The following is a 57,507-nucleotide window of genomic DNA, read 5'->3' on the forward strand; positions in this document are numbered from 1 at the left end:
CATTGCCCCCCAGCATGTCCCGCGCCAGCCGCGCAATCTCCAGTGCCTTGCCGCAACTGTTGCGCTTGATGATGGAGGTGATCTCCACCGGAGCCTGATGCAGGTCTTTGAGCCGCCCCACTTGCAGGCAGCCTTGCAGCCCCAGGTGGATTTCCGTCAGCGCATCGGCCAGCTTCTTCTGGATGAGCTGGTTGGCCGCCAGCGGACGGCCAAACTGCTTGCGATCCAGTGTGTATTGCCGCGCCACGGCCAGGCAGTCTTCCGCTGCTCCCAGCGCGCCCCAGGCGATGCCGTAGCGCGCACTGTTCAGGCAGGTGAACGGGCCTTTGAGACCACGCACTTCGGGGAAGGCGTTTTCTTCGGGAACGAATACTTCGTCCATGACGATTTCACCGGTGATGGAGGCCCGCAGGCCCACCTTGCCGTGGATGGCCGGGGCCGACAGCCCTTTCCAGCCCTTCTCCAGCACGAAGCCGCGAATCTGCCCTTCATCGTCCTTGGCCCAGACCACGAATACGTCGGCAATCGGGCTGTTGGTGATCCACATCTTGGAGCCGGACAGGCTGTAGCCGCCTTCGACCGTGCGGGCACGGGTAATCATGCTGCCGGGGTCGGAGCCGTGGTTGGGTTCGGTCAGGCCAAAGCACCCTATCCATTCGCCCGAGGCGAGTTTGGGCAGGTATTTCTGTTTGGTCGCTTCGTTGCCGAATTCGTTGATGGGTACCATCACCAGCGAGGATTGCACGCTCATCATGGAGCGGTAGCCGGAATCGACGCGCTCGACTTCGCGGGCAATCAGGCCGTAGGCGACGTAGTTCAGGCCCGCGCCGCCGTACTGTTCGGGGATGGTGGCTCCCAGCAGGCCGATCTCGCCCATTTCGCGGAAGATGGCCGGGTCGGTGGATTCGTGGCGGAAGGCCAGTTGCACGCGCGGCTTGAGCTTGTCCTGGGCGTAGGCGTGGGCGGCATCGCGGATCTGGCGTTCGTCTTCGCTGAGCTGGCTTTCCAGGTTCAGTGGGTCTTCCCATTGGAAGCGGGGCTTGGCGTGCGTCATGAGGGGTCTCCTGTGAAGGTTGAATTGCAGTAATTGCATTCTAGGAATCACAAAAGGTCATGACAAACGAAAATTTCGCAGAAACCTGTGCGCTTTCCGCACTTCGTCTTTATGATGGCCGCCATGCGCCGCAAGATTCCCAGCACCCACGCCCTGCTCGCCTTCGAGGCCGCCGCCCGGCATGAGAGTTTCACCCGTGCCGCCGACGAGCTGGCCCTGACCCAGAGTGCCATCTGCCGCCAGATTGCCACGCTGGAGGATTTTCTGGGCGTGGCCCTGTTTCGCCGCACCCGGCGCGGCGTGCAACTGACCGAGGCCGGGCAGGACTACTGCCGCCAGATCACCCCGCGCCTGGACGCGCTGGCGCGCGACACGCTGGCCGTGATGGCGCAGCAGGGGGCCAGCACCACGCTGGAGCTGGCGGTGGTTCCCACCTTCGCCACGCGCTGGCTGCTGCCGCGCCTGCCCCGGTTTCAGCAGGCGCATCCGCTGGTGAACATTCACATGCACACGCAAACCCGGCCTTTTCTGTTCGATCAGACCGAGTTCGATGCTGCCCTGTACTTTGGCGATGCGGGCTGGCCGGGCACCGAGGCGCATTTTCTGATGCACGAATACCCGGTGCCGGTGTGCAGCCCCCATCTGGCAGGCGTGTCCCCCCACATGACCCCGGCACAGATTGCCACGCTGCCGCTGCTGCAACAGACCACGCGCCCCTACGCCTGGCGGCAGTGGTTCGAGGCGGCCGGGCTGCACATTGCGCACGATATGGCCGGGATGCGGCTGGAGCTGTTCTCCATGCTGGCGCAGGCAGCCATCGAGCGCATGGGCGTGGCCCTGATTCCGCCCTTCCTGATTCAGCGCGAACTCGACAGCGGCGCGTTGCTGATCCCCTGCCAGCAGGCCCTGGTGACGGAGCGCGCCTATTACCTCATCATGCCCGAGCGCAAGGCGCAACGCCCCGCACTGGAAGCCTTCCGGCACTGGCTGGTGCAGCAGGTGCAGGAGTGCCTGCCACTACCGGACAACACCCATTGAAACAGGCCAGAACCCGCATCCAACATTCGACCTTTCTACAATAGCCGCTTTGCCACCATTGCCACCGACACTTGCCATGACTTCCCTTCCCCCTTCCAACGCCTCCCGGACTCCCAATAATCCCAGCGTGTACGCACTGGATCGCCAATATGTGTTCCATTCCTGGTCGGTGCAGCGCACGCTTGATCCACTGGTGATTGCAGGCGGCGCAGGCTGCGAACTGTGGGATTACGATGGCCGCCGTTACCTGGATTTCTCCAGCCAGTTGGTCAATACCAACATCGGCCACCAGCACCCCAAGGTGGTAGCGGCGATTCAGGCGCAGGCCGCACAACTGACGACGATTGCCCCGTCCACCGCCAACTGGCAGCGGGGCGAAGCGGCACGGCGCATCATCGACTGGTCGCCCGAAGGCTTTGCGAAGGTGTTCTTCACGAACGCCGGGGCCGATGCGGTGGAAAACGCCATTCGCATGGCGCGGCTCTACACCGGGCGCGACAAGGTGCTGTCGGCCTACCGTTCCTACCACGGCAACACCGGCGCAGCCATCGTCGCCACCGGCGACCCCCGGCGGCTGCCCAACGAATACGCACGCGGGCATGTGCATTTCTTCAACCCCTACCTGTACCGCTCGGAATTCCACGCCCAGACCCCGGAAGAAGAATGCGAACGTGCGCTGCACCATCTGCGGCGCATCATCACCCTGGAAGGCCCTGGCCAGATCGCCGCGCTGCTGCTGGAAACAGTGCCCGGCACGGCCGGCATTCTGGTGCCGCCACCGGGTTATCTGCAAGGGGTGCGGGCACTGGCTGATGAATTCGGCATCGTGCTGATTCTGGACGAAGTCATGTGCGGTTTTGGCCGCACCGGCCAACGCCTCGCGCTGGACCACTACGGTGTCACGCCCGACCTCATCACCTTCGCCAAGGGCGTGAACTCGGGCTATGTGCCCGCAGGCGGGGTCGTCATTTCACAGCCCATCGCCAATTATTTCGAGGACCGCTACTTCCCCGGCGGGCTGACCTATTCCGGCCACCCGCTGGCCATGGCCGCCATCGTCGCCACGCTGGATGCCATGACGGAAGAAAACATGGTGGAAAACGCCGCCCGCATCGGGGCTGAGGTGCTGGGGCCGGGTCTGGCCGCACTGGCCGAGCAACACGCTTGCGTGGGCGAGGTGCGCGGACTGGGGCTGTTCTGGGCCATCGAACTGGTGAATGAGCGCGAACACAAGACCCCGCTGACCGCCGCCGCCATGCAGCGCATCAAGAATGCCCTGCTGCAACGCGGCCTGTTGCCGTTCATCGCCGACAACCGCATCCACGTCGCGCCGCCGCTGGTGGTCACCGCCGCCCAGGTGCAGCAGGCCCTGGCGACTTACGATGAAGTGCTCACCGAAACCGCGCAGTCCTGAACCAGACGATAGCTGAAGAGCCGTTTATTTACCCGCCGCCGACCCGGCATCCTGCGGCTTGAGCAGGGCGGCAACGCGGTTGCGGCTTTTGATATTGACGGAACGGCGCGCCGCACTGTGGCTGGCACTGCCCGCCTTGGTCGCAGGTTCCCAGGCCGGTGGAGTGCCAGCGGACGATTCCTGATACGGCTGGTTGAAGAAGGGGTCTTGCGGGTTGGATGGGGCACGGCGGTAGGAGGAGAGCCGATCCTCGCGCACCTCGCGGCGTGCAGGGGCCGGATAGGCCTCGCGGCTGCGGCCACTGCCCTGGGCAGGACGGGCACTGCCTTCGTCGCGCCGAGCGGGTCGAGCCAAGGACAAAGGCTGCGGCTGCACGTCCTTGCCGATGAGCTTGGCGATTTCCTTGATGGATTTGCCATCGCTGTCCGCCACCAGTGTGAACGCCTGCCCCGACGCACCGCCGCGCCCGGTACGGCCAATGCGGTGGACATAGTCTTCGGCGTGGAAAGGCACGTCGTAATTGAACACGGCAGGCACGTCCTTGATGTCCAGCCCGCGAGCGGCCACATCCGTGCAGATGAGCATCTGTACCTCACCTGCCTTGAATGCTTCCAGCGATTTCAGGCGTTCTTCCTGGCTCTTGTCGCCATGCAGTGCCGCCGTGCGCAAACCATCGCGCTCCAGCGAACGCGCCAGCCGGGCGCAACCCAGGCGGCTGTTCACGAACACGAATGCCTGCGGGCAGGCGTATTCCTGAAACAGTGCGAGCAGGGCACGGCGTTTGTCGTCTTCCGCCACCGCGTAGAAACGCTGTTCTATGGACGATGCCGTGGCATTCGGGCGCGCCACCTCGATCAGCACCGGGTCTTGCAGATAGCTGCCCGCCAGCCGCTTGATTTCCGGCGAGAACGTGGCCGAGAACAGCAGCGTGGTGCGGCCCGCCTTCGGCAGGTGCGACAGAATGCGCTGCAAGTCGGGCAGAAAGCCGATGTCCAGCATGCGGTCGGCCTCGTCCAGCACCACATATTCCACCTGGCTCAGGGACGTGGACTTGGCTTCCAGATGGTCGAGCAGCCGCCCTGGCGTGGCCACCAGCACTTCCACGCCGCCCTTGAGTTCGGCCGTCTGGGGCTTCATGTCCACACCGCCGAACACCACGGCACTGCGCAACTTGGTGAACTGGGCGAACTGCGCGATCTGCGCGGCCACCTGGTCGGCCAGTTCGCGCGTGGGCAGCAGCACCAAGGCCCGCACCGGATGGCGCGCAGGCGACATGGAGCTGTTCTCGTGCTTGAGCAACCGCTGAAGCAGCGGCAGCGCGAATGCCGCCGTCTTGCCCGTGCCGGTCTGCGCCGCGCCCATCACGTCCTGCCCGGCCAGCACCACCGGGATGGCCTGTTCCTGAATGGGTGTCATGGTGGTGAACCCCATCTGGGCAATCGCGCGCTGAATCGGTTCAGCAAGAAGAATGGTTGTGAATGCTTTGGTCATGTAACTCGTAATTGTCGCACCCTGTGCGAAAACAAACCGGAAAAACCCTCATACCCCATCAGGCCCTGATGCACACCATGACGATGGATGGCAGCTCAATGCGCACCGGTGCGGGCATGGCCCGGCACAATACCCTTGTAATTCATATACTGATACACGATATCGCATAATGCTGCAATGCACAATAAGAGAATTCACTCCCGTATGCTGGCGGCTGCCGCCTCCGGCTTTTCCTGACCGCCCTTGTCCCGCTTTTGCGCCATGAACCCTCCTGCCAAGCCACCGCATTCCGGCTCGATTCAGGCATCAGCGTCTGGACAGGGCCACACGCAAGCCACCCCGCCCGCGCCACCCAAGACCCGCGCCCTGCCGCTGATGATCCCGATTCGCTCGCTGGGCCCGGCACAGCGCGAGCAGATTCGTCACCACCTGCTGAGCCTGTCCTCGCGCGACCGCTACCTGCGCTTCGGCTACCCGGCCACCGACGTGCAGGTGGGCAGCTATGTCCAGGGGCTGGACTTCTCCCGCGACGAGGTCTTCGGCATCCTCAACCGCAAGCTGGAATTGATTGCCGTGGCCCACCTGGCCTATGCCGAGGGCAACGAAACCACCGCCGAGTTCGGCGTGTCCGTGCTAAGCCATTACCGGGGGTAGGGGTTGGGCGCGCGCATGTACGACCGCGCCGTCATCCATGCCCGCAATGCCGGGGTGGAGCAGATGTACGTCCATGCCCTGTCGGAAAACACCCCGATGCTGCGCATTGCCCGCAATGCCGGCTCCACGGTACACCGTGACGGCATCGAATCCGAAGCCTTCCTGAAACTGCCACCGGCCAACTTCAACTCGCACATGGCCGAAGCCATCGAAGAGCACTATGCCGAGTTCGACTACCAGCTCAAAGTGCAGGCCAATCATGTGCAAGACCTTTTCGAGAACTTGCAGAAATGGCAGCGCAGCCTGCGCGGCCTGCCTCCGGCGGCAGGCACCGGGCAGGAAAATGCCCCCGCCGAACCTGCGGCCACACCGAAACACCCCGATCACTCATAAGGGGGCACCACCGGCGCACCAGCACATCGCAACATGGTTGCCAGGGCACACAGGATTCACAAAACCGTACCGATAATCCGTTATGCTCCCATCATGTTTGACTTTTCCTGCGCCCTGCCCTGCGCACCTTCACGACAGTGACCGCCGACCACCCCCCTTCACGCCCTCCTGAAAAAGACACCCGGCGCAGCCTGCGCCAGCGTCTGGCCGAACTGCTGCACCCGGCCCCGGCCAATGCCGACGACCTGATCGAAACCATTGGCGAGGTGGAAGACAAGGACATCATCGATGCCGATACGCGCATCACGCTGGAGCGCGTCATCCGCATGGCCGACATGACGGCCGCCGATGTCATGGTGGCGGCTCCCCGGATCGACATGCTGGATGTGAATGCGCCGTTCGAGGACAACCTGCGCGAGGTCATCCACACCGCCCACTCGCGTTTTCCGGTGTACCAGGACTCGCGCGAGAACATCATCGGCATTCTGCTGGCCAAGGACTTGCTCAAACTCCAGCGCGCCCCGAACCTGAACATCCGCGCTTTGTTGCGCCCCCCGCTGCTGCTGCCCGAAAGCAAGGGGCTGAACGATGTGCTGCGCGAATTCCGCCTGCAACGCAACCACATGGCCGTGCTGCTCGACGAGTTCGGGCGCATTTCCGGCCTGGTCACCATTGAAGACGTGCTGGAGCAGATCGTCGGGGACATCGAGGATGAATTCGACATCCCGGAAGAGGACGACGGCAACATCTTCGCACTGGCCGACCATTCGCTGCGCATCAACGGCAACACGGCCATCGCGCGTGTCGAGGAAACCTTTGGTGTCACGCTGCAATCGCCACAGACAGAGGACGAATTCGACACCATCGGCGGCCTGGTGGCACACCACGCCGGGCAAGTGCCCGAACGCGGCCAGCATGTGGTGCTGGCAGGGCTGGATTTCGAGGTGCTGCACGTCAAGGGCGGAGCAGTGCACTGGTTCCGGGTGCGGCCTGTGGCCCAGCCGGCCTGAAGCCCGGCCATGCGCAACACACGGCGCGGCCTTCTGCATTTTGGTTGATTTCGGTTTATGACTCGCCTGGCCCATGTCCATCTGTACCACCGCATCGGGCGGTTGCTGGTTTTTCTGTTTCTGCCGGTCGTGGGCTATCTACAGGCATACGCGCTGGCCTCCCCCACAGATGGCAGCACCACCTGGTGGTTGCAGGTGCTTGCACTGGCAGGCTTCTTCCTGACACTGGATGCCAGTCGCACGGTCTGGTCGGCAGCCCGGCGTGCCTGGTGGTTCGCCACCTGCTGGCTGGTGAGCGTATTCTGGTGGCTCTATATCTCCATGCACGTCTATGCCGGATTGAATCTGGCCATGACAGTGCTGGCCATCGTGGCCCTGGCCGCATTTCTGGGGCTGTACTACGCTGTGGCAGGCGCGCTGTACTGGAAGATGCGGGTGCGCGGCTACTGGGGCAGTGCCATGATGTTCGGCGCGTGCTGGACGCTGGCCGAACTCGCACGGGGGCAATGGCTCACTGGCTTCCCGTGGGGTGCGATTGGCTATGCGCATGTCGATGGCCCGCTCGCCTGGCTGGCCCGCTATGTCGGGGTGTATGGCGTGGGTTATGTGGCGGCTTTCCTGTCAGTGCTGGTGGCCTTCAGCATCATCAGCATCATCGCCTACATCTTCGGGCGGTTCATCAGCGTGGCGCGCCTGCCGCTGTCGGGCATTCGGGTGGCATCCGCCTTCGTCTGGCTGGGGGCCGTGGCCGCAGCCCTGTGGTGGGGGCAATCCTGGCAGCAGCGACAGTTCGATCAATTCGATGCCCGCCTGCATCAGCCGCCCCACCTGAGCGTCACGCTGGCCCTGTTGCAGGGCAATATTCCGCAGGAAGAAAAATTCATGCCCGGCAAGGGCATTCCCGACGCGCTGAGCTGGTACGGACAGCAATTGCTGACCAGCGAAGCCCAGCTGGTCATTGCTCCCGAGACGGCCATTGCGCTGCTGAAGACCGACCTGCCCCCAGGCTACTGGCGGCGCATCGAAGGGCATTTCCGCCAGGGAGCCGGGCAGGCCATGCTGACGGGTATCCCGCTGGGCAACTTCGAGGACGGCTATACCAATTCGGTGGTGGGCGTGCAGCCGGGCAATGCCGATTATGTGTACAGCAAATCGCATCTGGTGCCCTTTGGCGAATTCATCCCGCCCCTGTTCCGCTGGTTCACGGACCTGATGAATATCCCCCTGGGCGACTTCGACCGGGGCACGCTGGCACAGCCCTCCTTCCAGTGGCGCGGCGAACGCTTCGCCCCCAACATCTGCTATGAAGACTTGTTTGGCGAGGAACTGGCGCGCCGCTTCGCCACCCCTGCCGAAGCCCCGACCGTGCTGGTGAACTTCAGCAACATCGGCTGGTTTGGTGATGGCGTGGCCATCGACCAACACCTGCACATCAGCCGCATGCGCACGCTGGAGCTGGAACGCCCAATGGTACGCGCCACCAACACCGGAGCCACTGCCGTGATCGACCACCGGGGCGTGGTGCAGGCCATGGCACCGCGTGCCACGCGCCATGTGCTGCACGCCAGCGTGACGGGAGTCGGGCAGGATGGTCACCTCGACAGCATCACACCGTTTGCCCGCTGGAGCAGTGCCTTCGGCCTGCTGCCCGCCTGGCTGGCGACCCTGACCCTGCTGGTAATTGCCGGAATGTTCTGGAAACGGGTAACGCAATATTGAAATACGCTGCGGTGAGCCTGCCCCAGGAGACCAGGGCTAAGCCAACTCCTCCACCAACACTGGCACGCGAGCGGCCACGGCACACATCAGTTCATAGCCCACCGTCTGGGCGTGGGCGGCCACGGTATCGATGGACAGTGATGTCCCGTGGCTGGAACGCCCCCACAGCACCACCTCACTGCCATATCCAGCAGCGCGCCCAGCAGCCCGTGCAGGCTCCAGATCAACGGCCAGCATGTCCATGCTGACGCGCCCGATGGTGCGGCTGGCCACGCCATCGACCAGCACTGGCGTGCCCGTGCCGCAAATGCGCGGATAGCCATCGGCATAGCCACAGGCGACCACCCCGAGGCGCATGGGCCGCTCGGCCACGAACGTGGAACCATAGCCCACCGTGTCGCCCGGCTGCAATTGCTGCACGGCAATGATGCGACTGCGCAGGCTCATGGCAGGTTGCAAATTCCAGTCTGTGGCGGTGCGGTGCGGGTAGTCGGGCGCACTGCCATACAGGGCAATGCCGGCACGCACCCAATCCAGCCCCATCTGCTGTGGCTGGCCAAAGCGCAGCAAGGCAGCACTGTTGCAGATGCAGCGTTCGCCGGGCAAATCCTGCGTCACTTGCTGGAACATGGCCAGCGGGGTGGCTACCGCAGTAGTATCCGAGGCATCCATGCCATAACGGTCGGCATCGCTGAAGTGCATCATGAAGGAGACTTCTTCCACTTGCGGCAGGGCATTCAGGCGCGACCACGCAGCGCGATAGCGCGCGGGCGTGAAGCCCAAGCGGTTCATGCCTGCATTCAGCTTGAGAAAAACCCGATGCGGCACATGCGTCTTGTGGGCCGCCAGCATGTCGATCTGTTCGTCGCAGTGTACGGTGTGCCACAGCCCCAGGCGGGAGCACAGTTCCAGGTCGCGGGCATCAAACACGCCTTCCAGCAGCAGAATCGGGCCACGCCAGCCCAGCGCACGCACGCGCTGCGCCTCATCCACTTCCAGCAGTGCGAAGCCATCACTGGCACGCAGACCGGCATAGGCATTCTCGATACCATGACCGTAGGCGTTGGCCTTGACGACCGACATGATGCGCGAATCGGGCACATGGCGGCGCATGACTGCCAGGTTGTGCCGCAGGGCAGACTGGTGGATGATGGCTTGAATGGGGCGGGGCATAAGGGCTTGCTGCAACCGGGGCAGGCATCCGAAAAGACGAAGCCTTCGATTGTGGCACTGTGGCGAAGCCGCAAATGCTTCGGCAAGCCTGTGCCCGCCAATGGGATGCAGCGCAAGGCGGATTTTGCTGACCTTCCCTCACAGGGCTGCCTTGGCAGTGTGATATAACGCCTTGCCATCGCCAGCAACAGACCACCGCAGCGAAGCGTGGCGGTGGATTCGCACGATGTCATGGGCTTGCGAGCCTTCTTTGACGGATTTGTCAGGTCGCCTTGGGCAACTCCTTGCCATTACCCCTTCCTCAGACCAGCACACACCCATGAAACCCGGTTTTTCCAAGATCATGTCGGCGCAGTTCTTCAGCTCGCTGGCAGACAATGCCCTGTTCGTGGTGGCGGTCGAGATGTTGCGTACCGGCGGCGCGCACCCCTGGCAGAGTGCCGCGCTGGTGCCGATGTTCGCACTGTTCTATGTGCTGCTCGCGCCGTTCGTCGGAGCCTTTGCCGATGCCTACCCGAAAGGGCGCGTCATGTTCATGAGCAACGCCATCAAGGTCGTGGGCTGTGTGATGATGATGTATGGCTCGCACCCGCTGCTGTCCTACGCGCTGGTGGGCCTGGGCGCAGCCGTGTATTCCCCGGCCAAATACGGCATCCTGACAGAGCTGCTGCCGCCATCCATGCTGGTCAAGGCCAACGGCTGGATGGAGGGACTGACAATCACCTCCATCATCCTCGGGGTGGTGCTGGGCGGGGTGCTGGTGAGCGAAAGCCTGTACCTGTGGATGCTGGACTGGCATCTGCCCGGTTTCTCGATGCTGCTGCACGACCGCATCCAAATGGCCCTGGGGCTGATCGTGTTGGTCTATGGGCTGGCAGCGGCCATCAATATCTTCATTCCCCGCACCAATGCGGCCACCCGCCCGATGTGGCGCAACAAGAATCTGGGGCCACTGGGCTGCCTGCAAGTGCTGACACGGGATTTCTGGCGTTCCAACCGCCGCCTCTGGCGCGACAAGCTGGGGCAGATCTCGCTGGCCACCACCACGCTGTTCTGGGGTGCGTCGGGCAATCTGCGCTACCTCGTACTGGCCTGGAGTGCCGCCGTGCTGGGGCTGGGAACCACGCAGTCCTCCGCGCTGCTGGGTGTGGTGGCGATTGGTACGGCCATCGGTGCCGTGGTATCGGCCATGCGCATCCGGCTGGATCAGGCCACCCGGGTACTGCCCCTGGGCGTTCTGATGGGCGTGGTGGTCGTGGCCATGCACTGGATTGGCCACATCGCGCTGGTGGTGCCGATCCTAGTGTTCGTCGGCATTCTGGGCGGCTACCTGGTCGTGCCGATGAACGCCCTGCTGCAACACCGGGGACACTCGCTGATGGGCGCGGGCCGCTCGATTGCAGTGCAGAACTTCAACGAACAACTGTGCATCGTGCTGCTGGGCATGCTCTATGTGCTGGCCACCACGCTGGGGCTGTCGGCACGGGGGGCCATGACATCGTTCGGCATCATGGTGATGGCGGTCATGCTGCTGATCGCATTCTGGAACCGCCACAATATGCAGCACCACCACGAGGCCATCGAGCACGAACACCATCTGATCCGGCTCGATCACCATCGGCAGAGATAATCGCCCCATTTCCTGTGCAGAATACCGTCGCATGACCCCGCCCGCCACACCACCCGCCCTGCCACCACGGGCACAAGCCATGATTCTGGCTGCCGGACGCGGCGCGCGCATGCAGCCCCTGACCGACCACACCCCCAAGCCACTGCTGCCCGTTCACGGCAAGCCCCTGCTGCAATGGCACCTGGAAGCCCTGCAACAGGCCGGTGTGGGCCACGCCCTCATCAACACCGGCTGGCTGGGTGAGCAGATCGCCCACCGCTGGGGCGATGGCCTGCACAGCGCGCACGGCAGCCTGCACCTGCAATACTCGCGCGAAGACTTGGACTTTGGCGCAGGCATCGAAACCGCCGGCGGCATTGCCCGCGCCCTGCCTCGACTGGAAGACACCTTCTGGCTGGTGGCTGGCGATGCCTTCATGCCCGGCTGGCAATTCGATGAGGCACAGCGCGCCCGCTTTGGCAGCAGCCCCCTGCTGGCGCACCTGTGGCTGGTGCCCAACCCCGAGCACCACCCGCAAGGCGACTTCGGACTGGGGGCCGACGGGCTGGCCATCAACCCGGCCTCCTGCGGTGCTGCACAGCCGCTCCCGGAAACGCTCTATACCTACAGCGGCCTGGCCCTGCTGCGCCGCGAACTGTTCCAGTCGCCCTGGTGCGACATTCCCGCAGGCAACCCCCAGGGAGTGGCACAACCGCTGGCCCCGCTGCTGCGCAAGGCCATGGATGCGGGCCGCGTCAGTGCCGAACTCTATCGTGGCCCGTGGGTGGATGTGGGCACACCCGCGCGACTGGCAACCGTCAATGCCCCAGACCATTCACATCACTATCTCTGACTCCCTGCCAAGGTGCAAATAAGCGACAGTCATCACGCAGCCCGGTGCTGCATTCGTTTACCATAGAAACCTGTGCGCGACGGGAACGCCACCGCAACAGGCGGCTCCCGCGCCAATCATAATGGGCCATACCAGCAAAGGAATTATCGGCATGTGGGAACGCATCAAGGGTCTCTGGCAGCAGCAAGACCACCCAGAACTGGCACGATCAGAGCAAGAACAACAAACCGACCTCGACTTCTTATCGCAAGAGTTGCAGGCACAGCGGCTGGATGGACTCGAACAGCAACTGCGCCCCCTCACCACCTCCAAATTCCGCCCCGTCGCCCAACGGGCCGAACGGATGCTGGGGCTGGTCTGGTTCCACCAGCGCAAATACACCAAGGCCCTGCCGATCTTCGAGGATCTGGCCCGCCAGACCAACAGCCTGAACGACTGGTTCAATGTGGTCACCTCCGCGACCCTGGGCGGGGAAATCGCCCGTGGAGCCGGAGCCTTCGAGCGTGCCCTGGAACGCCAGCGCAGCCAGGCCGATGAAGCTTCGGCAGATGCCGCCGCGCAACCGAGCATCGCCATGCTGCATTACTTCTACGCCTGTGCACTGCGGGATGCGCAGGCCTACGAACAGGCATTCGAGCAGTTGCAGATTCTGCGCACACTGTTCGAGAAGCTCTCCAAGGGCAGTGACCCGGAACGCCTGCACCTGCGCGGCCTGCCATCGCTGGAGCAACTGCTGGAGCTGATGGTGGATGTACTCTCACAATCGGACAGCACCTCGGAAGCCGCCGGCTGGGTACAGGCCTTTGGCGGCAAACTGGACAATGCCTTTCAGGAGCCGGTGCAGCAGGCCGTCGTGCAGTTGCTGCAAACGGCCAGCAATGACAGTGCACCGTCCTGACGCCTTGAACCGGGTCGGCGGGCACAAACGCACCCGGTTCGAAATTTCCCTGCAATCATCCGGCCACTCGGTTCTGTGCAGGCACATGCACCACGGCGGGCCATTGATCCTGTAGAAAAGGCATGTTGTCCAGCCAGAGCCATGGCGAAACATCAGGCCGAATGCTGCGGATGGGCTGGACATGCACCGCAACCGGTCGCGCACACCATTGCGACAGCAGCGACTCCACCTCTGTGGGTACCACGCCCCAGGGCATGGGCGGCACCTTGTAGAACGGGGTCTTCCAGAATCCCAGCGGACTGGTGGTCCAGAGTGAGATCCACGGTGGAATCACGTCAAACACCAGTTCGACACGGGGAAAACGCTCCAGAATCGCGGTCAGCAACCCGCGTACCTGCTGCTGCGAGAAATACATCAGCAGCCCCTGCACCGTGACCATCAGTGCGCCATCCGGGTCGATTTGTTCCATCCATTCCAGCGACAGGCAATCCTGGGCAATGTGCCGGCAACGGGCGTGGTCGGTGACCAGTCGTTGCCGCCATGCCAGGCTCTCGGGCAGATCCACCAGCAGCCACTGGGCCTGCCCGTTGTCCAGGCGGGCATTCTGCGTCTCCAGACCGCAACCCAGCTCCACCACTGTGCCATTGGGGTGTTGCGCCAGCCACTGCGACACGATGGCATCGAACAGGCAGGCACGCGCGGCAATCGAGCCATCCGGCGGGCCGAAATGGTGCAGAAAACTGAAATCGATCTGGCGGTAGATCTGCTCTGCCGCTTCATCTTTCAGCAGGGTGTCGGGGCGCATGGACTCGGCGGCCCGGTGGTACAGCGTCCACAGCATGGTCTGTGGTACACCGGCAAGCTTGACATCGGGTTTCATGGTGGGGTCTCCTGAATGGGCAGGCAGCACGCTGTTTCAGATGACCAAATACCATCGGAGGCTGCGCTGGCTTGAGGGCATGTACGGACTGAATCCGCCTGTTTGATTGCACACAGTGTCTGGAACAGATTCCACACTGTCCATCATACCTGCCAGTGCCGACCCAGCCACCGGCAAACCTCACGTTCACCCGATTCAGAAAACCCCATACCATCCAACCGACTGGCCGAAACCGCCTACGCTACCCCGTCCCCACAGGGGCGAAGCCTTTATTTCTTGCGCAACACGATGGTGGCGTATTCATGAATGCCCAGAATATTGAAAAAGATCGCAATCAAATGATGGGGGTGATGGAAAACCACATTGCGCCCCTGTTCGCGCTGCTGGATGGCCCAGTTCAGCACCGAACCCGCCGCCGGAAAATCAATGCGAATCAGATGACCACATTCGATGATCGCGGACGCTCCCGCTTCCAGCCTGGACACCGCCTGATTCAGTGCCTGCTCGGCATCGTTTTCGATCACTCCCTGCAACTGACTCTGACGGCCTGTACGCGGCTCCAGAGCATCCTCTGCCAGCAAATCGGGCAAGGTCTCGGTCGTATCGGTATAGCTGGCTCTGGGGGCCACCCATGAAGGCGGCGATTCTTCATAGGTGATGGTGAAATCCAGCGCGGCTTCGTCGAAGGCCCCCTGATCGCCCATCAGGAACAGAATGGCCAGCAACAGCGACCACCAGCCCCGATGTGTATCAGGCTGCCCCACCTGGGTGTGCTCACGCACCAATGCCAGCAAGTGTTCACCGCCAATGAAGACCACTTCGCCCGGCTGTTGCGCCAGCTCAGTGACCATTTCTGCCAGAGAGACCAGCGCATCCTCCTGCACAGCCAGCAGCTTGCTCCAATTGAGCTGATAAGGCGCGCAGGCACGGTTTTTCAGAGTCCTCGCCGTCGCCAGCGATTGGACAGACAAATCCGGGGGGCTTAACCATGAAAATGGCCGCACATTCGATGCCGTGCTCGCCCGTTCCTGCCCCAGCAGTTCGGGAATCGAAAACCAGACCGGAGCAGTGCGTCCAAACAGGCTGGCAAACTCAATCGACATGGTATCGAAACCCTCGTGATTGCCAGTGGCACGGTACAGGTCGAACAAGGTCAGCCAAACATCCAGATAAGGCTGCAAAGGCTGAATCTCGCTGCCGATGGGTTGTTTTCTGACAATATCCAACAACAAGCTTTCTGTTTCTGCCATGCGGTCACTGGCAAACAGAATGGCCGCTTCTTCCAAATCAGACTCGTACATGCAAATATCCTTTGAATCCGCTCCATGCGCTGTGTTTTGCTGCCGCCGCAGTACCCTCTCCTGCCACAATGCCAGCAAAGGCTGATGCTCCAACTGTAACAGTTCCTTTCGCAACCAGCGACCAAGGGGTGTGAAGTGTGGTGCTGGTTCTCCCAACGGGGCCGTGCCTGCCGCATCCCAGGCGGCTTCGATGGTCGTCGGACGGGCCACTGCCATGGCAGGCGGTGCATCCCCAACCTGCTCGTGTTCCGGCAGATGGTCCGTTTGCCACCATTGCTGGGCCAGCTTTTTTTCGATGGCATCGATCTTTTGCAGGGTGCCCACCCGCTGCTGCCGGGCCATATGGCTGGCGGTACCCGGCTCTGGTCCGAGCATGGAAGCACGAAAATCCGTGTTGGCCATCAATGGTGCCTGGGGCTGTTTCTTGCGGCTCTGGATGATCTTGCGGATGCGGGCAAACTCGGTCTTGCGGATGAAATTGTTGCGCCTGGCCCGTTCGCACTGCTCCTGTTCCTGCCGTGCCTCCAGAGCTTGCGGGGCTTTGGCTGGCCTGGAGGTTCCCAGATCGTTCCAGTCCCTGGTGGGATGGCGCACGAACAGCAACAGCCTGGACAGAAAGCCCGGTGTCGTCTGCTCTGACTCTGGATTGTCCTTCATGCCCACCCTCCGATTGCAAGTTTCGCCCGGGCGTGTCATATTCTCAGATGCCCCAAAGCCTTCGGATTATCGATGGACGATTCATTTATTATTCCGATTGCCTTGAAAACTGGATTATCCGCAGCACGCTCCTTACTGCCAACATTGAGGCAGCTAATGTACCATGCCCGGCCAAAACCCTTATGACACCACTTGAATGGATATAGCCTGAATGGACCAGCCTGTATGCCATTCGGATATTCATACCAAAGTGTCATTTGTTGATTATGCTCAACAAATGATGAAGATTGGCCAAAATAACGAAACACATTGGCGGCATTCTTTCGCCAGAAAATACCAGCGGTTGATTTATTGGTGAAATCAAACCCCGATGCGATTCACCCCACCCCCTCAGAAACCGCGCACCACCTCCAACGCCTGTTCGATGCGCTCGACGGCATGCACGGTCAGGCCCTCGATGGGCTTTTTCGGGGCATTCGCCTTGGGGACAATCGCCACGGCAAAGCCCAGCTTGGCGGCCTCGCGCAGGCGTTCCTGGCCCCGCGTGGCAGGGCGTACCTCCCCGGCCAGCCCCACTTCACCAAAGGCGATGAAGCCCTTGGGCAAGGGCTTGCTGCGCAGCGATGACTGGATGGCCAGCAGCACGGCCAGATCGGCCGCCGGCTCGCTGATGCGCACCCCGCCCACAGCGTTGATGAACACGTCCTGATCGCCACAGGCCACCCCCGCATGGCGATGCAGCACGGCCAACAGCATGGCCAGACGGTCGCGCTCCAGCCCCACCGAAAGGCGGCGCGGGCTGGGGCCGCCGCTGTCCACGAGTGCCTGAATCTCCACCAGCAGCGGGCGCGTGCCTTCCAGCGTCACCAGCACGCAACTGCCGGGCACGGCTTCGCTGTGCTGGCTCAGGAAAATGGCACTGGGGTTGGTCACGCCTTTCAGGCCAGTTTCGGTCATGGCGAACACGCCGATTTCATTGACCGCACCGAAACGGTTCTTGATGGCGCGAATCAACCGGAAACTGCTGTGGGTGTCGCCTTCGAAGTACAGCACGGTATCGACCATGTGCTCCAGCACGCGCGGCCCCGCCAGCGCACCTTCCTTGGTGACATGCCCCACCAGCACGATGGCAATGCCGCTGGCCTTGGCCAGCCGGGTAAGGTGGGCCGCACATTCACGCACCTGTGCCACCGAGCCGGGCGCGGAACTGAGCTGGTCTGAGTACAGGGTCTGGATGGAGTCGATCACCGCAATCGCCGGTTGCGTGGCCTCGATGGTGGCAAGAATTTTCTCCAGCTGGATTTCCGTCAGCACCTGCACCTGGCTGGCGGGTAGGCCCAGACGGCGCGACCGCAACGCGATCTGCGCCCCGCTTTCCTCGCCACTGACGTACAGCGTGGGCAGCCCCAGGCGTTGCAGATGGTCGAGGGTTTGCAGCAGCAGCGTGGATTTGCCAATGCCCGGGTCGCCGCCGATCAACACCACGGCCCCGTCCACCACACCGCCACCCAGCACCCGATCCAGCTCACCGATGCCAGTGGGCGTGCGGGCAATGTCGGTGGCCTCGATAGCCGCCAGTGGCGTCACCGGCTGTGCGGCTGCCAACCCGGCATAGTGCGAGGCCGCATAGCGGTTCTTGCCTGTGCCCGCCATGCCACTGGCCGCGCCCGTGCTGGATTCCAGCATGGTATTCCAGGCATTGCAGGCCGGGCATTTGCCCAGCCAGCGCGAGGCAGTGGCCCCACATTCAGTACAGGTGAAAACGCTTTTTTCCTTGGCCAAAACTGGAATCCCCTCAAGGCCGTTTCACACGGAACAGCCAGAACTTGCGCAACGCAAAAGACAGCACATACAGACCGACATCCACAGCGATCTTGACCGGCACGGCAGGCCATTGTCCGCCCTGCACCCCCCATTGCACCAGATACGCCGATGCCAGCATGAAGACCAGCACCAGCGCGACATAGCCTACCAGTTGGGAGCCGACCGCGTGCACATGCCGACCGCGAAACACAAAATAGCGATTGCCCGCAAAGTTGTACACCGATGACAACAACCGTGCCATCACGGTAGCAGCCAGAATACTTTGCGTAGCCCACAGGAAAACGGCGAACAGGGCCACATCCAAGGCAAACGATGTCCCGGCCACCAGCAAATCCCTGAACAGCATCCGGTACATCCCCATCAACCACCCATCCGGGAGCAACCCGCCACAATCCTACGACCAGCGCACCCGCGCCATCAACACCCCCCGCAAGGCGTTGCAAACGGCCACGGCGGTGGCCTGGTGCAACTGCGCACGGGTGATGGACTGCTCGCGCACCCGCCAGGCAGGGTCGTGCAATAGCTGTTGGCGCATGGTGCCGGGCAAAACGCCATCGTGCAGCGGTGGCGTGAGCCACTCACCATTCAGTTGCACCAGCACATTGCTGCGTGCCCCCTCGGTCAGATGCCCGGCTTCGTTGAAGAACAGACAGTCGAACGCGCCCTGCTGCTCGGCCTGCCGCATGGCCGCATCGTACTGGCGGCGCAGGGTGGTCTTGTGCTGGCGCAACCAGGCAGGCGTGTCGCACACCGCGTCACTACACATCAGTGTGACGGGTTCGGGGGCAGGCAACGCGGTGAGCAAACCGTGGCTGATCTCGCAACGTCCATCGGCATGCAGGGCCAGCCGCAGGCGGTATGCTGCTGCGGATGTGTCGGCATCGGGGCGCGGCAATTGCGCTTGCAGGTAGTGGTGCAACGCATCGGTGATGGCCGCCTCGTCCACGCGAAAGCCCAGCGTCTGGGCACTGCCGCGCAAACGTTGAAGATGGCCCGAGAGGTTCGCAATCTGTCCATCCACGTCCACACGCATGGTCTCGAACAGCGCGAAGCCCACCGGGCTGGCCGTGGCAAAGTGGCTTTTCAGGGCACATTCCTGCCATTCCTCGTCAGGGCGGCTGTCCCAGACCATGCCCGCGCCCACCGGCAGGCTGACGCGGTGCGCCCCCATGCCATCGGCACGCTCTTGCAGCAGCAGGGTGCGAATCGGCACGGACAGGCAGAAATCCCACAAAGGGGCAGCCGTGCTGCTGTCGTCGGCCACGCCATCGGCTGCGGCCTGCTCGGTGGGCACGTCCAGCCAGCCGATTGCGCCAGTGTAGAGGCCGCGCGGTTGCGACTCCAGACGCTGAATCCAGCGCATGGTCTGGTGTTTGGGCGCGCCGGTGATGGAGCCGCAGGGAAACACCGCCTGCAACACTTCGGCCAGCCCGACCCCAGACCGCAGTTGTGCCTGCACCGTGGAAGTCATTTGCAGCACCTGGCCATGCTGCTGCACGTCAAACAAATCACGCACCTGCACCGAACCCGGCACGGCCACGCGCCCCAGATCATTGCGCAACAAATCGACGATCATGACGTTTTCCGCGCGGTTCTTCGCATCCTGTTGCAGCCATGCGCGGCGTTGCTGTGTCTGTGCCTCGCTCTCGCCCACCGGGCTGGTGCCCTTCATCGGGCAGGCTGTGAGGATATGTCCCTGATGGCGCACAAACAGCTCGGGCGAGAACGACAGCACCCACTGCCCGCTCTCTGCGCCCGACGACGGCAGGCGCATCAACGCGCCGAACTCTGCCGGTTGTCGCTGGCGCAATTGCCGATACCACACCAGCGGATGGCCATAGGCACGCGCATGGAACGGAAAGGTGAAATTGACCTGATAGGTTTCGCCTGCGGCAATCGCCTGGTGAATCTGCGCCAGCGCATCGTGAAACTGCACCTGCGTCAGCCCCGCCTGCCAGTCCAGTGCGCCGGCCTCGGGCGGCAGGCTCTGTGCCTGGGTGGCCAGCCAGTCGTCGGTCTGCGCTGCCGACAATCTGCGCAATTGCGTGAACAGCTCAATGCGCAGACAAGCCCCCTGCGGCGCAGACGCATCGGCATCCGGCAGTCCCTGCAAGACTGCGCCCCACTCGTAATCGGCCAGCAACAGGGCAAACAGCCCCTGCTGCCGTTGCAACTGCTGCAAGGTGCGCAGAATCTGCGGCAACTCATCGGGATGCTGGCACACCAGACTGCGCACCCAGCCGGTGTAGAGGCGGCTGCGTGGCTGCGCATCGCTGGCGAAACAATCGTCCAGCAGGGCAAAAGGAACTTGCAGGGAATCGGGGGACATCAAGGCCATCGGTTTCAGGGTTGTTGCACCAGTGCCCGCACGGCCGGCCAGACGGTTTGCAGAATCAATGGCTGCGCCAGGGCATTGGGGTGGATGCGGTCGGACTGGAAATACCGCTCCAGTTGCGCCGGGTCGGAAATCGCCTCCAGCAGAAACGGCACCAGCGGCACCGACTCCTGCTCTGCCACGCTCACGAAGCCCTGGGCAAACTCCTCGGTGTAACGCTGGCCGTAATTGGGCGGCACCTGAATGCCCAGAAGCAAAACCCGTGCCCCGGCATCCTTGGCGGCCTGCACCATCGCCCGCAGATTGGTGCGCGTGCCTTCCAGCGGCAGGCCGCGCAGGGCATCGTTGGCTCCCAGCTCAATGGCAATGTAACGGGGCTGGTGCTGCTGGAGCAAAGCCGCCATGCGCGAACGTCCGCCCGCCGTGGTTTCGCCGCTGATGCTGGCATTGACCACCCGCACCGCCGCACCCTCCTGCTGGAACTTTTGCGCCAGCAGATTCACCCAGCCCTGGCCACTGGCAATGCCGTACTCGGCACTGAGGGAATCGCCCACCACCAACAACACGGCTGGCGCGCCCGCAGGAGCAGCCGATGGTGCAGCAGCATGGGCCGTGCCCGCCACGGCTGCCAGCACCATCAGCGACAGCGCAACGGCCAACCGCTGGCGGAACCCGTTACAGTAGAACCAGAAATCTTTGAGTCTGTGCATTGAAACACTCCCATCATTCAAAACCATCTATGAACGCCAACGCACCCGCACGTTCCGAGCCGGATTCCGGCCCAAGCCTGATTATCGTGGAGCATCTGGGCAAGTCCGTACAGGACTCCACCGGAACCCTGGAAATTCTGCGGGACATCCACCTGCGGCTGGCCGCGCGGGAAACCGCTGCCATCGTGGGCGCGTCCGGCTCTGGCAAAAGCACCCTGCTGTCGCTGATCGCCGGGCTGGACACCCCCAGCACTGGCCGGGTGCTGCTGGACGGGCAGGACATCTTCGCCCTCGACGAAGATGCCCGCGCCGCACTGCGTGCAGCCAAAATGGGCTTTGTGTTCCAGAACTTCCAGTTGCTGGGCAGCCTGACCGCGCTGGAAAACGTCATGTTGCCGCTGGAGCTGGCCGGGCGTTCCCAGGCACGCGCCCTCGCCACCGACATGCTGGGGCGCGTGGGGCTGGCACAACGCCTGCACCACTACCCGAAGGTGCTCTCCGGCGGCGAACAGCAACGCGTGGCCCTGGCACGCGCCTTCGTGGTGCAACCCCAGGTGCTGCTGGCCGACGAACCCACCGGCAGTCTGGATTTCGCCACCGGTGCGGCCATCATGGAACTGGTGATGCAGCTCAACCGGGAGCTGGGCACCACCCTCATCATGGTGACACACGACCGCGACATCGCCGCCCGCTGCGACACCCGCATCCGCATTGAGGCCGGAGCAGTCGCCGCCATCGAGCGCAACTGAACAGGTTCTCACCCCCCGCGCCGCATGGCCCGCGAATGGCTGTGTACCGCCTCCACCAGCGCGTACACATGTTCCGGCGGGGTGAACTGGTTGATGCCGTGGCCCAGGTTGAAGATGTGCGTCGGCCCCGGCACGCGGGCATCGGTGTGGGGCGTGCCGAAGTCCTCCAGCACGCGCCGCGCTTCGGCTTCGATGATGGCCGGTGGCGCGAACAGCACATTCGGGTCAAGGTTGCCCTGCACGGCCTTGCCTGCGCCCCCGACCACCCCGCCTACCTGCTGGCGCGCACGCCCCAGGTGGGCCGTCCAGTCCAGCCCGAGCACCTCGCAGTCCAGACTGCGCATGACATCCAGCCAGATCGCTCCGCCCTTGGTGAAGACGATGCGCGGCACATCCTGCCCATCCGTGCCCACCCGCCGCAACTGTGCCAGCACCCTGGCCGTGTAGTGCAGGCTGAAGGCCCGAAAGTGGCTGTCGGCCAACACCCCCCCCCAACTGTCGAACAGCATCAGGGCCTGCGCCCCGGCTTCGATCTGTGCATTCAGGTAGGCCGCCACCGCATCGGCATTCACCGCCAGAATGCGGTGCATGAGATCGGGGCGGGCGTACATCAGGCTTTTCACCTGGCGGTAGTCGCTGCTGCTGCCGCCTTCCACCATGTAGCAGGCCAGCGTCCAGGGGCTGCCCGCAAAGCCGATCAGCGGCACCCGCCCGTCCAGCGCGCGCCGAATGGAAGACACCGCATCGAACACATAGCGCAAGCGTTCCAGATCGGGGACGGCCAGACGCGCCACTGCCGCCTCGTCGCGCACGGCATGGGCAAAGCGTGGCCCCTCACCCTGGGCGAAACTCAGGCCCAGCCCCATCGCATCGGGCACAGTGAGAATGTCGGAGAACAGGATGGCCGCATCCAGCGCGTAGCGTTGCAGCGGCTGAAGGGTCACTTCGGTGGCGTAATCCACGTTGGTGGCCAAGTCCATGAAGCTGCCCGCACGGGCGCGGGTCTCGCGGTACTCCGGCAGATACCGCCCGGCCTGGCGCATCATCCACAAAGGCGTGTAATCGGTGGCCTGGCGACGGCAGGCCCGCAGAAAGCAATCGTTTTGGAGAGTGGGATAGGTCATGGCGGATATTGTCGCCGCATCCCCCGGCCTGGCCCGCGAAAACCGCCATGCCCCTGAGGAAGGGGTTCATTGCAACGCGGATGCAGCATCAGGCAAATGCCGGATAATAGACGGTTCCGTCCCGATGCCGCCCGGTGGTTTGCCACCGAACCTGAGCCTTTCCATGACCCAACACCATTCCGAATCCGCCCCCTCCGATGGCCACGCTCCTGCAGCGGCCACGCCACCCGAGGCTGCCGCATCCCCGGCGACCCCTCCTGCCCGGCGGCGCGGCAAACGCCGTGGCAAAGGGGGGGCAGCACGCACCACGCCCGTCGAGGCCAGCACACCTGCTGCCGGTGCAAGCAACAGCCAGCCCCGCCCCCTGCACCCACTGCTGGAGCGTCTGGCCAGCGACTACCCGGCCCTGTTCGGCGCGCAGCCACTGCCGCTCAAGCGCGGCATCTTCAATGACTTGCTGCAAGCGCACCCGGACATTGCACAGGAAGAACTGAAACAGGCTCTGGCGCAGCACACCCGCAGCACCCGCTACCTGCAAAGCATGGCATCGGGCCAGCCACGCCACGACCTGGCATCGCAGGCCGTGGAGCCGGTGGCCGTGGAGCATGGTTTCCACGCGCTGGTGGAGATTTTCCAGCGGCGGCAACAACACGGCAGAGCCACCGCCGAACGGCAGGCACAGGCGCGTGACTGGCTACTGCGCCGTTTGCAGCAGCACATTCATGCGGCCAACCTCGATACCCAAGCCTATCAGGAGGCCGTGCAAGTACGCCACCCCACGGTACAGGCCATTCTGGCCGAAGCCCTCCAGCAGGCCGACGCACGCAACGCCCGCGACGAAGCCCTGGCGCACATCTTCGAGTCCAGCCAGACCAGCGTGGAAGCCTTCGCCGAAATGTACGGCCTGAACTTGCAGGAGGCCCGGCGCGTGGCACGGCGGGCATCATCTGCGCCCGCAGCGTCACCGTCCGATACCAGCGGCACACAGGGCGAATAAGCTCGGCTCGTCAAAGCCCCTTTCACAGGGCTTCATATAGAAAAGGAGCCAGCAGGGAAACCCGCCTGGCTCCAAATTTGCCACCGCCCCTGACGCACCAGGACAAGGCAGGTGCTGAGACATGGTTGCCAACTGCCAACCATGTCCCATTCAGCCCGATTCTCAGTCGGCCTGTTTGCGCAGGAAGGCGGGCACTTCCACGTCGTCCAGAGAGCCGGCAGAAGAAGACGAGAGGGCATCGACCCGTGCGGCCGCTGCGCCGCGTGGGCTGCGCCACACGGATGGCATGGCCATGGAGCTGTAGTCCAGACCCTGGCCTGCACCGCCACCGTAGGGAGCGGCTCCACTGCCCTGCTGGGGGGCCGCAAAAGTGGAAGCGTCCACGCTGGAGCGCAGGCTGCCGCTGAGTTGCGCACCGGCCTTGGGACGGTTAGGAGCCTTGTGCTCCAGGCCAGTGGCGACCACGGTCACGCGCAGTTCGTCGCCCAAGCTGTCGTCGTAGGCCGCGCCGTAGATGACGTGGGCGTTTTCAGACGCATAGGCATTGATGGTGCTCATGGCCAGACGCGATTCGGAGAGCTTCAGGCTGCCACGGGCAGCGGTGACCAGCACCAGAATGCCCTTGGCTCCCGAGAGGGCGATGCCTTCGAGCAGCGGGCAGGCAATGGCCTGCTCGGCGGCGATGCGGGCACGGTCCGGGCCAGCGGCACTGGCGGTTCCCATCATGGCCTTTCCGGGTTCGCTCATGACGGTTTTCACGTCGGCAAAGTCCACGTTCACATGGCCGTGCTCGTTGATGATCTCGGCAATCCCGCCCACGGCATTGCGCAGCACATCGTTGGCAATGCCAAAGGCTTCTTCCTGGGTGATGTCGTCGCCATAGACGGTGAGCAGCTTCTCGTTGAGCACGACGATGAGCGAATCGACGTTGTTCTCCAACTCGGACAGACCGGCATCGGCATTGCGCATGCGGCGCGGGCCTTCCCAGTCGAAGGGCTTGGTGACAACCCCCACCGTCAGGATGCCCATTTCCTTGGCAATGCGGGCAATCACCGGAGCCGCACCAGTGCCCGTGCCACCGCCCATGCCGGCGGTGATGAAGAGCATGTTGGCCCCCTCGATGGTCTTGCGGATGTCGCTTTCGGCCTGCACCGCTGCCTCACGTCCCTGGTCGGGCTTGCTGCCCGCACCCAGACCATTCGCCCCCAACTGGATGTGCTTGTCGGCAGAGCTACGTGCCAGTGCCTGGGCATCGGTGTTGGCGCAGATGAATTCCACACCCTGCACGTTGCGCTCGATCATGTGCTCGACGGCATTGCCGCCGCCGCCGCCCACGCCCAGCACCTTGATGCAGGTACCCTGGTTGAATTCGGTGTTGTCGATCATTTCGATGCTACTCATAGCGAAGCTCCTTGCGATTGGGGTGTTGGTTCCAGAAAAACAGAGAATGGGGGTAAGTCGCGGTGAAAGTTGCTGCCATCGGCAAACAACCTGCAAACGGTCGTATTTTCGCCGGATATGGCTGCCAAAAAACGCCAATAGCACATTTTGAGGGGTATGCGCCCATAAAAATTCAGAAATTCCCGACGATGAAATCCCGCAGGCGGGCAAAGACATTCTTGACCGGCCCGCTTTTGTGGGCTTCCTTGTAGCCGCGCTCCCGCCCCAGCCGGGCGTCTTCCAGCAGCCCCATGACGGTGGCGGCATGGGGCTGGCTGATGAGGTCGGCCAGCGGGCCACGGTAGCGTGGCATGCCCCGGCGCACCGGGCGCAGGAAGATGTCCTCGGCCAGCTCGACCATGCCCGGCAGGGCCGCCGATCCGCCCGTGATCACCACGCCCGAAGCCAGCAGTTCCTCGTAGCCAGAATCATGGATGACCTGCTGGGCCTGCATGAAGATTTCCTCGACACGCGCCTCGATGACCCCGGCCAGTGCCTGCTTGCCCACAGTGCGTGCGCCCCGGTCGGCCAGTCCGGGCACTTCCACCTGGGCATCGGGGTCGGCCAGCAGCACCTTGGCGCAGCCGTGTTCCACCTTGATGTCCTCGGCATCGCGGGTGGGCGTGTGCAGGGCCATCGCAATGTCGCTGGTGATGAGGTCGCCCGCAATCGGGATGGACGCCGTGTGGCGGATGTAGCCGCCCGCGAAGATGGCAATGTCGGTGGTGCCTGCGCCAATGTCCAGCAGCACCACGCCCAGTTCGCGTTCGTCGTCGGTGAGCACCAGGTGGCTGGAGGCCAGCGGGTTGAGCAGCAACTGCTCCACGTCCAGCCCGCAGCGGCGCACGCATTTGATGATGTTCTCGGCGGCACTCTGCGCACCGGTGACGATGTGCACGCGCGCTTCCATGCGCAAGCCGTTCATGCCCAGCGGTTCCTTGACCTCGTGGCCGTCCAGCACGAATTCCTGCGAGGCCATCAGCAGCAGCCGCTGGTCGGAAGGAATGTTGATGGCGCGGGCCGTCTCCAGCACGCGGGTGATGTCGGAGCGCGAGACTTCCCGATTCTTGATGGCCACCATGCCGCCGGAGTTGAAGCAGCGGATGTGGCTGCCGGTGATGCCGGTATAGACGCGCTGAATCTTGCAGTCGGCCATCAGCTCGGCCTCGCGCAGGGCCTGCTCGATGCTCTTGACGGTGGCCTCGATATTGACGACCACGCCGCGCTTGAGGCCGCTGCTGGGGGCCATGCCAAAGCCAGCGAGGCGCAACTGGCCATCGGCCTGTACCTCGGCGACGACGACCATGATCTTGGCGGTGCCGATGTCCAGGCCCACGATGACGTCTGTGTGTTCTCTTGCCATGTTGTTACTGTGAGGGTCCGAAATAAATGACTGACTGCTGTGGTTGCGGTGGTGGAAGGGTGTGCGGGTCTGCCGGGGCCATCAGCGGCGTGGGCGGCGCACCGGTTGCGCGGCACTCTTTCCCGTCACCACGCCCTTGAGGCGGATGGCGTAGCCATTGCCGTGGCGCAGGTCGGCGTATTCCAGCGACTGGCTGGTGCGCTCCAGCGGCTCCAGTGCCGCAGGCAGGGATTGCAGAAAACGCTCCAGCCGCCATGCGACTTCGTCGGGTTGGCCTGCTCCCAGCTCCAGCACGGCGTTGTTGGCCAGCACGGCCTGCCAGTTGCCGCGCGCGTTCAGGAACAGCGCGTGGGGGTGCATATGGTGCGATTCCAGCAACGGCTGCACCCGCTGGTACATGGCCAGCACCTGTGCGGAGTGCTCGCGCGGGCCGCTCAGGCGCGGCAGGCTCTCGTGCTCGACCTCGCCCCGGTTGGCCTCGAAGACTTCGCCCTGGCGGTTCACCATCAGGGAGTCATTCTGGTTTTCTTCCCACAGGGCTGCGGGCACATGCTCTTCCAGCTCCACCTGAAGGGTGCCGGGAAAGATACGTTTGACGATGGCATTGCGCACCCAGGGCATTTCCTCGAATGCCTGCTGCGTCTGCTCCAGGTTCAGCGTGAACAGATTGCCTTGCAGCCTGGGCATGACATTGGTTTGCAGGGCCATCGCGTTGCTGTGCTCGGGCTGCCCCTCCACCACGACGCGCTCGATGGCGAATGCCGGATTGCGCAGAATCCACATGAAGGCTGCTGCGGCCAGCAACGCGAACACCAGCGTGAACACGACCGACGCGGTCGCGTTCATCAGGCGGACATCCGCAGGCTGGCGCAACACGACGTGGCTCATACCGTCGCATCTCCCGTCACTGGGCGACCTTCCAGCCGCGCTGCGGCCAGAATGTGCAGGCACAGGTCTTCATAGGCAATGCCCAGCGCGCGCGCGGCCAGCGGCACCAGCGAGTGGCTGGTCATGCCCGGCGAGGTGTTGATTTCCAGCAGGAAGGGCTGCTGGTCACTGCGGCGCACCATCACGTCCACGCGCGACCAACCTCTGGCATTGACGGCCTGGTAGGCCTGCAATGCCAGCGTGCGGATGGCCTGCTCCAGCGCGTCGGGCAACTGGCTGGGGCAGAAATACTGGGTTTCGTCGCTGTAATACTTGTGCTCGAAGTCGTAGTTGCCACCGGGCGCGACGATGCGGATGACCGGCAGGGCCGTATCCTGCCCGCCCAGCTCGACCACAGCACAGGTGGTTTCCTCGCCATCGATGAATTGCTCGCACAGCACTTCGGGGTCGTAGCGGGCGGCCAGCCGGTAGGCCTGTTCGCATTCCTCGGGGGTGCTGACCTTGGTCAGGCCGATGGTGGAGCCTTCACGCGCGGGCTTGACGATCATCGGCGCGCCCAGTGCAGCCAATGCCGCGCGGGTGTCGTCGGCCGATGCCACCAGCCGCCAGTCGGGTGTGGCCAGCCCTTCGGCACGCCAGACGCGCTTGGTGACGATCTTGTCCATGCCCACGCTGGAGGCCAGCACGCCGGGGCCGGTGTAGGGAATGCCCAGCAGCTCCAGCGCGCCCTGCACCGTGCCGTCTTCGCCACCCCGGCCATGCAGGGCGATGAAGCAGCGGTCGAAGCCCTGTGCCTTCAGTTCCCACAGGGACTGTTCGGCAGGGTCGAAGGCATGGGCATCCACGCCCCTGGCCCGCAAGGCGGCCAGCACGCCCTGACCGGACATGAGCGAGACTTCGCGCTCGGACGAAGTGCCACCCAGCAGCACGGCCACTTTGCCCAGGCTGCGGGAATCGGGGGTAGAACGGGTGGCGGCAGGGGTGCTCATGCCAGTGTCTCCTGGGAATTTTCGGTATTTTGGGGGGAAGTGGAAGATGGGGTATTGTCCGCTGCCGGTGCTTCGCCATCGGCCACGCGCAGGCGTTCGGCCATCTGTCCGGCGGTTGCGCCAATGGAGCCTGCCCCCATGCACAGCACCACGTCGCCGGGCTGGGCGGTGTCCAGCAGGGCCTGGGGTAGATCGGCAATGTGCTCGACGAATATCGGCTCCACCTTGCCTGCCACGCGCAGGGCGCGGGTGAGGCTGCGGCCATCGGCCGCGACGATCGGGGCCTCACCCGCCGCATAGACTTCGGTGAGCAGCACGGCATCGGCACTGCCCAGCACCTTGACGAAGTCCTCGAAGCAGTCGCGCGTGCGGGTGTAGCGGTGCGGCTGGAAGGCCACCACCAGCCTGCGCCCCGGAAAGGCTCCGCGTGCAGCGGCAATGGTGGCAGTCATTTCCACCGGGTGGTGGCCATAGTCCTCGATGAGGCGAAAGCTGCCGCCCGCTGGCAACGGGATGTCGCCGTGACTCTGGAAGCGTCGGCCCACGCCCTTGAACTGCGCCAGCGCGCGCACCACGGCCTCGTCGGGGATGTTCAGCTCCACCGCGATGGCAATGGCCGCCAGCGCGTTGAGCACATTGTGCTCGCCCGGCAGGTTCAGGGTGACGGACAGATCGGGCAGGGTCACGCCGTTGCGCCGCTGCACGGTGAAGTGCATCTGGCCGTTGTCGGCACGCACGTCGATGGCACGCACCTGGGCATCCTCGCCAAAGCCATAGGTGGTGATGGGGCAGTGCAGTTGCCCCAGCAGGCTGCGCAGGGCGGGGTTTTCCAGGCACAGCACCGCCGTGCCGTAGAAGGGCATGCGGTGCAGAAAGTCCCGGAAGGCGGCCTTGAGGCGTTCAAAATCGTGGCCGTAGGTTTCCATGTGGTCGGCATCGATGTTGGTGACGACGGACATGACGGGCAGCAGGTTCAGGAACGAGGCATCGGACTCGTCGGCCTCCACGACAATGTAATCGCCCGACCCGAGCTTGGCATTGGCCCCGGCACTGTTGAGGCGGCCGCCGATGACGAAGGTGGGGTCGAGTCCGCCCTCGGCCAGCACGCTGGTGACCAGACTGGTGGTGGTGGTCTTGCCGTGGGTGCCGGCAATGGCAATGCCCCGGCGCATGCGCATCAGCTCGGCCAGCATCATGGCACGCGGCACGACCGGAATGCGCCGCGCCTTGGCGGCCTGCACTTCGGGGTTGTCCGCCTGCACCGCCGTGGAGGTGACGACGGCATCGGCCGTGGAGACGTGCTCGGCAGCATGGCCGACGAACGTGGCAATGCCCAGCGATTGCAGGCGGCGCAACACGCTGCTGTCGGCCAGATCGGAGCCGGAAATCTGGTAGCCCAGGTTGTGCAGCACCTCGGCAATGCCGCTCATGCCGGAGCCACCGATGCCGATGAAGTGAATGTGTTGGATGGCGTGCTTCATGCCAGCACCTCCTCGCAGGCGCGGGTGATGGCCTGCACCGCATCGGGCTTGGCCAGCGTGTGCGCCTTGCTGGCGCGCTCCAGCAGCACGTCGCGCGTCAGGCCTTGCAGGAAGGCGGCCAGCCGCTGGGCATCCAGACCGGCCTGTGGCTCCAGCCAGGCGGCCCCGGCATCGACCAGATGGCGGGCGTTGGTGGTCTGGTGGTCGTCCACCGCGAACGGGAACGGCACGAAGCAGGCGGCCGCGCCCACGGCGGCGATTTCGGTGACGGTGCTTGCGCCAGCACGGCACAGCACCAGGTCGGCCTGGGCAAAGGCCGCTGCGGTTTCTTCGATGAATGGGGTCAATTCGGCTTCCACCTGGGCTTTCTGGTAGTTCTCTCGCAATGCGTCGATCTGGCTCGCGCCACTCTGGTGCAACACCTGGGGCCGCTGGGACGCGGGCAGCAGGGCGAGCGATTGTGGCACGAGTTCGTTCAGTGCCTTCGCCCCGAGACTGCCGCCCACCACCAGCAGGCGCAAGGCCCCGAAACGTCCGGCAAAGCGGGCAGCGGGGGCGGGCTGTTGCAAAAAGGCCGCCCGCAACGGGTTGCCCACCCATTCCCCGCGCGACAATACACTGGGGAATGCCGTGAACACCTTGCGGGCATGGCGTGCCAGCAGTTTGTTGGCCATGCCGGCCACGGAATTCTGTTCGTGCAGCATCAGCGGAGTGCGCGTCAGCAGCGCGGCCAGTCCACCGGGCATGGTGATGTAGCCACCAAAGCCCAGCACCACATCGGGCCGCACGCGCCGCACCACCCCCAAAGCCTGCCCCAGTGCCTTGCCCAGCCGCCACGGCAGGGCCAGCAGGGTCTTGAGGCCCTTGCCGCGCACGCCGCCAAAATCCACGCCTTCCAAGGCAAAGCCACGCTCGGGCACCAGCTTGCCTTCCATGCCGCCGGGCACGCCCAGCCAGTGCACCTGCCAGCCCTGCTGGCGCAGGGCCTCGGCCACGGCCAGACCGGGGAAAATGTGCCCGCCGGTGCCACCGGCCATAACCAGGGCGGTCTTGCGGCGCGCGGGCAGATGGTTTCGTGCTTCGGTCATACCCGCCCTCCCCGCTTGAGAATGCGGTTCTCGTAATCCACCCGCAGCACCACGGCAATCGCAATCAGGTTCAGCAGCATGGCAGAGCCTCCAAAGCTCATCAGCGGCAGGGTCAGCCCCTTGGTGGGCAAGGCACCCAGGTTCACGCCCATGTTGATGAAGGTCTGGAAGCCAATCCAGATGCCGATGCCCTGCGCGACCAGACCGGAGAACACGCGATCGAGCAGCACGGCCTGGCGGCCAATCGTCATGATGCGCCGCGTCAGCCAGAAGAACAGGAAGATCAGCAGGCCCACGCCCAGCAGCCCGAACTCCTCGCCGATCACGGCCAGCAGGAAGTCGGTGTGGGCTTCGGGCAGCCAGTGCAGCTTCTCGACACTGCCGCCCAGCCCCACGCCGGTGACTTCGCCCCGGCCAATTGCAATCAGCGAGTGGGTAAGCTGGTAGCCCTTGCCCAGCACATGCTCATCGGCCCAGGGATTGAGGTAGGCAAAGATGCGGTCACGCCGCCATTCGGAGGAGCCGATGATGCCGATGAAGGCCAGCCCGAGCAGCAGCATCATCAGCAGGAAGCCCCGGATGCTCACGCCGCCCAAGAACAGGATGCCCACGGCAATCACGCCCACCACCACGAACGCGCCCATGTCCGGCTCGGCCAGCAGCAGCATGCCGATGATGCCCACGGTCACGCCAATCGGGAGCACGGCGCGAATGAACTGCTCGCGGATGTTCATGCGCCGCACCATGTAGTCGGCGGTGTAAATGACGACTGCCAGCTTGGCCAGCTCAGAGGGCTGGAAGCGCATGATACCCATGGGCAGCCAGCGGCGCGCACCATTGACGGAAATGCCCAGCCCCGGAATCAGCACCACGACCAGCAGCAGCACGGTCACGCCCAGAAACCACGGCGCGCACCTGCGCCAGACATTCATCGGTATCTGGAACACCGTCATGGCGACCACAAAGGCCACGCCAATCGACATGGCATGGCGCACCAGAAAGAATTCGTTGGAGATTTCGCCAAAACGGGGGTTGTCGGCCAGCGCGATGGAGGCCGAATACACCATGATGACGCTCCACGACAGGATGGTCAGCACCACCGCCAGCAGGGCCTGATCGACCCCCTGCGGTTCGGATGAAATGCCGAAGTGCTGGAAGCGGTATTCCGTGCCGCCGGAGCGCACCGGCAGCTCGCCGATGACTTCCTCGCGCTGCCGCCAGCGTTCCAGCAGTGAGGCGCGTTCGCGCCTGGGCTGGGTGGTGGCGGGGCGGGGTGTGAATGCAAAACGCTTCATGGCAGCACCTCCAGTTCCTGCCCGGCATCCAGGGCCAGACTGCGCACGCAGTCGGTGAAGACCTGGGCGCGGTGGGCATAGCCGTCGAACATGTCGAAGCTGGCACAGGCGGGCGAGAGCAGCACGGCATCGCCGGGCTGGGCCAGATCGGCGGCACGCGCCACGGCCTCGGCCATGCTTGCAGCAGGGCACAGCGGCACGCCGGTGGCTTGCAGCACGGCGGCGATCACCGGCGCATCCCGGCCAATGAGTACGGCCGCGCGGGCGTGCTGGCGCACGGCATCGGCCAGCGGGGCAAAGTCCTGCCCCTTGCCGTCGCCGCCCAGAATCACCACCAGACGGCGCGAAGCCCCCAGCCCGTGGAGGGCAGCCACGGTCGCGCCGATATTGGTGCCCTTGCTGTCGTCGAAGTATTCCACCTCGCGCACCGTGCCGATGGGTTGCACGCGGTGCGGCTCGCCCCGGTATTCGCGCAGACCGTGCAGCATGGGCGCGAGGCTGGCACCGGCAGCCGTGGCCAGGGCCAGGGCCGCCAGCGCGTTGCTGGTGTTGTGGCGGCCCCGCAGGCGCATGGCATCGGCGGGCATCAGACGTTGCAGGGGCAGGCTGGCGACCGTTTCGGTGGTGCTGGCGGCAGCCCGCTGGCGGCGACCCGTCGGTGCGGCCTCGTCCACCGCTGCCCGCACCAGCCAGGCCATGCCATTGACAGTCTCCAGCCCCCAGTCACCGGCGCGGCTGGGCACGTCCAGCCCGAACTGCACTTGCGGGCGGGGTGCGGCCACGGCCTTGCGCTTGCGCCCGGATGCGGTGGTCGTCGGCAAGGGTGCAGGGGCACGCTCCAGCAGCGACCGGGCCAGCGCGTCGTCGCGGTTGAGCACGGCCAGACCGTGGCGGCCGAAGATGCGCGCCTTGGCGGCAGCGTATTCGTCCAGGCTGCCGTGCCAGTCGAGGTGATCCTGCGTGAGGTTCAGCACCGTCGCGGCCGTCGGCTCGAACTGGCTGGAGTACGCCAATTGAAAACTGGACAGCTCCAGCACCCACGCCTGCGGCAGGGCATCGGCTTCCAGAGCCTCGGTCAGGGTATCGAGCAAACAGGGGCCGATATTGCCGGCCACCGCCACGGTGAAACCCGCACGCTCGAGCAACAGGCCAGTGAGCGTGGTGACGGTGGTCTTGCCATTGGTTCCGGTGATGGCCAGCAGCCGGGGCTGGTAGCCCTGCGTCTGCTGCAACTGCGCCAGAGCCTGGGAGAACAGATCGAGTTCGCCGCCAAAGAACAGGCCGCGCTGCACGGCCGCCTGCTGCACCTCGGCGACGGTGGCGGGGGACAGGCCGGGGGAGCAGTACACCGCCCGCACTCCGTGCAGCAATTCAGCGGTGAAGGCACCGGCCACGAATTCCACGTCAGGGGCCGCCTGCAAGGCCGCCAGTTGCGGCGGGGCCGTGCGGGTATCGGCCACGCGCACGCGACTGCCCTGGCGCAGGCACCAGCGTGCCATCGCCAGACCGGACGCGCCCAGCCCCAGAACCAGGGTCAGAGGAGTAGAAGAATGGTCTGCCATGCCGTGCCTCGCCTATCGCAGTTTCAGGGTGGACAGTCCGGCCAGACACAGGAACATGGTGATGATCCAGAAGCGCACGACCACCTGGGTTTCCTTCCAGCCTTTTTTCTCGAAATGGTGGTGCAGCGGAGCCATCAGGAACAGCCGCCGCCCTTGGCCATAGCGTTTGCGGGTGTATTTGAACCAGACGACTTGCAGGATGACCGACACGGCCTCGGCCACGAAGATGCCGCCCATGACGGCCAGCACCAGTTCCTGGCGCACGATCACGGCAATCGTGCCCAGTGCGCCGCCCAGTGCCAGCGCGCCCACATCGCCCATGAAAACCTGCGCCGGGTGGGTGTTGAACCACAGGAATGACAGCCCCGCACCCATCATGGCGGCGCAGAAAATCAGCAATTCGCCCGTGCCGGGAATGTACGGGAACAGCAGATAGCGCGAGTAGATCGCATGGCCCGTGACGTAGGCGAACACCCCCAGGGCCGTGCCCACCATGACCACCGGCATGATGGCCAGCCCGTCCAGCCCGTCGGTGAAGTTCACGGCATTGCTGGAGCCGACGATGACCAGAAAGGTCAGCAGCACAAAGCCGAACACCCCCAGCGGGTAGGCAACCTGCTTGAAGAACGGCACGAACAGCTCGATGCCCACCGGGAAATGCGGCGACAGGCCCGATTGCAGCCATTCGACGAACAGCGTCCAGGCACGCTCGTTGGAGCTTTCGGCAATGCTGAAGGCTAGAAACAGCGCAGCGACGATGCCAATGCCCGATTGCAGCAGGAATTTCTGGCGCGAGGGCATGCCCTCCGGGTCTTTGCGCACCACCTTGCGCCAGTCATCCGCCCAGCCAATCGCGCCGAAACCCAGCGTCACCACCAACACCACCCAGACGAAGCGGTTGGCCAAGTCGGCCCACAGCAGGGTGGCCACGGCAATGCCCAGCAGAATCAGTACCCCGCCCATCGTCGGCGTGCCGTTCTTGGCCAGGTGCGTCTGCACCCCGTAGCCGCGCACGGGCTGACCAATCTTCAATGAAGTGAGGTAGCGAATCACCCACGGCCCGGCCACCAGGCCGATGAGCAGCGCGGTCATGGCTGCCATGACCGCGCGCATGGTCAGGTACTGAAACACGCGCAGAAAGCTGAACAGTTCGGGATCGAGGCTTTGCAGCCACTGGACCATCCACAGAATCATGCGATGCTCTCCTGTGCCGCAGGCTGGGTGCATTCGCGTGCGCGCTGCACGGCACGCTCCATGCCCATGAAACGCGAACCCTTGATGAGTACGCTGGTGTGCGTCTGCATGGTCTGCTCCATCTGCGCCTGCAAGGCAGGCATGTCGTCAAAATGCTGCGCGCCGTCGCCAAAGGCCGCCACGGCAGCCACCGAAGCCGCGCCCAGTGCCAGCAGGTGGTCGATGCCCCGCGCCTTGGCGTATTCCCCGGCTTCGGCGTGAAACTGCTCGCCCTGGTCGCCCACTTCGCCCATGTCACCCAGCACCAGCGTGCGCGGGGCAGGCAGCTCGGCCAGCACCTCGATGGCGGCCTTGACCGAATCGGGGTTGGCGTTGTAGCTGTCGTCGATCAGGTAGCGCAGTGCGCCATCGGCACTCTGGCGCAGTTCAAAGGCACTGCGCCCCTGCACCGGCTGGAAGTCGCGCAGTCCCTGCACGATGGCCTGGGGCGATACGCCCGCTGCCACGGCACAGGCCACCGCCGCCAGCGCGTTGCGCAGGTTGTGCCGCCCCAGCATGGGCACGGCCACATCCAGCACGCCCTGAGGGGTCTGCACCTGTGCCTGCCAGCCCGTCGCTCCCCATTGCGCCTTGCGCAACTGCACCTGGCAGTCGGCAGAGCCACCAAAGGTCAGCACGGGGCGACCCGCTGCCAACTCGCGCCACAGCGGCGTGAAGGCATCGTCGCCGGGAAAAACCGCTACGCCATCGGCAGGCAGGGCCGCGAAGACCGAGCCGTTCTCGCGTGCCACTGCATCGATGGTGTGCATGAATTCCAGATGCTCGCGTTGGGCGTTGTTCACCAGTGCCACGGTGGGCTGGGCAATCTGCGCCAGATGCGCGATTTCGCCCGGATGGTTCATGCCCAGCTCCAGCACCGCCAGCCGATGCTGCGAACGCAGGCGCAAGGTCATCAGCGGCACGCCGATTTCATTGTTCAGATTGCCCTGGGTGGCCAGTGCCGCCGCGCCGCATTCGGCCCGCAAAATGGCCGCCAGCATCTGGGTGACGGTGGTCTTGCCATTGCTGCCGGTGACGGCCATCAAGCCGCCCGCCCACTGCCGCCGCCAGTGCCGCGCCCATGCACTCATGGCATGCAGGGTGTCTTGCGGCACTTCAATGGCGTTCAGGCCCGCTGGCAGAGGCTTGCCCGCTTCCACGAGGGCCGCGGTCGCGCCCTGCTGCTGCACCTGGGGCAGGAAATCGTGGGCATCGAAGCGCGCTCCGCGCAAGGCGACGAACAGGTCGCCCGGCTGCACGGTGCGGCTGTCGGTGTGGACGCGCTGCCACACGGCCTGCGCATCGCCATGCAGGCGCGCGGCCACGCCTTCGGCCTGCAAGGCGGTGAGCACCTGCTGCAAGGTGAATGAGAGGGTGGATGCAGGGGCATTCATGCGCGTGGCTCCTCCTGCAAGCACGGTGATGGCTGTGGTGACTGGCTGGATGCCAGTGCGGCGTTGGCTTGTTCCATGTCTGAAAACGGCAGGCGTTGTCCCTGCACTTCCTGGTAGTTCTCGTGCCCCTTGCCCGCCAGCAGCACCACGTCCTGGGGCTGTGCCTGGGCAATGGTGCGGGCAATCGCCTCGTGGCGGCTCTCGCAGACCTGCACGGCGGCGCGCTGCCCGGTGGTCAGCCCGGCCAGCATCTGGTCGATGATGTCGCGCGGGTATTCATTGCGTGGGTTGTCGCTGGTGAGACAGACCCGCCCGGCTCCGCTCACGGCGGCCTGTGCCATCAGCGGGCGTTTGCTGGCATCGCGGTTGCCGCCACAGCCCAGTACGCAGTGCAGCACTCCGCCGCGCTGCTGTGCCACTGGGCGCAGTGCCTGCAAGACCGCCGAAACGGCATCGGGGGTGTGGGCATAGTCCACAACCACCAGCGGCCGACCCGGCACGGCAATGCGCTGCATGCGCCCCGGCACGGCAGGCAAATGGGCGCAGACGGCAGCGGCTTCATGCAGCCCCACGCCCTGCGCGCGCAGAATGCCGATCACGGCCAGCAGATTGTGGACATTGAACAGCCCGGTGACGGGAGCCTGCACGGCCACCGCACGCTCATGGCGCAACCCAACCGTATCGCAGCCGATTTCGTGCAATGTGAAGTGCGTGCCTGCATCGGCAAAGTGAATGTCGGATGCCTGCAAGCGCGTCTGACCGGGTGTGGCCTGCCATGCGGCTGCATCATCTGCCACCGCATAGCTCCACAGGCGTTGCAGCGTACCGCCCTGTGCCATCTGGCCCGCCAGTCGGGCGGCCAGTTCGGCTCCGTGGGCATCGTCCACATTCACCACGGCACTGCGCAGACCGGGCCAGTCGAACAGGGACTGCTTGGCCTGCCAGTAGGCATCCATGCTGCCATGGTAATCGAGATGATCCTGGGTGAAATTGGTGAAGGCCGCCACCTGGATGCGCGTGGCATTCAGGCGGCCTTCCTGCAAGCCGATGGACGAGGCTTCCATGATGCAGCCTGCCGCCCCGCCCTGCCGCATGGCGGCCAGACCGGCCTGCAAGCGCAGTGGGTCGGGCGAGGTCAGGCCCGTGTCGGCCAGTTGCGGCCAGATGCCCACGCCCAGCGTGCCCATCAGCCCGAAGGGGTGGCCCAGTTGCTGCATGGCCTGCGCTACCCACCAGCTCACGCTGGTCTTGCCATTCGTGCCCGTCACCGCCACCACCGGCAGATGCTGGCTGGGCTGGCCGTGCCAGAGGCTGGCTATCGCGCCACAATCGTGCTTGAGCCGGGGGTACAGAGCCAGTGCCGCCGTGGTTCCGGACTGCCATTGAAAGCGGTCGGCACCGTCGCCTTCGGCCAGACAGGCCACCGCTCCGGCCTGTACGGCCTGGTCGAGGAATTCCCGCGCATCCCGCGCCGCACCCGGCCATGCCAGAAAGCCGTCGCCAGGCTGGATCAGCCGGTGGTCGGTGCGCAGTGTGCCGGTGACGCGGCCCTGCAACCACGCCACGGCCTCGGCGGGCGTGTGCCAGCGAGTGGAGGCGGTCACAACACTTCCTCCTCGGTGGCTGTGGCCAGAATCTGCGGCTGCACGGCCATGTCCGGCTGCACGTTCAGCAGGCGCAGGGTTTGCTGCACCACCTGACTGAACACCGGCGCGGCCACCGTGCCGCCGTAGTACACGCCGGCACTGGGTTCGTCGATCATCACGGCCACGACGATGCGCGGATTGTCGATCGGGGCAATGCCGGTGAACCAGGAGCGGTGCTTGTTGGACACATAGCCGGAACCCACCTGCTTGCGGGCCGTACCCGACTTGCCGCCCACGGAATAACCCACCGTTTGCGCCCGCTGCCCCGAACTGCCTGGGCCGGTGGCGGTGTGCAACATGCCTCGCACCAAATCGGCGGTGCGCTGCGAGAACACCTGCACGCCCACCGCCGGTTCACTGCGCATCAGCAGGGTGGCCGGAATCAGCACCCCGTGGTTGGCAAACACGGTATAGGAACGCGCCAGTTGCAGCAGGCTGGCGGACATGCCATAGCCATACGACATGGTGGCCTGCTCCACCGGCTTCCAGGTCTTGTAAGGCCGCAGTCGCCCGCTGACCGCACCAGGAAAGCCAATCTGCGGCCGCTCGCCAAAGCCCAGGGCCGAAAACACCTCCCACATGAAACGCGGCTGCATCTGCAAGGCCAGCTTGGTGGTGCCCACGTTGCTGGACTTCTGGATGATGCCCTCGGCATTGAGCAGGCCGTGGTTGCGCACATCGGAGAGGCGCACGCCCGTGACGTGGATGGAGCCGGGGCGGGTATCGATGATGGTCTTGGTGGTGATGATGTTGGCTTCCAGTGCCATGGCCACCGAGAAGGGCTTCATGACCGAGCCAGGTTCAAACACATCGGTGATGGCACGGTTGCGCAATTGCTCACCGGTGAGCCGCCGCCGGTCCGAGGGGTTGAAGCTGGGGTAGTTGGCCAGAGCCAGAATCTCACCGGTGCGGGCATCCAGCACCACGACACTGCCCGCCTTGGCTTTCTGGGCTTCCACCTGTTCGGCCAGCTTCTGGTAGGCGAAGAACTGCACCTTGCTGTCGATGGAAAGATGCACGTCCTGGCCATCGACCGGTTCGATCACATCGCCCACGCCTTCCACCACTTGCCCCAGCCGGTTGCGAATCACCCGGCGCGAACCGGGAATGCCTGCCAGCACCTCGTCGTAGGCCAGTTCAATGCCTTCCTGCCCCTGATCCTCCACGCTCGTGAACCCCACAATGTGGGCCGCCGCCATGCCCTCCGGGTACTGGCGTTTGTATTCGCGCGTCTGGTGGATGCCCTTGATCTTGAGCGCGGTGATCTGCTCGCCGACTTCCATATCGACCTGGCGTTTGAGCCAGACGAAAGAACGATCTTCGTTCTCGAAGCGTTTGAGCAGGGAATCCAGCGGCATGTCCAGCAGCCGCGCCAGATCGGCCAGCTTCGCCCGCTCCTCCGGGCCATTCTGGTTCACATCTTCAGGAATGCCCCAGATGCTGGTCGCCGGAATGCTGGATGCCAGAATCTGGCCATTGCGATCCAGAATCTTGCCCCGGTTGGCGGGCAGTGCCAGGGTGCGCGCATAACGCACTTCACCCTGACGCTGAAAAAAATCATTGGCAAACACCTGCACATGGGCAGCCTTGGCCAGCAGACCCAGAAACGCCAAGGCCAGCAGACCCACCACAAAACGGCTGCGCCCCGTGGGAGCCTGACTCTCCAGCAAAGGGCTGCTGCTGTAGGCAACAGGGCGGCTCTTGGGCTTCTTCACAGCGCACCTCCATGCTCGGCGGCCCGGGCTGCTGTCAAAGCCAGCGATCCGGCAGCAGGCACCGCCACCTGCGGCACAGACGACACCGCCGCAGGAGCGACCGCGTTCGCACTGGTGGGTGCCGGAAAGGGATCGGGCACATAGTGTGTGGTGGTGGGCGAGGCCGACTGCATTTTCAGTTGCTCCCGCGCAAAACTCTCCACCCGCGTGGCTGCCGCCTGGGCACGCACGGCCACCTTGAGCCGGTCGGAATCGATCTCCAGCTGGCGCGCCAGCGAAACCTCACGGTCCAGTTCGGAATACAGGCGGCGCGAGTCGTACTGCACCCGCACCAGCCACAGGGCAGAGCCAATCATCAGCAACAGCAACAGCACGTTCAGTCGCGCGATCATGCCACCACCTCCGTGCGCCGCGCCACGCGCATGATGGCACTGCGCGCCCTGGGGTTGTCCTGCACTTCCTGGGCTGATGGCTTGGTGCGCCCCAGTGCCTCCAGCAGCATGGGCCGGGGCGGCGCAAAAGGAGCCTTGCGGTCGAACACCTGCCGGGAATGCTGCTCGATGAAACGTTTGACGATGCGGTCTTCCAGCGAATGAAAGCTGATGACCACCAACACCCCACCAGGGCGCAACACCGTCAGCGCAGCCTCCAGTGCCTGTTGCAGCTCGTCCAGCTCCCCATTGATGAAGATGCGCAATGCCTGAAAGGTGCGCGTGGCCGGATGCTGGCCCGCTTCCCGGCTGCGCACCACCCCGGCCACCAGGTTGGCGAGTTCCGCCGTGCGGGTGAGCGGGCCTTTGCTCTGCCGGTGGGCCACGATGGCTCGGGCCACGCTGCCGGCAAAACGCTCCTCGCCATAGTCGCGGATGACGCGGGCGATTTCGTCCGCCTCCGCCTGCGCCAGCCATTGCGCCACGGTCTGGCCGCGTGTCACGTCCATGCGCATGTCCAGCGGGCCATCGAAACGGAAGCTGAAGCCGCGCTCGGCATCATCGATCTGGGGCGAACTCACGCCCAGGTCCATCAACAGTCCGTCCACGCTGTGCGCAGGCAGACTGCCCAGATGCGCAAAACCTTCATGGCGCACCTGCACGCGGCCATCCTCCGCCGCCAGTGCCTGTGCCACCTCGATGGCCTGCAGATCCTTGTCGAATACCACCAGGGTGGCATCGGCAGGCAAACGCGCCAGCAGGGCGCGCGAATGCCCGCCCCGGCCAAAGGTCGCATCCACCCATTGGGAAGGACGCGCCGTGCAGGCAACTGCCGCCTCCACAAGCGCGTTCACCGCCTCATGGAGCAAAACCGTGGTGTGTCGCAGCCTCTCACTCATGCCAGCCCAACGCTCAAAACCCAACTAAAAAACCAAATGATTGATGACTTCCGCCGGCATCTCCTTGCCCAGCACCTGTGCCTGCTGCGCGTCATGGGTTGCGCGATCCCAGAGTTCCAGATACGCGCCCATGCCCAACAGGATCGCTTCCCGCTCCAGACCCACCGCCCGGCGCAGTTCCGGCGATACCAGCACACGCCCGGAGCCATCCATCTCCACGTCCGTGGCATTGCCCACCAGAATGCGTTTCCACCACTGCATGGACATGGGCAATTGCAGGATTTTCTCGCGCTGCCGCTCCCAGACGATGCGTGGATACAACAACAGGCATCCTTCCGGGCTGCGCGTGATGGTCAGCCCACCCGCATCCTGTTCCAGCAGCGCGTCACGATGCCGGGCCGGTATCGACAGCCGCCCCTTCGCATCCAGACTCAATGAAGAACATCCCTGAAAAAGCATGTGTTTTCGTCACGCCCGCATGTATGGACATTTGCGCAAAAAACCCACTCTCACCCACTTTTTGCCACTTTCCGACACTGTAGCAGGATTTTATCCCCTTTTGTTACAACCCCTATTTTTTTTCAGTGTTATCAATAGGTTAGCCCTCATGTTGCAAAGCACCATGAGGGCTAAATATTCTTCAAAATTAATGGGTTAGACCCGCCGCCCAATCATTTAACCAAGTCGGGGCACTCTTGCGGCCATTACAAAATATAACGCGACAAATCCTCATCCTGGCTCAAGGTTTCGAGCCGTTGATTGACATATTCGGCATTGATGGCAATGGTCTGCCCATCCAGCCGCGCCGCATCGAAGCTGACTTCGTCGAGGAGACGCTCCATGACCGTGGAAAGCCGACGCGCACCAATATTCTCGGTTCTCTCATTGACTTCGTACGCAATCTGTGCAATGCGCTCGATGCCATCCGGGGCAAAATCCAGATGCACGTTCTCGGTGGCCAGCAATGCCTGGTACTGGCGCGTGATGGACGCATCGGTGGACACCAGAATGGCCTTGAAGTCTTGCACCGACAGCGACTCCAGTTCCACCCGAATCGGGAAACGCCCCTGCAATTCGGGAATGAGGTCGCTGGGCTTGCTCAGATGGAAGGCCCCCGATGCCACGAACAGAATGTGGTCGGTCTTGACCAGACCGTACTTGGTCTGCACGGTCGTGCCTTCCACCAGCGGCAGCAGGTCACGTTGCACGCCCTGGCGCGATACGTCGGAGCCGGATGCCTCCTGGCGCACCGCCACCTTGTCGATCTCGTCGATGAAGACGATGCCGTTCTGCTCGGCATTGGCCAAGGCCCTGGCGCGGATTTCCTCCTCGTTCACCAGTCCAGCCGCCTCCTCGTCCACAAGCAGCTTGCGTGCCTCGCCAATCTTGATCTTGCGGCGTTTCTTGCGATCCTGCTGCAACTGGCTCATCCAGTCGCGCAGGTTTTCGGCCATGTCCTGCATCCCGGCAGGCCCCATGATCTCGAACTGCGGCTTGGCATCGGTCAGTTCCAGTTCGATTTCCTTGTCGTCCAGTTGCCCTTCGCGCAGTTTCTTGCGGAATACCTGCCGCGCCGCGCCTTCGCTCTTGAGCGTCAGGTCGTTGCCTGCGGTCGCAGAAGCCGGTGCAGTGGGAATCAGCGCATCGAGGATGCGGTCTTCGGCTGCGTCTTCGGCGCGGGTGCGCACCTGGCGCAGTTGCACTTCACGCTCCAGCTTGACGGAGACTTCCAGCAGGTCGCGGATGATGGAATCCACGTCCTTGCCCACATAGCCCACTTCGGTGAACTTGGTCGCCTCCACCTTGATGAAGGGCGCGTCGGCCAGCCGCGCCAGACGGCGGGCAATCTCGGTCTTGCCCACGCCGGTGGGGCCGATCATCAGAATGTTCTTGGGGGTGATTTCTGCGCGCAGGCCTTCATCGACCTGCTGTCTGCGCCAGCGGTTGCGCAGTGCGATGGCCACGGCACGCTTGGCGGCGTTCTGCCCCACCACATGCCGATCCAGTTCCGAAACAATCTCCTGCGGTGTCATTGACGACATACGCCTATCCTTTTTCCGTTTGCAAAATTCCCGGTGACGCTCCCCGAACCCGGCGGGTTCAGAGCACTTCGATGGTGTGGTTCAGGTTGGTATAGATGCACAGCTCGCCCGCAATTTGCAGGGACTGCCTGACAATGTCCTCGGCGGACAGGGCGGAATGCGCCAGCAGGGCCTTGGCCGCCGAATGGGCATACGCCCCGCCGGATCCGATGGCCACGATGCCCTGCTCCGGCTCCAGCACATCGCCATTGCCGGTGATGATGAGCGAGGCTTCGCGGTCGGCCACAGCCAGCATGGCTTCGAGGCGGCGCAGCACGCGGTCGGTGCGCCATTCCTTGGTCAGCTCGATGGCCGCACGCGGCAGGTTGCCCTGGTGCTTTTCCAGCTTGGCCTCGAACCGCTCGAACAGCGTAAAGGCATCGGCGGTGGCTCCGGCAAAACCGGCCAGCACCTTGCCGTGGTAGAGCTTGCGCACCTTGCGGGCGGTGCCCTTGACGACGATATGGCCCAGCGTGACCTGGCCATCGCCGCCAATCGCCACCTGGGTGCTGCCATCGGGGAGCGTGCGGCGCACGCTCAAGATCGTGGTTCCGTGAAATTGTTCCATAGCTACTGTACATGGGGGATATCCGTGTGTCTGCAAGAGGGGCGCAGCACAATTTCATGCACAGGTGCGAAATCCGCCAGATGCCACGATCAGGGCTTCTACAATGGCAATTGGCAGAGGCTGCATGCGTGGAGAAAGGATGCCCGGACGGCGGAACTTCACGTCATTCCCACGCTCTGCGAATACACCTTGCTGACTCTGGCGATCAACCACCCGCTATTTCGACTTCCCGGAGATTTTCCCTTGAACGCCCAGACAGAACACTGCTTCCTGAACGGCCTGGCAGGCCGCATCGAGGCCCTGCACGACCGCGCCGTGCCACGCAGCGACGGCATGGTCAGAGGCACGGCCATCGTGGCACACCCGCACCCCCTGTTTGCCGGGACGATGAACAACAAGGTGGTGCAGACCCTGGCGCGCGCACTGGCACAGGATGGCTGGGATACCTGGCGTTTCAACTTTCGCGGGGTCGGGCAGTCCGAAGGAGTCCATGACCACGGCATCGGCGAGGCACAAGACCTGCTGCATGTCATCGAACAGGTGGCCCCCACCGGCACACTGGCCCTGGCAGGCTTCTCGTTCGGCACCTTCGTGATCGGGCAGGCCGTGCAGACCCTGCACCCGCAGCGCGACATCGCCAGCCTGCTGTATGTGGGCACGGCCGCCAGCCGTTTTGCGATTCCGGCCATTCCAGAGGAACTGCACCCGCGCACACTGGTCATTCATGGCGAGGACGATGACACCGTGCCATTGACCTGCGTGCAGGACTGGGCGCGGCCCCAGACCCTGCCCGTGCTGGTCGTGCCGCAAACCGAGCATTTCTTTCACGGCAGACAGATTCTGCTGAAGACCCTGGCTGCCCGGCACCTGCGCAGCATCTGATGCAGGCAGGCGGCCAGCCTCATTCCCGCTTCTTGTTTCCCCTCTTTGAACTATCGGACAGTGACTCTTATGTTTTCCCGCATCCTGCGCGCCCTGCACCTCAGGCTCGACGGCCACCATCCCTGGATGGCCACCCTGTTCATCACCCTCACACTGGCCTGCGCCCTGCCGGCCCAGGCGCAGATGAACATCTCGCCTCCCGAAATCGCCGCCCGCAACTACCTGCTGCTGGACGTGACCGCCAGTCAGGTGCTGGCGGCCAAGAACATCGAGGAGCCTGTGGAGCAGGCATCGCTGACCAAGCTGATGACCGCCTATGTGGTATTCGATGCCCTGCGTGCCCAGAAAATCAGCCTGACGCAAACCCTGCCGGTGAGCGAACGCGCCTGGAAAATGCCCGGCTCGCGCATGTTCATCGACCCGAAAATGCAGGTGGCCGTCGATGACCTGCTCAAGGGCATGATCGTGCAGTCGGGCAACGATGCCACCACCGCACTGGCCGAAGGCGTGGGCGGCACCGTCGAGCACTTCGTCAAGCTGATGAACGACCAGGCCAAGGCCCTGGGCATGAACGACACCACCTACAAGAACCCCGAAGGACTGACCGAACCAGGGCATCTTTCGACCGCGCGCGACCTGAGCATTCTCGCCACCAGCCTGATGCGCGAGTTCCCCGAGTACATGCACTACTACTCCACCAAGCACTACCGCTATCCCGGCACCCCGGAGGCCAATGGCAACAACCGCAACCTGCTGCTGTTCCGCGACCCCAGCGTGGACGGCCTGAAGACCGGCTACACCAAGGCAGCAGGCTTCTGCCTGGTCTCCACCTCCCAGCGGGAAGTACCCAACGTGGGCCAACGCCGCCTGCTGGCCATCGTGCTGGGAGCCGACAGCGAAAACAGCCGCGCCACCGAAAGCCAGAAACTGCTGAACTGGGGCTACACGGCCTTTGATGCCGTCAAACTGTTTGAAGGCCGTCAGGCCATGGCCACGCCCAGCGTCTGGAAAGGCAGTGCCAGCACCATCCAGATCGGCAGTCACGACCCCGTGGTCGTCGCCCTGCCCACCGGCTCGGCCGGACAACTCACCACCAGCATCGAGCGACCCGATCCGCTGCTGGCTCCGCTGTACCTCGACCAGTCCATCGGCACCCTGAAAATCAGCCTGGGCAATACCGTGCTGAAGGAAGTGCCCGTTGTGGCCCTGGAAGACGTGAGCCAGGCTGGATTCCTGGGCCGCACCTGGGACAGCATCCGCCTCTGGATTCAATAACGATTTCACAACCCCGGAATCTGCTGGCACATGAACGCGGTCGCACTGCTGCGTACGCCATGCCAGCAGCTCCCCCGACACAAGGAGTGCCCGCATGGCCCGACATCCGTATTCATGGCTGATTCCACTGGGCTTGGCGGCCGCTCTGGCCGCCTGTAGCACCACACCTCCGGCTTCCTCTCGCAAGCCACAGGGCGTCGATGCGACAGCCACGACACCCATCCCGCAGCCCTCCGCCGCGACATCCCCCTCTCTCTCCGCCCAGCACCTGCTGGACTACCACTGGCAACTGGAGCAAATCCGCCTGCCTTCCGGTCAGGAAGACCAGCAGTACCGTCAGCACCGGCAGGCGGGCCACCCACCCGTGCAACTGAGCTTCTTCAGCGAAGACCGACTGAGCGTACAGAACCTCTGCAATGGGCTGGGTGCCTCCTACCAGATCACCGGCCAGCGTATCAGCACCGGCTCCACCGTCAGCACCCAGCGCATGTGCAGTGAGCCTGGACTGATGCAACTGGAGCGGCAAATCGGCACGGCACTGGGCCAGCTCTCGCACTGGCACATTGCGCAGCAGGCTTCCGCCGCCGGTACTGCCCCCAGCCTGACCCTGCAACTCGAGCTGGCCGATGGCAGCCAATGGATACTGTCAGGCGTACCCACCGATACCACCCGCTACGGCAGTGCCCCCGAACGCATCTTCCTGGAAGTGGCCCCCGAACTGGAGGCCTGCTCCCACCCGCTGATTCCCGATGCCCAGTGCCTGCGCGTGCGCAGCGTCGAATACGATGGGCAGGGACTGCTGGTGCGCAAGGGCGAGTGGGAAACCTTCCACGGAGCCATCGACGGCTTCGCCTTTGAACCGGGCGTGCGCAACATTCTGCGCATCCACCGCTACACGCTCCAGAATCCACCCGCCGATGCCTCGCGCTACGCGTATGTACTGGATATGCGCGTGGAAAGCGAGCGGCTTCGCTAGAATCCGCGCTGTCACTGAACTGACACCACCGACTGACTTCATTCTAAAAAACGAAAGGCAAACGACATGACAGACCAACTCCAGCGCATCCAGAACGGCCAAGGCTTCATCGCCGCACTCGACCAAAGCGGTGGCAGCACCCCCAAGGCACTCAAGCTCTATGGCATCGACGAATCTGCCTACAGCACCGATGCCGAAATGTTCAACCTGGTACACGCCATGCGCACCCGCATCGTCACCAGCCCCAGCTTCAGCGGTGAGCGTGTGCTCGGAGCCATCCTGTTCGAGGCCACGCTCGACGGCGAATTCGAAGGCAAGGAAGCCGCCCGCTACCTGTGGGAAGAAAAAGGCGTGGTGCCCTTCCTGAAAATCGACAAGGGCCTGCAAGACGAAGTCGATGGCGTGCAACTGCTCAAACCCATCCCCGGCCTGTCCGAACTGCTGGCCCGCGCCAAGGCCAAGGGCGTGTTCGGCACCAAGGAACGCTCCGTCATCAAGGCCGCCAATGCCCACGGCATTGCCGCCGTGCTGGACCAGCAGTTTGAACTGGGCCAGCAAGTGCTGGATGCCGGACTGGTGCCCATCATCGAACCCGAAGTGGACATCAAGGCCGCCGATAAAGCCCATATCGAAAAGCTGCTCAAGCAAGGCCTGCTGATGCGCCTGAACCGCCTCGACCCCAAAACCCCGGTCATCCTGAAACTGACCCTGCCCAGCGTGGACAATTTCTTTGCGGAAGTGGTCGCTCACCCTGCCGTGCTGAAAGTCGTGGCCTTGTCCGGCGGCTACAGCCGCGAAGAAGCCAACGCCAAGCTGGCCAAGAACCCTGGTGTGATCGCCAGCTTCAGCCGCGCCCTCACCGAAGGCCTGAGCGCGCAGCAAAGCGACGCAGAATTCAACCAGGCACTGGACGCTTCGATTGAATCCATCTACCAGGCATCCATCGCCTGAGTGAGCGGACTCCTCGATGGACTGCCTTGCGCCCTGTGGAAACCATCGGGCCAAGGCAGTTTGCTTATGGGATCAGCAATCGGATCAACGATATTTGCTGATTTTTCTATACCCATAGGCATATAAGTTTATAAAATATTTAGTTATAAAAATACAAGATAATAGATCATTTAGTTTTTTATCGAGCCATCCGCATGAACCTGCACCAGTTTCGGTTTGTTCAAGAAGCCGTACGCCGCAACCTCAACCTCACGGAAGCGGCCAAGGCCCTGCATACCTCACAGCCTGGGGTTTCCAAGGCCATCATTGAGCTGGAGGACGAACTCGGCATCGAAATCTTTGCCCGCCACGGCAAACGCCTCAAGCGCGTCACCGAGCCTGGCGAGCACGTCCTGACCAGCATCGAGGCGATTCTGCGCGAGGTCGGCAACCTCAAGCGCATCGGCAACGACTACAGTGCCCAGAACACCGGCACGCTCAGCATCGCCACCACCCACACCCAGGCGCGCTACGTCTTGCCCGTGCCGGTGGCCAAGTTCCGCGAAGCCTATCCCAAAGTCAATATCAGCCTGCACCAGGCCACCCCGCACGAAGTGGCCAATATGGTGCTGACGGAAGTGGCCGATATCGGCATGGCCACCGAATCGCTGGCCGATTACCCCGATCTGGTCACACTGCCCTGCTACGAATGGCAGCATGTGCTGATTCTGCCGCCCTACCATCCGCTGGCAAAGAAGGAGCGCATCGGGCTGGAAGACATCGTCAGTGAGCCACTGATTACCTACCACCCGTCCTTTACCGGACGCGGGCGCGTGGACAAGGCATTCGAGCGGCGCAACCTCAAGCCCCACATCGTGCTGGAAGCCATCGATTCGGACGTGATCCGCACCTATGTGCAACTCGGGTTGGGCATCGGCATCGTCGCGGAAATGGCTGTGCAGGGCGAGTTGCGCGGCGATCTGGTGGTGCGCCCGATGGGCGATCTGTTCGGCATGAACGTGGCACGGGTCGCCTTCAAGCGCGGTGCCTACCTGCGCCAGTTCGTTTACCGCTTCGCCGAACTCATCAGTACCCGCCTCAGCCGCGAACAGGTCAAGCTGGCAATGTCCGGGCAGGGCACCGAAGACCTGGGCAATTCGCTTTAAACGTCAAGTGTAGTTTTTCAACACGTTGGCCGCCCGCATCCTGCCACTGGGCGCGGGCTTGCTGGCAAGGACTTCGCAGACTTTCCTGGCCCATTACTCCTGCGGCTCACCGGCAGCGGGAGCGCATGTCTGCCGCCAGTTTGACCACCAACGCCAGAGGTGCACTTTGGTCTTGCTGAGGTAATGGGGGCCGTCGAACAGGTAGATGCGCAGACCGCAATAGGCCCGCAGTTGCTGCATCAACTGCGCAAGGCTGGCCGGGCGAAAGCCACTGCCCCAGCTTTTGGGCTGAAAGGCCTCCAGCACAATCGCCACCCGGTCTGACCCGAAGCGTTGCACCAGCGCGTCGGCAATGCGCCGGGCCTCCTCGGGACTGCGAACACCCACCCCCACGCCATCCTGAAAAAAGACTCCCACATCGGGTGGCAGCCAGCTCTCCAGCCACAGGTCAAAATTCTGCGGCAGGCGTTCACCAGCGTAGACACTCACCCAGAGCGGACGCGGCAGTCCCGCCAGCGTATCGCGCAACTGGTGGACATGCAGCCAGCTCAGATCGGCCTCTACCGGAAAGTAAAAGGCATGGGGTGTGAATGGCAGTGGTTTCTGGCTGATGGCCTGTCCCTCTGCCCCCAGTCGGTGCAGGTCGGCACGCGCCTGGGGTTCGCTGTAGCGACCACTGAGGCCAGCAACGATGCGACCGGCCCAGGGTTCGCTGGCAATGCGCCCCCAGTCAGGCTGCCGGTTCCACTGCGGAAAGTCTGCCGATGGATACCACGCCTGACCATCCACCATCAGCCACTGCACCACCAGTGTCTCGGCTCCCAGCAAGTGCCAGTTTCCTTCTGGCCGGGCCGTGGCATTGTCAGGCTGCCAGAACACTCCTTCGACCAGAGGAAGTAGCGTATGCTTCACACCCATACCAGAAGCCACCCAGCCAGCCCAGCTCACCCCTGCCAGGGCACAGAGGATTGCAAGCCACCATCGCGCTGGAATGCTCATTCTTTCACACGTTTGAGTCGAGAGCTGTGCCACAGCCACCAGGCGGCAATCGCCAACAACAAGGCCAGAACCAATGCGCCCAGCATTGCCACGGTGGGCGGACGCATGGCAGGTGTGACCTTGGTGCTGGCCACATAGTGGCGCAGCACAATCGCCTCCCCATCCTGTGCCAGGAGCACTTCCTGGGCACCATCGCGCAAATGCGGCTGCACTCCGGCCCAGTGGCGCATGAAGTTGGCCACGCTGTCGGGGGTCTCGGCAATCACATGGAACCGGTCTTCACTGTGCAACAACAGTATGCCGTTTTCGGCATACGGGGCATACACCTTGTCCGGATGGGTCGCAATGCGCTGTCGGTACAGCTCAGGGTCGATGGTCACGCTGACGCTGTGGGGCACGCTCGCATCGGTTGTAATCCGAGCTGGCACCGGTTTGTCATCAAGCAACATGCTCGAAGCCACCTGAAGCAAGCTGATGGCCAGACCCAGCGATCCCGGTGATTCATCCACCAGAATCACCGGATGGGGCACCAATGCCGCAGAGATCGCCGCAATGCCCGATTTGAGACGGTGGGGCAATGTGACCTGGGACTTGGCAGCATCGATCCACAATGCGCCACGCGAACGCGGCAGGCAATCGCCGTTGGCGATCAGGGTGGTTTCAATTCGCACATCGAAACTGGCAGAGGCAGCCGGCCTGGGGGTCTGGAAAGCCAAGTTGCGTACATCTCCCCCGGCTTGAACGGCATCGAATGCCATGCTGCCAGCCAGCGCGTTGTCAATCCAGACGGCCAGCTTGGAACCTTGCAACAGTCCATTCTGCACGTTCAATGCCAGCTGACCCTGCAAAATATCAGACGGCTGCCAGACACTCGGGAAGATCAGCTGCATATCGTGGCTGCCACCTTCCAGACGCAAATCCTGTATGCCCAGATCGGCCAGCGTCTGAATGCGGCGTAAACCTGCCCAACGCGGCGGATCGATGTTTTCGACAATATCGGCCTGTGCCGTACCAAGCTGCGCCAGATAATCCACGTTCAGCAACGCATGGACCGCATCATTCAGGCCCGCAGCATCCCGGTAGCGAATGCGAAACAACGGCATCTGGCGGTGCGCGGCTGTTTCCGGTGCAGCAACTGTGGCAAGCACCTGCCGCTCCAAACGCAGTTGCGCCCGGGAGTCAAGTTGTGGAGCATGTTCCAGCACCAGTCCAAAATGGGCATCCTGTGCTTCGGCAGGCAACTGTGTCGCATCATGCCAACGCACCCCGGCAGCAGCCTTCCAGGCACTGCCCAGACGGGCCATTGCAGTCAATTCATCGGCATCGCGCCGATCCAGTTGAACATGGGCAATATAAGGCTGCTCCCCCAGCACATGCGGATTGAACAAGGCATCTGGCAGGTGACGGATATGGTAGCCCTTGGGGTGCTGCACTTGGTAGGACAGGCGACTGTTACGCAGGGTGGCCGTACTTTCAATGCCCGCCTCGCAGAACTCCAGCCGGTCATCGGCAGGGCTGCCCCAATCGCCACGCTGCGTGAAAGAAAAATCAAGACGGTGAAAACCCGCCTGCAATACCGGCAGTGCAAACTGAATGTGGCCTTGCCCGGTCATATGCTGGCTGAACACGACCTTGCCATCCAACGACACGATCAGAAACAGATCGGATGACGCACGATATTGCGCGGCATAGTTGGCTCCGTCCCAGACCTCACCCTTGCCCACATAGAAATACTGGGTTTTGCTGGCAAACACATCCGACACCTGCATGGTCGCCAACGGCCATTCGGACGCACGGGAGGCACTGGCCAGCAACAGACACACTGCGACCACCGTGGCCTTGAACCACCAGGCCAGAGCCGATGGCAGACACATGCGAATTGGAACATCCATTTATTTCTTCTCCTTGGTGCGTTCGGTTTTGTACCAAGTGATACCCTGACCCTTGATCTTTCCCTTGAGCATTTCCCATGCGGCCTTGAATACCACCACCAGAAAGAGCTGTGCATAGGTGAAATAGGCCAGAACTGCGAAAAAATACAGCTGTGGCCGCCGCTCCTCCATCGACAGGGTGAAAAATACCTGGGCCACATAAATCAGAAACGAGAGCAGCCACAACAAGGTAAACGGCCCCGGAATGGTCACCCCTCCCAGCCCCGTCAGTCCCATCAGCAACGCCGTATGGCTCATGACCAGGGCGGGCACGAACATCACATAGCACATGACATTGTTGAGAATCTCCAGCCCGATCGGAAACGGATGGGTCAATGCCACAGGCAGGTACTTATTGGTGACGTAGAAATTGCCCTGTGTCCAGCGCGAACGCTGCTTGAGGAAAATACGCAGCGGGGCCGGATCCTGCTGCCAACCCACCGCGTAGGGCACCCAGCGAATGCGGCGTTTGCCCAGGAATATGCGAAAACTCATCTCGGTATCGTCCACCAGCGAGAGTTCGTCGAATCCTCCCAGCGTCTCCAGGGCATCCCGCCAGATCACATAATTGGTTCCCATCAGCGTGGAAAGCCGGAACATATGCCAGCGACCACCCTGGAAAATCCATTGGAAGAAAATGAATTCGATGGCAATGAAACGCGTCATCACACTGTCGGCCCAGTTGCGGGTGCGCACCTTGCCATTGACTGCCACCAACGACGGATCGGCCAGCAGGGTCTGTGACAGCAAGCGCACACAATCGGGTTCCGGGGTGCTGTCGGCATCGTAGACCACGATCAATTCGCCCCTGGCATGCGGCAGACCATTGTTGAGAGTGCGCGACTTGCCCTTGCCTCCCATGCCCTTGGGCACATTGACGATGCGGATGCACGCAAACTCCGCCGCCAGACGCTCCGCAATCTACAGCGTGTCATCCTTGGAGCCATCGTTGATGAGCACGACTTCGTAGCGGTGCGCCGGGTAATCCTGCGCTGCCATGGCACGCAACGTATCCTCGATCACCAGCCCTTCGTTATAGGCGGGTATCAGCACACTGAGCATCGGCCACTCCTTGGGCTGCGGCAGCGATGCCAGCTCACGACGCGACGCAATCGAGTAACGCCAGGCCGCAAAGCTCAGTACGGCCCAGAAGGCCTGGGGTATCCAGATGCCCAGAAAACCAAAGGGGAACAGGGTATCTATGGTACTCACCACAGCCTCCGCAAACGGCGCAGGGCCGCCAGTATCAACAGCAGCAGCAAACCTGCGCCGATCACCAGGGAAACCCACGAAATCGATGTTCCCACCCATTGCAGCACATTCGGCCAAGGTGTCGCAAAAAACAAGCCCACTGGCACAGAAAGCAGGGTCGCCATGGCCAGTACATGCCCCATCGGAGAAGTCTCCAACCCCTCCAGCCGACTATGGAAATCAGAGTTCAGATACTCCCAGGACAAACCCAGTTCAGGATAATCCACACGGCCCACGCCACCATCGGGCCAATACTGCGGATCAATCACCACCGCGAATCCACCCCCATGCGGCAATGTGTCGCTTGCATGATAAATATACCGCCCTTGCACCTCATGCTGCCGGGCGGGTACCGGCAAGCCACCATAGCCACTGCTGCCACGGTGATCGATCAGATAAGCCCCCTTGCCTGCCGCCAGCAGATTGTCTGACCAACCGTCCACCACCAGAGCAGCCAGTGGACGCAATCCCAGTGCCGAAGCAAAGCTGGCCCGTGCAGCAAAATGATCGAATTGGTGGTTGCGCATCGGCTGTACGACAATCGCTCCCTCTTGCACGGCCTGGTAGTAAAAGCGGTATGTGCTGGGCTTGAGGATCTCCAGCGGATTCTCGGGCAACAGCACCCCGGGTTTGACACCCGCGCCCAGCATCTGGCGGTAGATGGGCTGCGCGGCTTGCCGGTCAGTGAACAAGGGCCACCATCGCTGCTCAGCCGGAAAATAGCTGCCAATATCGCGCATGGCCACCACGGCCTGAGCCACTTCCAATTTAGCCACACGCCCGGGCAACGGAGCCGCAGTGCCATCCCCATCGCTTGGTTCCTGCTCCGGTGCGTCCAGAGCCGGAACCTTGTCTGGCAAACCACGCAACGGGTGGCAACCATATTCCTGCACATACAACTGCACCAGCAAGGGCTGCGGGGCAGGTGCCGGCTCCAAAATCAGGCTGCACAGCAGAATATGCGTCAGGATCATGATGATGCCTCCACTGTGGGATTGCAGATATGTGCCGACATGCGCACCTGGAGAATCAACTCTTTGATGCCCCTGAGCCTTTGCACGAAAAGAGGCTCCGTCTCGTCTTCAGGGAACTGGGTCACCTGCAAACAGCGAAGGTGCGTCAGGCCATTCTCGGCAAACACGAAAACCGCATCGTCGGCATGCTGCTCCAGCACTTCCAGCATGCGCAAGCGCGCACTCTGCCAGACCTGATCGCCCAGCATATCCAGAATAAGCAGGTGGTTCGTCACCACGACGTCAATGACACGATAGCCCTTCGTGCCGGAGCGGCGGCACAGTATGTCCAAGTGCAGCATGAAATGCGCACTCGCTGCCATATTCAAAGTCAGCACATCGGTGCGCTGATTCAATTCCAGCAGCGCACTGCTGGCCACACGGCGCAACTGGAGATTGTGGTAGATGGCACTGAGCCACAACGGTGCAGCGGGATTGAGCACCAGCATCAAGGTCTGCTGTTCGATCGGCAAACCCATACTGGCCTTGTAGAACATATACAGTGCCGTGAAAACAAAAGCCATCAACCCCAGTATTACCGCCTGTCCGACCCGCAACACCGCACCACTGGCCAGCAGCAGCAGGTAAATGATCCAGCCTCCGCGCAGATGCTCTGGAATCCACTCGTACGCCAGCAGGCCCGTCACAGCGAGACAGACCAACATCCAGCCGATGATGGTTTTTCTGCGCAGCGGAGTGATGATGGCAGGCATATGGCAACCCTGTACTCACATCAAGGCTTGGGGCGGCACGCCCGTGCACACATCGGTGGCGATGCGCTCCAGAATCCGCAGCGAGGCCCGGCCATCGCCAAACGGGTTTTCTGCCCCCGCCATGCGGGCAAAGTGTTCGGCATCGTCCAGCAAACGCCCGGCCTCATGGACAATCAGATCGGCATCGGTTCCCACCAGCCTGCCCGCCCCGGCCTGCACCACCTCGGGACGCTCCGTGGTAGTGCGCAAGATCAGCACCGGCTTGCCAAACGAAGGGCACTCCTCCTGAATTCCGCCCGAATCGGTCAGGGCAAAATGGCTGCTTTGCAGCACCGCCATCAACTGCGGGTAATTCAACGGCGGCAGCAAATGCACGCGCGCGTTGTCTCCCAGGCTCTGGCGCACCACATCGCGCACTGCCGGATTCAGGTGTACCGGCCAGACGACGTGCAGATTCTCGTGCGTCTGCACCAGGCGTGCCACCGCATCGCAGATATGGCGGATGCCCTCCCCGAAATTCTCACGCCGGTGTGCCGTCACCAGCACCAGCCGTTCCTGTCCGGTCAGCGGCAGTCCCAATGCGGACAGCACAGCCTGCGCCGACTCGGTACCGGGCTGCGACAACCGCTGGCGTGCCCAATGCACGGCATCCACCACCGTATTGCCCGTGACCAGAATCCGCTCGCCTGCAACCCCTTCATTCTCCAGATTCCGTGCCGACAGCGGCGTGGGCGCGAAATGCCAGTGCGCCAGACGGGACACCAGTTGCCGATTCCCTTCCTCCGGGAAAGGATGCTCCAGATCGAAAGAACGCAGGCCCGCCTCGACGTGCGCCAACGAAATCTTGTGGGCGAACGCCACCAGCGAGGCCGCCAGTACCGTGGTCGTGTCCCCCTGCACCACCACCACATCGCGCTTGCGCCCATCGGCATAGACCCGTTCGATCTGCTGAAGACCCCGCGCCAGCAACTGCGTCAGGGACTGCCCTTCCTGCATCATGTCCAGACGATGATCGATGTGGATGCCGAAGAAGCCGATGGCATCGCGCACCAACTCATCGTGCTGTGCCGTGAAAACCACCTCCACAGCAAAGCGCGCATCGGCCTGTGCCGCCAGAATCAGCGGTGCGAGCTTGACCAGCTCCGGCCGCGTGCCAAAAACGAACGAAATCAGAATGGGGCGCATCAGAAACTCCGGTAATAGGTCAGCTCCAGCCGACGGTTGTGGTAACTGGCCCGACCATCGGCAGCCTTGCCCCGCAGATAGAACACCTTCACGGTTTCCAGATGCAGGCTCAGCGGCAGCCAGGCCGCCAAATCGAAGGCAATGCCAGGGCCGACTTCCAGAATGTTGTTGTAGAACAGGCCATCGGTATCGTGGGAACTGCGCACCTTGGCATAGCCGCGCACCACAGCCTGCGGGGTCTTGACCAGATTCAGGCCGGGGCGCAGTCGCAAATCGGCAATGACGTTGTAATCGTTGCGGGAATAGGTCGCCACATTGCCGTAGAAGTCAGCATGGAAACGCTGCCCCAGACTGGGAAAACGGCAACCGGTTCCGGCCTCGCCGCAGTGGCGCGAAGTGTCGCCCCATTCCCGGAAGCTGGTCAGACCGGCCACCACACTCTCGCGGTACTTCGAGCGGTTGCGGTCGATCAGGTCGCGGCTCATACCCAGTTCCAGATAGGCGGTCAGGGGCCATGCAGTGGCCAGGCGGTAATTCAGCCCCATGCCAACGATCAGGGCGTTTTCGTCCACGACTTCAGGGCGCACCCCACCAGTGGAGCGGGTGTCGCGGTTCAGGGATGCAAAGCCATACCACTGGCCACGCTGCTCGCTGCCGTAATAGCGACCCAGGCGCAACTTCAGCGGCAGAATGCCTGCCTCCGAGCGCGACTCATAGGACGGGGAAGCGTAAATGTCAGCGAAAGAAGACCGCAGGGCACGGTGCGACTCCACGGCAAAGCCCAGGTTATCCGCCGCCTGGGTGGCGGTGGCCGCAATCTCCGGGTCTGATGACTGTCGCAGGCGGGTGAATTCCGCATGGGCCTGGACATTGCGCCCCAGCCCGTTCAGCAGATACGCCTTTTGCAGGCCAATGGCGTCATCGGCCGGATCGAGTGCCAGTACCTGATCGGCCAGGCCGATGGCCTCCTCGGGCTGGCCCGTGCGAATCTTCAGGTACAGCATCGACTTGAGTGCCATCAAGTCGTGCGGGGAATGCGCCAGAATCTGGCGCAGGCTGGCCTCGGCTACTGCATCATCACGAGATTCATGTGCATAAAACCGGCTCCAGAGCGCATGACGTTCTTGCGGCAAAATCTCCGCCAGACTGACGTTGGCCAAAGCCAGCAGCAAGACTCCACCCAGCATGGCCGACAGGCCGACAGGCCGACAGGCCGACAGGCCGACAGGC

At 63.3% G+C, this 57,507-nt stretch carries 49 protein-coding genes and 1 pseudogene; 16 read left to right on the forward strand and 34 right to left on the reverse strand.

Annotation, left to right across the window (positions count from 1 at the left end; translation table 11 throughout):
- On the reverse strand, nt 1-1,054 hold a 1,054-nt coding region (locus BUE21_RS00920; RefSeq protein ID WP_073353573.1), incomplete at its 3' end, for an acyl-CoA dehydrogenase.
- A 123-nt stretch (nt 1,055-1,177) separates the two neighbouring features.
- Between BUE21_RS00920 and gcvA the strand changes: the two genes are divergently transcribed.
- On the forward strand, nt 1,178-2,092 hold the full coding sequence (gcvA, locus tag BUE21_RS00925) for a transcriptional regulator GcvA (protein ID WP_073353861.1): 915 nt from the start codon (nt 1,178-1,180) through the stop codon (nt 2,090-2,092).
- Between the two features lie 76 nt (nt 2,093-2,168).
- Nucleotides 2,169-3,506, forward strand: coding sequence for an aspartate aminotransferase family protein (locus BUE21_RS00930; protein ID WP_073353576.1), 1,338 nt, complete (start codon nt 2,169-2,171; stop codon nt 3,504-3,506).
- 24 nt (nt 3,507-3,530) lie between these two features.
- Here the strand turns inward: BUE21_RS00930 and BUE21_RS00935 are convergent, their stop codons facing one another.
- Nucleotides 3,531-4,997 (reverse strand): DEAD/DEAH box helicase, encoded by a 1,467-nt coding sequence (locus tag BUE21_RS00935; RefSeq protein ID WP_073353579.1) that lies wholly within the window; start codon nt 4,995-4,997, stop codon nt 3,531-3,533.
- Between the two features lie 261 nt (nt 4,998-5,258).
- Between BUE21_RS00935 and BUE21_RS15165 the strand changes: the two genes are divergently transcribed.
- The 4 genes from BUE21_RS15165 (at nt 5,259) to lnt (ending at nt 8,773) form a co-directional block, all read left to right on the forward strand.
- Complete coding sequence (locus tag BUE21_RS15165) at nt 5,259-5,651, forward strand: hypothetical protein (protein WP_073353582.1); 393 nt, start codon at nt 5,259-5,261, stop codon at nt 5,649-5,651.
- Between the two features lie 15 nt (nt 5,652-5,666).
- Nucleotides 5,667-6,044 carry a hypothetical protein gene (locus BUE21_RS15170; RefSeq protein WP_073353584.1) on the forward strand — a complete coding sequence of 126 codons (378 nt, stop codon included), beginning with the start codon at nt 5,667-5,669 and terminating at the stop codon, nt 6,042-6,044.
- Between the two features lie 137 nt (nt 6,045-6,181).
- Complete coding sequence (locus BUE21_RS00950; protein WP_073353587.1) at nt 6,182-7,054, forward strand: HlyC/CorC family transporter; 873 nt, start codon at nt 6,182-6,184, stop codon at nt 7,052-7,054.
- A 57-nt stretch (nt 7,055-7,111) separates the two neighbouring features.
- On the forward strand, nt 7,112-8,773 hold the full coding sequence (gene lnt, locus BUE21_RS00955) for an apolipoprotein N-acyltransferase (protein ID WP_073353590.1): 1,662 nt from the start codon (nt 7,112-7,114) through the stop codon (nt 8,771-8,773).
- A gap of 36 nt (nt 8,774-8,809) precedes the next feature.
- On the opposite strand, the gene alr is transcribed toward lnt, so the two are convergent.
- The gene (alr, locus tag BUE21_RS00960) at nt 8,810-9,946 is read right to left on the reverse strand and encodes an alanine racemase (protein WP_073353593.1); all 1,137 of its coding nucleotides are present in this window, start codon (nt 9,944-9,946) and stop codon (nt 8,810-8,812) included.
- A 319-nt stretch (nt 9,947-10,265) separates the two neighbouring features.
- Here alr and lplT point away from each other — a divergent pair, with 319 nt between their 5' ends.
- The 3 genes from lplT to BUE21_RS00975 all read left to right on the forward strand — a co-directional run bounded on the left by lplT (nt 10,266) and on the right by BUE21_RS00975 (nt 13,306).
- A complete protein-coding gene (lplT, locus tag BUE21_RS00965; RefSeq protein ID WP_073353595.1) occupies nt 10,266-11,576 on the forward strand; it encodes a lysophospholipid transporter LplT in 1,311 nt (436 codons plus the stop codon).
- Nucleotides 11,577-11,607: 31 nt separating this feature from the next.
- Entirely contained in the window at nt 11,608-12,408 is an 801-nt protein-coding gene (locus BUE21_RS00970; RefSeq protein ID WP_073353598.1) for a nucleotidyltransferase family protein, read from the forward strand.
- A gap of 151 nt (nt 12,409-12,559) precedes the next feature.
- Complete coding sequence (locus BUE21_RS00975; RefSeq protein WP_073353601.1) at nt 12,560-13,306, forward strand: tetratricopeptide repeat protein; 747 nt, start codon at nt 12,560-12,562, stop codon at nt 13,304-13,306.
- Nucleotides 13,307-13,361: 55 nt separating this feature from the next.
- On the opposite strand, the gene BUE21_RS00980 is transcribed toward BUE21_RS00975, so the two are convergent.
- The 6 genes from BUE21_RS00980 to BUE21_RS01005 form a co-directional block, all read right to left on the reverse strand.
- Complete coding sequence (locus BUE21_RS00980) at nt 13,362-14,186, reverse strand: class I SAM-dependent methyltransferase (protein ID WP_073353604.1); 825 nt, start codon at nt 14,184-14,186, stop codon at nt 13,362-13,364.
- 269 nt (nt 14,187-14,455) lie between these two features.
- Nucleotides 14,456-16,144, reverse strand: a complete 1,689-nt coding sequence (locus tag BUE21_RS00985; RefSeq protein ID WP_143164358.1) for an STAS domain-containing protein — start codon at nt 16,142-16,144, stop codon at nt 14,456-14,458.
- Between the two features lie 390 nt (nt 16,145-16,534).
- Nucleotides 16,535-17,926, reverse strand: coding sequence for a DNA repair protein RadA (gene radA, locus BUE21_RS00990; protein WP_073353610.1), 1,392 nt, complete (start codon nt 17,924-17,926; stop codon nt 16,535-16,537).
- A gap of 13 nt (nt 17,927-17,939) precedes the next feature.
- Entirely contained in the window at nt 17,940-18,314 is a 375-nt protein-coding gene (locus tag BUE21_RS00995; protein WP_159435779.1) for a GtrA family protein, read from the reverse strand.
- 48 nt (nt 18,315-18,362) lie between these two features.
- Nucleotides 18,363-20,297: a bifunctional chorismate-binding protein/class IV aminotransferase gene (locus tag BUE21_RS01000; protein ID WP_073353615.1), complete on the reverse strand. Its 1,935-nt coding sequence runs from the start codon at nt 20,295-20,297 to the stop codon at nt 18,363-18,365.
- 14 nt (nt 20,298-20,311) lie between these two features.
- The gene (locus tag BUE21_RS01005) at nt 20,312-21,013 is read right to left on the reverse strand and encodes an arylesterase (protein WP_073353618.1); all 702 of its coding nucleotides are present in this window, start codon (nt 21,011-21,013) and stop codon (nt 20,312-20,314) included.
- Nucleotides 21,014-21,042: 29 nt separating this feature from the next.
- Between BUE21_RS01005 and BUE21_RS01010 the strand changes: the two genes are divergently transcribed.
- Nucleotides 21,043-21,762 (forward strand): ABC transporter ATP-binding protein, encoded by a 720-nt coding sequence (locus BUE21_RS01010; protein ID WP_073353621.1) that lies wholly within the window; start codon nt 21,043-21,045, stop codon nt 21,760-21,762.
- A gap of 8 nt (nt 21,763-21,770) precedes the next feature.
- Here BUE21_RS01010 and hemE read toward each other — a convergent pair whose 3' ends face one another.
- Nucleotides 21,771-22,886: a uroporphyrinogen decarboxylase gene (gene hemE, locus BUE21_RS01015; RefSeq protein ID WP_073353622.1), complete on the reverse strand. Its 1,116-nt coding sequence runs from the start codon at nt 22,884-22,886 to the stop codon at nt 21,771-21,773.
- A gap of 163 nt (nt 22,887-23,049) precedes the next feature.
- On the opposite strand from hemE, the gene BUE21_RS01020 reads away from it, so the two are divergent.
- Nucleotides 23,050-23,883: a ProQ/FINO family protein gene (locus BUE21_RS01020; RefSeq protein WP_159435780.1), complete on the forward strand. Its 834-nt coding sequence runs from the start codon at nt 23,050-23,052 to the stop codon at nt 23,881-23,883.
- Between the two features lie 162 nt (nt 23,884-24,045).
- On the opposite strand, the gene ftsZ is transcribed toward BUE21_RS01020, so the two are convergent.
- The 17 genes from ftsZ to hslV form a co-directional block, all read right to left on the reverse strand.
- Complete coding sequence (gene ftsZ, locus BUE21_RS01025) at nt 24,046-25,284, reverse strand: cell division protein FtsZ (protein WP_073353628.1); 1,239 nt, start codon at nt 25,282-25,284, stop codon at nt 24,046-24,048.
- Nucleotides 25,285-25,456: 172 nt separating this feature from the next.
- Nucleotides 25,457-26,686 (reverse strand): cell division protein FtsA, encoded by a 1,230-nt coding sequence (ftsA, locus tag BUE21_RS01030; protein ID WP_073353631.1) that lies wholly within the window; start codon nt 26,684-26,686, stop codon nt 25,457-25,459.
- 81 nt (nt 26,687-26,767) lie between these two features.
- Nucleotides 26,768-27,574: a cell division protein FtsQ/DivIB gene (locus BUE21_RS01035; RefSeq protein WP_073353633.1), complete on the reverse strand. Its 807-nt coding sequence runs from the start codon at nt 27,572-27,574 to the stop codon at nt 26,768-26,770.
- The gene (locus BUE21_RS01040) at nt 27,571-28,563 is read right to left on the reverse strand and encodes a D-alanine--D-alanine ligase (protein ID WP_073353636.1); all 993 of its coding nucleotides are present in this window, start codon (nt 28,561-28,563) and stop codon (nt 27,571-27,573) included. The genes BUE21_RS01035 and BUE21_RS01040 overlap by 4 nt, the downstream gene beginning before the upstream one ends.
- Nucleotides 28,560-30,044, reverse strand: coding sequence for a UDP-N-acetylmuramate--L-alanine ligase (gene murC, locus BUE21_RS01045; RefSeq protein WP_073353639.1), 1,485 nt, complete (start codon nt 30,042-30,044; stop codon nt 28,560-28,562). The genes BUE21_RS01040 and murC overlap by 4 nt, the downstream gene beginning before the upstream one ends.
- Nucleotides 30,041-31,132, reverse strand: coding sequence for an undecaprenyldiphospho-muramoylpentapeptide beta-N-acetylglucosaminyltransferase (gene murG, locus BUE21_RS01050; protein WP_073353643.1), 1,092 nt, complete (start codon nt 31,130-31,132; stop codon nt 30,041-30,043). The genes murC and murG overlap by 4 nt, the downstream gene beginning before the upstream one ends.
- Entirely contained in the window at nt 31,129-32,427 is a 1,299-nt protein-coding gene (gene ftsW, locus BUE21_RS01055) for a putative lipid II flippase FtsW (protein WP_084522627.1), read from the reverse strand. Before ftsW ends, murG begins: the two co-directional genes overlap by 4 nt.
- Nucleotides 32,424-33,989, reverse strand: coding sequence for a UDP-N-acetylmuramoyl-L-alanine--D-glutamate ligase (murD, locus tag BUE21_RS01060; protein WP_073353646.1), 1,566 nt, complete (start codon nt 33,987-33,989; stop codon nt 32,424-32,426). Before murD ends, ftsW begins: the two co-directional genes overlap by 4 nt.
- A gap of 12 nt (nt 33,990-34,001) precedes the next feature.
- Nucleotides 34,002-35,183, reverse strand: coding sequence for a phospho-N-acetylmuramoyl-pentapeptide-transferase (mraY, locus tag BUE21_RS01065; protein WP_073353649.1), 1,182 nt, complete (start codon nt 35,181-35,183; stop codon nt 34,002-34,004).
- On the reverse strand, nt 35,180-36,616 hold the full coding sequence (locus tag BUE21_RS01070) for a UDP-N-acetylmuramoyl-tripeptide--D-alanyl-D-alanine ligase (RefSeq protein WP_073353653.1): 1,437 nt from the start codon (nt 36,614-36,616) through the stop codon (nt 35,180-35,182). The genes mraY and BUE21_RS01070 overlap by 4 nt, the downstream gene beginning before the upstream one ends.
- Nucleotides 36,613-38,220: a UDP-N-acetylmuramoyl-L-alanyl-D-glutamate--2,6-diaminopimelate ligase gene (locus BUE21_RS01075; protein WP_073353657.1), complete on the reverse strand. Its 1,608-nt coding sequence runs from the start codon at nt 38,218-38,220 to the stop codon at nt 36,613-36,615. Before BUE21_RS01075 ends, BUE21_RS01070 begins: the two co-directional genes overlap by 4 nt.
- Nucleotides 38,217-39,977 (reverse strand): peptidoglycan D,D-transpeptidase FtsI family protein, encoded by a 1,761-nt coding sequence (locus tag BUE21_RS01080; RefSeq protein WP_073353659.1) that lies wholly within the window; start codon nt 39,975-39,977, stop codon nt 38,217-38,219. The genes BUE21_RS01075 and BUE21_RS01080 overlap by 4 nt, the downstream gene beginning before the upstream one ends.
- A complete protein-coding gene (ftsL, locus tag BUE21_RS01085) occupies nt 39,974-40,369 on the reverse strand; it encodes a cell division protein FtsL (RefSeq protein ID WP_234971011.1) in 396 nt (131 codons plus the stop codon). Before ftsL ends, BUE21_RS01080 begins: the two co-directional genes overlap by 4 nt.
- Complete coding sequence (gene rsmH, locus BUE21_RS01090) at nt 40,366-41,307, reverse strand: 16S rRNA (cytosine(1402)-N(4))-methyltransferase RsmH (RefSeq protein ID WP_073353661.1); 942 nt, start codon at nt 41,305-41,307, stop codon at nt 40,366-40,368. The genes ftsL and rsmH overlap by 4 nt, the downstream gene beginning before the upstream one ends.
- A gap of 24 nt (nt 41,308-41,331) precedes the next feature.
- Nucleotides 41,332-41,766, reverse strand: a complete 435-nt coding sequence (locus tag BUE21_RS01095; protein WP_073353664.1) for a division/cell wall cluster transcriptional repressor MraZ — start codon at nt 41,764-41,766, stop codon at nt 41,332-41,334.
- Nucleotides 41,767-42,011: 245 nt separating this feature from the next.
- Entirely contained in the window at nt 42,012-43,349 is a 1,338-nt protein-coding gene (gene hslU, locus BUE21_RS01100; protein ID WP_073353667.1) for an ATP-dependent protease ATPase subunit HslU, read from the reverse strand.
- A 58-nt stretch (nt 43,350-43,407) separates the two neighbouring features.
- Entirely contained in the window at nt 43,408-43,956 is a 549-nt protein-coding gene (gene hslV / locus BUE21_RS01105; protein ID WP_073353670.1) for an ATP-dependent protease subunit HslV, read from the reverse strand.
- A 243-nt stretch (nt 43,957-44,199) separates the two neighbouring features.
- On the opposite strand from hslV, the gene BUE21_RS01110 reads away from it, so the two are divergent.
- From BUE21_RS01110 to BUE21_RS01130, 5 genes are all read left to right on the forward strand, one after another.
- Nucleotides 44,200-44,838, forward strand: a complete 639-nt coding sequence (locus tag BUE21_RS01110; protein ID WP_073353672.1) for an alpha/beta hydrolase — start codon at nt 44,200-44,202, stop codon at nt 44,836-44,838.
- A 126-nt stretch (nt 44,839-44,964) separates the two neighbouring features.
- Complete coding sequence (locus tag BUE21_RS01115; RefSeq protein ID WP_073353870.1) at nt 44,965-46,113, forward strand: D-alanyl-D-alanine carboxypeptidase family protein; 1,149 nt, start codon at nt 44,965-44,967, stop codon at nt 46,111-46,113.
- Between the two features lie 94 nt (nt 46,114-46,207).
- Nucleotides 46,208-47,089, forward strand: coding sequence for an META and DUF4377 domain-containing protein (locus BUE21_RS01120; RefSeq protein ID WP_073353676.1), 882 nt, complete (start codon nt 46,208-46,210; stop codon nt 47,087-47,089).
- A 66-nt stretch (nt 47,090-47,155) separates the two neighbouring features.
- Entirely contained in the window at nt 47,156-48,040 is an 885-nt protein-coding gene (locus BUE21_RS01125; protein WP_073353679.1) for a fructose bisphosphate aldolase, read from the forward strand.
- Between the two features lie 194 nt (nt 48,041-48,234).
- Complete coding sequence (locus BUE21_RS01130; protein WP_073353682.1) at nt 48,235-49,185, forward strand: CysB family HTH-type transcriptional regulator; 951 nt, start codon at nt 48,235-48,237, stop codon at nt 49,183-49,185.
- Between the two features lie 93 nt (nt 49,186-49,278).
- Here the strand turns inward: BUE21_RS01130 and BUE21_RS01135 are convergent, their stop codons facing one another.
- From BUE21_RS01135 to BUE21_RS01165, 7 genes and pseudogenes are all read right to left on the reverse strand, one after another.
- Complete coding sequence (locus BUE21_RS01135) at nt 49,279-50,097, reverse strand: alpha-amylase family protein (protein WP_143164359.1); 819 nt, start codon at nt 50,095-50,097, stop codon at nt 49,279-49,281.
- A gap of 83 nt (nt 50,098-50,180) precedes the next feature.
- Nucleotides 50,181-52,076 carry a cellulose biosynthesis cyclic di-GMP-binding regulatory protein BcsB gene (locus tag BUE21_RS01140; RefSeq protein WP_143164360.1) on the reverse strand — a complete coding sequence of 632 codons (1,896 nt, stop codon included), beginning with the start codon at nt 52,074-52,076 and terminating at the stop codon, nt 50,181-50,183.
- Nucleotides 52,077-53,426 (reverse strand): annotated as a pseudogene (locus BUE21_RS01145) (glycosyltransferase family 2 protein).
- Nucleotides 53,324-54,340 carry a hypothetical protein gene (locus BUE21_RS01150; RefSeq protein WP_073353689.1) on the reverse strand — a complete coding sequence of 339 codons (1,017 nt, stop codon included), beginning with the start codon at nt 54,338-54,340 and terminating at the stop codon, nt 53,324-53,326. Before BUE21_RS01150 ends, BUE21_RS01145 begins: the two are co-directional and overlap by 103 nt.
- The gene (locus BUE21_RS01155; protein WP_073353692.1) at nt 54,337-55,092 is read right to left on the reverse strand and encodes a hypothetical protein; all 756 of its coding nucleotides are present in this window, start codon (nt 55,090-55,092) and stop codon (nt 54,337-54,339) included. Before BUE21_RS01155 ends, BUE21_RS01150 begins: the two co-directional genes overlap by 4 nt.
- Before the next feature lie 15 nt (nt 55,093-55,107).
- Entirely contained in the window at nt 55,108-56,277 is a 1,170-nt protein-coding gene (gene wecB / locus BUE21_RS01160; protein ID WP_073353693.1) for a non-hydrolyzing UDP-N-acetylglucosamine 2-epimerase, read from the reverse strand.
- The coding region (locus tag BUE21_RS01165) for a tetratricopeptide repeat protein (RefSeq protein ID WP_200796670.1) at nt 56,277-57,507 on the reverse strand (1,231 nt) is incomplete at its 5' end. The genes wecB and BUE21_RS01165, both read right to left, overlap by 1 nt.

It is taken from the genome of Lampropedia hyalina DSM 16112 (genome assembly GCF_900129055.1).
Taxonomy (GTDB): Bacteria; Pseudomonadota; Gammaproteobacteria; order Burkholderiales; family Burkholderiaceae_C; genus Lampropedia; species Lampropedia hyalina.

Excerpts from the sequence above, each read along its gene's own strand:
- BUE21_RS01010 (WP_073353621.1), top strand. The coding sequence starts at position 21,043 with ATGAACGCCAACGCACCCGCACGTTCCGAGCCGGATTCCGGCCCAAGC.
- BUE21_RS01155 (WP_073353692.1), bottom strand. The coding sequence starts at position 55,092 with ATGCCTGCCATCATCACTCCGCTGCGCAGAAAAACCATCATCGGCTGG.
- hslV (WP_073353670.1), bottom strand. The coding sequence starts at position 43,956 with ATGGAACAATTTCACGGAACCACGATCTTGAGCGTGCGCCGCACGCTC.
- murC (WP_073353639.1), bottom strand. The coding sequence starts at position 30,044 with ATGAAGCACGCCATCCAACACATTCACTTCATCGGCATCGGTGGCTCC.
- gcvA (WP_073353861.1), top strand. The coding sequence starts at position 1,178 with ATGCGCCGCAAGATTCCCAGCACCCACGCCCTGCTCGCCTTCGAGGCC.
- BUE21_RS00995 (WP_159435779.1), bottom strand. The coding sequence starts at position 18,314 with ATGCTGTTCAGGGATTTGCTGGTGGCCGGGACATCGTTTGCCTTGGAT.
- BUE21_RS01040 (WP_073353636.1), bottom strand. The coding sequence starts at position 28,563 with ATGAGCACCCCTGCCGCCACCCGTTCTACCCCCGATTCCCGCAGCCTG.
- lplT (WP_073353595.1), top strand. The coding sequence starts at position 10,266 with ATGAAACCCGGTTTTTCCAAGATCATGTCGGCGCAGTTCTTCAGCTCG.
- BUE21_RS00935 (WP_073353579.1), bottom strand. The coding sequence starts at position 4,997 with ATGACCAAAGCATTCACAACCATTCTTCTTGCTGAACCGATTCAGCGC.
- BUE21_RS01035 (WP_073353633.1), bottom strand. The coding sequence starts at position 27,574 with ATGAGCCACGTCGTGTTGCGCCAGCCTGCGGATGTCCGCCTGATGAAC.
- BUE21_RS15170 (WP_073353584.1), top strand. The coding sequence starts at position 5,667 with ATGTACGACCGCGCCGTCATCCATGCCCGCAATGCCGGGGTGGAGCAG.
- BUE21_RS01115 (WP_073353870.1), top strand. The coding sequence starts at position 44,965 with ATGGCCACCCTGTTCATCACCCTCACACTGGCCTGCGCCCTGCCGGCC.
- BUE21_RS00975 (WP_073353601.1), top strand. The coding sequence starts at position 12,560 with ATGTGGGAACGCATCAAGGGTCTCTGGCAGCAGCAAGACCACCCAGAA.
- ftsA (WP_073353631.1), bottom strand. The coding sequence starts at position 26,686 with ATGGCAAGAGAACACACAGACGTCATCGTGGGCCTGGACATCGGCACC.
- mraY (WP_073353649.1), bottom strand. The coding sequence starts at position 35,183 with ATGATTCTGTGGATGGTCCAGTGGCTGCAAAGCCTCGATCCCGAACTG.
- murD (WP_073353646.1), bottom strand. The coding sequence starts at position 33,989 with ATGGCAGACCATTCTTCTACTCCTCTGACCCTGGTTCTGGGGCTGGGC.
- lnt (WP_073353590.1), top strand. The coding sequence starts at position 7,112 with ATGACTCGCCTGGCCCATGTCCATCTGTACCACCGCATCGGGCGGTTG.
- hslU (WP_073353667.1), bottom strand. The coding sequence starts at position 43,349 with ATGTCGTCAATGACACCGCAGGAGATTGTTTCGGAACTGGATCGGCAT.
- BUE21_RS01140 (WP_143164360.1), bottom strand. The coding sequence starts at position 52,076 with ATGGATGTTCCAATTCGCATGTGTCTGCCATCGGCTCTGGCCTGGTGG.
- ftsZ (WP_073353628.1), bottom strand. The coding sequence starts at position 25,284 with ATGAGTAGCATCGAAATGATCGACAACACCGAATTCAACCAGGGTACC.
- alr (WP_073353593.1), bottom strand. The coding sequence starts at position 9,946 with ATGCCCCGCCCCATTCAAGCCATCATCCACCAGTCTGCCCTGCGGCAC.
- hemE (WP_073353622.1), bottom strand. The coding sequence starts at position 22,886 with ATGACCTATCCCACTCTCCAAAACGATTGCTTTCTGCGGGCCTGCCGT.
- BUE21_RS01130 (WP_073353682.1), top strand. The coding sequence starts at position 48,235 with ATGAACCTGCACCAGTTTCGGTTTGTTCAAGAAGCCGTACGCCGCAAC.
- BUE21_RS01005 (WP_073353618.1), bottom strand. The coding sequence starts at position 21,013 with ATGCACAGACTCAAAGATTTCTGGTTCTACTGTAACGGGTTCCGCCAG.
- BUE21_RS01020 (WP_159435780.1), top strand. The coding sequence starts at position 23,050 with ATGACCCAACACCATTCCGAATCCGCCCCCTCCGATGGCCACGCTCCT.
- ftsL (WP_234971011.1), bottom strand. The coding sequence starts at position 40,369 with ATGATCGCGCGACTGAACGTGCTGTTGCTGTTGCTGATGATTGGCTCT.
- BUE21_RS01125 (WP_073353679.1), top strand. The coding sequence starts at position 47,156 with ATGACAGACCAACTCCAGCGCATCCAGAACGGCCAAGGCTTCATCGCC.
- BUE21_RS15165 (WP_073353582.1), top strand. The coding sequence starts at position 5,259 with ATGAACCCTCCTGCCAAGCCACCGCATTCCGGCTCGATTCAGGCATCA.
- BUE21_RS00970 (WP_073353598.1), top strand. The coding sequence starts at position 11,608 with ATGACCCCGCCCGCCACACCACCCGCCCTGCCACCACGGGCACAAGCC.
- BUE21_RS01120 (WP_073353676.1), top strand. The coding sequence starts at position 46,208 with ATGGCCCGACATCCGTATTCATGGCTGATTCCACTGGGCTTGGCGGCC.
- rsmH (WP_073353661.1), bottom strand. The coding sequence starts at position 41,307 with ATGAGTGAGAGGCTGCGACACACCACGGTTTTGCTCCATGAGGCGGTG.
- murG (WP_073353643.1), bottom strand. The coding sequence starts at position 31,132 with ATGACCGAAGCACGAAACCATCTGCCCGCGCGCCGCAAGACCGCCCTG.
- BUE21_RS00980 (WP_073353604.1), bottom strand. The coding sequence starts at position 14,186 with ATGAAACCCGATGTCAAGCTTGCCGGTGTACCACAGACCATGCTGTGG.
- BUE21_RS01070 (WP_073353653.1), bottom strand. The coding sequence starts at position 36,616 with ATGAATGCCCCTGCATCCACCCTCTCATTCACCTTGCAGCAGGTGCTC.
- BUE21_RS00985 (WP_143164358.1), bottom strand. The coding sequence starts at position 16,144 with ATGAAGGACAATCCAGAGTCAGAGCAGACGACACCGGGCTTTCTGTCC.
- BUE21_RS00930 (WP_073353576.1), top strand. The coding sequence starts at position 2,169 with ATGACTTCCCTTCCCCCTTCCAACGCCTCCCGGACTCCCAATAATCCC.
- ftsW (WP_084522627.1), bottom strand. The coding sequence starts at position 32,427 with ATGAAGCGTTTTGCATTCACACCCCGCCCCGCCACCACCCAGCCCAGG.
- BUE21_RS01000 (WP_073353615.1), bottom strand. The coding sequence starts at position 20,297 with ATGTCCCCCGATTCCCTGCAAGTTCCTTTTGCCCTGCTGGACGATTGT.
- BUE21_RS01095 (WP_073353664.1), bottom strand. The coding sequence starts at position 41,766 with ATGCTTTTTCAGGGATGTTCTTCATTGAGTCTGGATGCGAAGGGGCGG.
- BUE21_RS01150 (WP_073353689.1), bottom strand. The coding sequence starts at position 54,340 with ATGATCCTGACGCATATTCTGCTGTGCAGCCTGATTTTGGAGCCGGCA.
- wecB (WP_073353693.1), bottom strand. The coding sequence starts at position 56,277 with ATGCGCCCCATTCTGATTTCGTTCGTTTTTGGCACGCGGCCGGAGCTG.